39 protein-coding genes and 1 pseudogene are annotated in these 40507 nt (G+C 68.9%); 6 read left to right on the forward strand and 34 right to left on the reverse strand.

Features of this window, described 5'->3' with window-relative positions:
• Positions 1 to 73 precede the first annotated feature (73 nt).
• Both CGU34_RS12540 and CGU34_RS12545 read left to right on the forward strand, forming a co-directional pair.
• Positions 74 to 391, forward strand: a complete 318-nt coding sequence (locus CGU34_RS12540; RefSeq protein ID WP_081766164.1) for a helix-turn-helix domain-containing protein — start codon at positions 74 to 76, stop codon at positions 389 to 391.
• Positions 388 to 1338 carry an integrase core domain-containing protein gene (locus CGU34_RS12545; RefSeq protein WP_036296135.1) on the forward strand — a complete coding sequence of 317 codons (951 nt, stop codon included), beginning with the start codon at positions 388 to 390 and terminating at the stop codon, positions 1336 to 1338. Before CGU34_RS12540 ends, CGU34_RS12545 begins: the two co-directional genes overlap by 4 nt.
• Here the strand turns inward: CGU34_RS12545 and CGU34_RS12550 are convergent.
• From CGU34_RS12550 to CGU34_RS12565, 4 genes are read right to left on the reverse strand one after another with little or no spacing between them, the layout of a single operon-like run.
• Positions 1331 to 2701: a hypothetical protein gene (locus CGU34_RS12550; RefSeq protein WP_100814297.1), complete on the reverse strand. Its 1371-nt coding sequence runs from the start codon at positions 2699 to 2701 to the stop codon at positions 1331 to 1333. The genes CGU34_RS12545 and CGU34_RS12550 overlap by 8 nt on opposite strands.
• The gene (locus tag CGU34_RS12555) at positions 2701 to 3000 is read right to left on the reverse strand and encodes a hypothetical protein (RefSeq protein ID WP_100814298.1); all 300 of its coding nucleotides are present in this window, start codon (positions 2998 to 3000) and stop codon (positions 2701 to 2703) included. Before CGU34_RS12555 ends, CGU34_RS12550 begins: the two co-directional genes overlap by 1 nt.
• Positions 3001 to 3034: 34 nt before the next feature.
• Complete coding sequence (locus CGU34_RS12560; RefSeq protein WP_100814299.1) at positions 3035 to 3652, reverse strand: M23 family metallopeptidase; 618 nt, start codon at positions 3650 to 3652, stop codon at positions 3035 to 3037.
• Between the two features lies 1 nt (position 3653).
• Positions 3654 to 4394 carry a hypothetical protein gene (locus tag CGU34_RS12565; RefSeq protein WP_146047970.1) on the reverse strand — a complete coding sequence of 247 codons (741 nt, stop codon included), beginning with the start codon at positions 4392 to 4394 and terminating at the stop codon, positions 3654 to 3656.
• Positions 4395 to 4772: 378 nt separating this feature from the next.
• Between CGU34_RS12565 and CGU34_RS17010 the strand changes: the two genes are divergently transcribed.
• On the forward strand, positions 4773 to 5090 hold the full coding sequence (locus CGU34_RS17010) for a hypothetical protein (protein WP_146047971.1): 318 nt from the start codon (positions 4773 to 4775) through the stop codon (positions 5088 to 5090).
• Between the two features lie 199 nt (positions 5091 to 5289).
• Here CGU34_RS17010 and CGU34_RS12570 read toward each other — a convergent pair whose 3' ends face one another.
• The 23 genes and pseudogenes from CGU34_RS12570 to CGU34_RS12685 all read right to left on the reverse strand — a co-directional run bounded on the left by CGU34_RS12570 (position 5290) and on the right by CGU34_RS12685 (position 32840).
• Entirely contained in the window at positions 5290 to 7734 is a 2445-nt protein-coding gene (locus CGU34_RS12570; RefSeq protein ID WP_100814301.1) for a heavy metal translocating P-type ATPase, read from the reverse strand.
• A gap of 37 nt (positions 7735 to 7771) precedes the next feature.
• The gene (locus CGU34_RS12575) at positions 7772 to 8656 is read right to left on the reverse strand and encodes a WD40/YVTN/BNR-like repeat-containing protein (RefSeq protein ID WP_100814302.1); all 885 of its coding nucleotides are present in this window, start codon (positions 8654 to 8656) and stop codon (positions 7772 to 7774) included.
• A 55-nt stretch (positions 8657 to 8711) separates the two neighbouring features.
• Positions 8712 to 9305 (reverse strand): DUF305 domain-containing protein, encoded by a 594-nt coding sequence (locus CGU34_RS12580; protein ID WP_100814303.1) that lies wholly within the window; start codon positions 9303 to 9305, stop codon positions 8712 to 8714.
• A 96-nt stretch (positions 9306 to 9401) separates the two neighbouring features.
• Positions 9402 to 9842, reverse strand: coding sequence for a DUF6153 family protein (locus CGU34_RS12585; protein WP_100814304.1), 441 nt, complete (start codon positions 9840 to 9842; stop codon positions 9402 to 9404).
• Positions 9843 to 9873: 31 nt separating this feature from the next.
• Entirely contained in the window at positions 9874 to 11490 is a 1617-nt protein-coding gene (locus CGU34_RS12590; protein WP_232711669.1) for a heavy metal translocating P-type ATPase, read from the reverse strand.
• Positions 11382 to 11891 (reverse strand): annotated as a pseudogene (locus CGU34_RS12595) (IS5 family transposase); the annotation flags it as partial. The gene CGU34_RS12590 and the pseudogene CGU34_RS12595, both read right to left, overlap by 109 nt.
• Positions 11881 to 12096 carry a helix-turn-helix domain-containing protein gene (locus tag CGU34_RS17405; RefSeq protein WP_232711325.1) on the reverse strand — a complete coding sequence of 72 codons (216 nt, stop codon included), beginning with the start codon at positions 12094 to 12096 and terminating at the stop codon, positions 11881 to 11883. The gene CGU34_RS17405 and the pseudogene CGU34_RS12595, both read right to left, overlap by 11 nt.
• Positions 12097 to 12655: 559 nt before the next feature.
• Positions 12656 to 14179: a multicopper oxidase family protein gene (locus CGU34_RS12610; RefSeq protein ID WP_036298348.1), complete on the reverse strand. Its 1524-nt coding sequence runs from the start codon at positions 14177 to 14179 to the stop codon at positions 12656 to 12658.
• A complete protein-coding gene (locus CGU34_RS12615; RefSeq protein ID WP_100812072.1) occupies positions 14176 to 15195 on the reverse strand; it encodes a DMT family transporter in 1020 nt (339 codons plus the stop codon). Before CGU34_RS12615 ends, CGU34_RS12610 begins: the two co-directional genes overlap by 4 nt.
• On the reverse strand, positions 15192 to 15410 hold the full coding sequence (locus CGU34_RS12620; protein WP_021010678.1) for a DUF2933 domain-containing protein: 219 nt from the start codon (positions 15408 to 15410) through the stop codon (positions 15192 to 15194). The genes CGU34_RS12615 and CGU34_RS12620 overlap by 4 nt, the downstream gene beginning before the upstream one ends.
• Before the next feature lie 54 nt (positions 15411 to 15464).
• Positions 15465 to 16523, reverse strand: a complete 1059-nt coding sequence (locus CGU34_RS12625) for a type II glyceraldehyde-3-phosphate dehydrogenase (protein ID WP_033107657.1) — start codon at positions 16521 to 16523, stop codon at positions 15465 to 15467.
• A gap of 38 nt (positions 16524 to 16561) precedes the next feature.
• Positions 16562 to 18208: an ABC1 kinase family protein gene (locus CGU34_RS12630; RefSeq protein WP_036298344.1), complete on the reverse strand. Its 1647-nt coding sequence runs from the start codon at positions 18206 to 18208 to the stop codon at positions 16562 to 16564.
• A complete protein-coding gene (locus CGU34_RS12635; RefSeq protein WP_051513456.1) occupies positions 18208 to 21414 on the reverse strand; it encodes an HAD-IA family hydrolase in 3207 nt (1068 codons plus the stop codon). Before CGU34_RS12635 ends, CGU34_RS12630 begins: the two co-directional genes overlap by 1 nt.
• Positions 21415 to 21433: 19 nt before the next feature.
• Positions 21434 to 24034 (reverse strand): heavy metal translocating P-type ATPase, encoded by a 2601-nt coding sequence (locus tag CGU34_RS12640; protein WP_100814305.1) that lies wholly within the window; start codon positions 24032 to 24034, stop codon positions 21434 to 21436.
• Complete coding sequence (locus CGU34_RS12645) at positions 24031 to 26484, reverse strand: phosphoketolase family protein (protein ID WP_033107645.1); 2454 nt, start codon at positions 26482 to 26484, stop codon at positions 24031 to 24033. Before CGU34_RS12645 ends, CGU34_RS12640 begins: the two co-directional genes overlap by 4 nt.
• 58 nt (positions 26485 to 26542) lie before the next feature.
• On the reverse strand, positions 26543 to 27400 hold the full coding sequence (locus CGU34_RS12650; RefSeq protein WP_036302054.1) for a F510_1955 family glycosylhydrolase: 858 nt from the start codon (positions 27398 to 27400) through the stop codon (positions 26543 to 26545).
• 196 nt (positions 27401 to 27596) lie between these two features.
• Positions 27597 to 28232, reverse strand: coding sequence for a DUF305 domain-containing protein (locus CGU34_RS12655; protein WP_036302052.1), 636 nt, complete (start codon positions 28230 to 28232; stop codon positions 27597 to 27599).
• Between the two features lie 105 nt (positions 28233 to 28337).
• Positions 28338 to 28829: a DUF6153 family protein gene (locus CGU34_RS12660; protein WP_036302050.1), complete on the reverse strand. Its 492-nt coding sequence runs from the start codon at positions 28827 to 28829 to the stop codon at positions 28338 to 28340.
• A 154-nt stretch (positions 28830 to 28983) separates the two neighbouring features.
• A complete protein-coding gene (locus CGU34_RS12665; protein WP_021065011.1) occupies positions 28984 to 29565 on the reverse strand; it encodes a hypothetical protein in 582 nt (193 codons plus the stop codon).
• Positions 29566 to 29594: 29 nt separating this feature from the next.
• Positions 29595 to 29858: a YHS domain-containing protein gene (locus tag CGU34_RS12670; RefSeq protein ID WP_021010667.1), complete on the reverse strand. Its 264-nt coding sequence runs from the start codon at positions 29856 to 29858 to the stop codon at positions 29595 to 29597.
• Between the two features lie 21 nt (positions 29859 to 29879).
• On the reverse strand, positions 29880 to 32159 hold the full coding sequence (locus CGU34_RS12675; protein WP_100814306.1) for a heavy metal translocating P-type ATPase: 2280 nt from the start codon (positions 32157 to 32159) through the stop codon (positions 29880 to 29882).
• Positions 32156 to 32509 (reverse strand): heavy-metal-associated domain-containing protein, encoded by a 354-nt coding sequence (locus CGU34_RS12680; protein ID WP_051513309.1) that lies wholly within the window; start codon positions 32507 to 32509, stop codon positions 32156 to 32158. Before CGU34_RS12680 ends, CGU34_RS12675 begins: the two co-directional genes overlap by 4 nt.
• A gap of 46 nt (positions 32510 to 32555) precedes the next feature.
• Positions 32556 to 32840 (reverse strand): metal-sensitive transcriptional regulator, encoded by a 285-nt coding sequence (locus CGU34_RS12685; protein ID WP_036297866.1) that lies wholly within the window; start codon positions 32838 to 32840, stop codon positions 32556 to 32558.
• A 95-nt stretch (positions 32841 to 32935) separates the two neighbouring features.
• Here CGU34_RS12685 and CGU34_RS12690 point away from each other — a divergent pair, with 95 nt between their 5' ends.
• Both CGU34_RS12690 and CGU34_RS12695 read left to right on the forward strand, forming a co-directional pair.
• Entirely contained in the window at positions 32936 to 33457 is a 522-nt protein-coding gene (locus CGU34_RS12690; protein WP_021010663.1) for an AAA family ATPase, read from the forward strand.
• Between the two features lie 113 nt (positions 33458 to 33570).
• Positions 33571 to 34059 carry a hypothetical protein gene (locus CGU34_RS12695; protein ID WP_081766238.1) on the forward strand — a complete coding sequence of 163 codons (489 nt, stop codon included), beginning with the start codon at positions 33571 to 33573 and terminating at the stop codon, positions 34057 to 34059.
• Here CGU34_RS12695 and CGU34_RS12700 read toward each other — a convergent pair.
• A complete protein-coding gene (locus CGU34_RS12700; RefSeq protein ID WP_232711316.1) occupies positions 34049 to 34633 on the reverse strand; it encodes a hypothetical protein in 585 nt (194 codons plus the stop codon). The genes CGU34_RS12695 and CGU34_RS12700 overlap by 11 nt on opposite strands.
• 78 nt (positions 34634 to 34711) lie before the next feature.
• Between CGU34_RS12700 and CGU34_RS12705 the strand changes: the two genes are divergently transcribed.
• On the forward strand, positions 34712 to 35728 hold the full coding sequence (locus CGU34_RS12705) for a hypothetical protein (RefSeq protein WP_081766240.1): 1017 nt from the start codon (positions 34712 to 34714) through the stop codon (positions 35726 to 35728).
• Here the strand turns inward: CGU34_RS12705 and CGU34_RS12710 are convergent, their stop codons facing one another.
• Genes CGU34_RS12710 through CGU34_RS12735 form a run of 6 tightly spaced genes read right to left on the reverse strand, consistent with a single transcriptional unit; the run spans position 35729 to position 40434 of the window.
• On the reverse strand, positions 35729 to 36046 hold the full coding sequence (locus tag CGU34_RS12710; protein ID WP_036297871.1) for a hypothetical protein: 318 nt from the start codon (positions 36044 to 36046) through the stop codon (positions 35729 to 35731).
• 11 nt (positions 36047 to 36057) lie between these two features.
• A complete protein-coding gene (locus tag CGU34_RS12715) occupies positions 36058 to 36588 on the reverse strand; it encodes a signal peptidase II (protein ID WP_036297873.1) in 531 nt (176 codons plus the stop codon).
• Positions 36585 to 37193 carry a cadmium resistance transporter gene (locus tag CGU34_RS12720; RefSeq protein WP_036297875.1) on the reverse strand — a complete coding sequence of 203 codons (609 nt, stop codon included), beginning with the start codon at positions 37191 to 37193 and terminating at the stop codon, positions 36585 to 36587. The genes CGU34_RS12715 and CGU34_RS12720 overlap by 4 nt, the downstream gene beginning before the upstream one ends.
• Positions 37193 to 39109 (reverse strand): heavy metal translocating P-type ATPase, encoded by a 1917-nt coding sequence (locus tag CGU34_RS12725; protein ID WP_036297919.1) that lies wholly within the window; start codon positions 39107 to 39109, stop codon positions 37193 to 37195. The genes CGU34_RS12720 and CGU34_RS12725 overlap by 1 nt, the downstream gene beginning before the upstream one ends.
• A 60-nt stretch (positions 39110 to 39169) precedes the next feature.
• The gene (locus CGU34_RS12730; protein ID WP_036296135.1) at positions 39170 to 40120 is read right to left on the reverse strand and encodes an integrase core domain-containing protein; all 951 of its coding nucleotides are present in this window, start codon (positions 40118 to 40120) and stop codon (positions 39170 to 39172) included.
• Complete coding sequence (locus CGU34_RS12735) at positions 40117 to 40434, reverse strand: helix-turn-helix domain-containing protein (RefSeq protein WP_081766164.1); 318 nt, start codon at positions 40432 to 40434, stop codon at positions 40117 to 40119. Before CGU34_RS12735 ends, CGU34_RS12730 begins: the two co-directional genes overlap by 4 nt.
• Positions 40435 to 40507 lie beyond the last annotated feature (73 nt).

Here is a 40507-nt window from a genome sequence, read left to right on the forward strand (position 1 = left end):
TGTCGCGCGTCAGAATGTTTGGCAGGGGTAGTTAGTTGCTGATGTAACGCCCCAGCTGAGAGGTCTGAATGTCATGAGTCGTCCACCGACGATCCCCGTGGAGAAGAAGCTCCGCATCGTGTTGTCCGTGTTGCAGGGCGAGATCACGATCGCTGAAGCGGGCCGCCGTGAGAAGGTCTCGGAGCAGGCCATCGGGAACTGGAAGCGCCAGTTCCTCGAGGGCGGCAGAGCCGGCATCGAGGCGGGTAAGTCCAAGCCCTCGACCCGCGAGCAGCAGCTCGAGGACGAGGTCGCCGAGCTCACCCAGGCGCTGGGTGAGGCCGCGGTCGAGATCCGGGTCTGGAAGAAGAGCGCCGAGGGCCGCCTGGGCCCTTCGAGGACCTCGAGGTGATCCGCACCGAGGCGGGCATGTCGACCGCGAGGTTCTGTCAGCTGATCGACATGCCCGAACGCACCTGGCGGCGCTGGCAGGCCAAGGCGAAGACTGACCGGCCGCCGAAGGGCCCGTGGCCGCAGCCGGCGCGAGACGCGGCCCGGCCGCTGGTGGTCGCGCATGCGTTGAAGAAGCCGGAGTGGGGCCACCGGAAGATCTGGGCGATGACCCGCCATGACGGACACAAGGTGTCCCAGGCGACCGTGCTGCGGCTGCTGCGCGATGACGGGCTGATCCTGCCATCGGAGTACCAGAAGCAGCGTCGAGAACTCGCGAAGAACCGCAAGGCCGCGTTCGCACGAAACCCGACCGGCCCGAACCAGGTATGGCAGTTGGACTTCAGCGAGTTCGAGACCACCCAGGGTGGGATCTGGAGGATCGCCGGCTGCCGGGACTGGTACTCGAAGCTCGAGCACCCGTTTCACACCTCGCCGACCGCGAACCAGCACGACGCGATCGCCGCGATCGAACTCGCCCTCGTCGACTACGTGACCCTGTTCGGCCACCCCCTCGTCGACCAATGTCAGGTCGACGACGAGACCGGCGAGCTGCTGCCGGTCGTCACGATCGTCACAGACAACGGCGGTCCATTCCGATCGATGAACTTCGAGCTGTTCATCATGCGCCACCCCGAACTGCGACACGTCCGCACCAGGGTGAAGTCACCGGGGCAGAACGGATCACGCGAACGCGGCTTCGGGACGCTGAAGTACGAACGGCTGTTCCTCGACGACATCCCCGACGCGCTCACCCTCGTCGAACGCGCCGAGGACTACCGCATCGAGTACAACGAGACCCGCCCTCATGAGGCGATCGCTTGGAACCGGCCGATAGAGGTGCACATGGGCCTGGCCGACCCGACCATCCCCAACTTCGAAATCGAAGAATCCCTGCCAACTACTTGACGCGGGACATTGCAGGGCTCGTGCTTGCAGGTGTGCTTGCGCCCTTGGGGAGGGTCGGTGCGCCGGAGGCTGGTGCTGACGATGGCCGGACGCTCGCGCTGCCGCGGGATCCGGTCGGGATGCCAGCCGGGAATCCGCCGAGGCGGGTGGGGACGCTCGCGACCGACCGCGCCGCGTTCCCCCCAGCACGACGGGCGCCGGACCCGAGGGCTGAGCCGAGGGAGTCCGCGGCAACCCCACCGACGAAGGAGAACAGCCCGAAGATCGCGAACGGCGCGAACGCGACCAAAACAAGACCTATCAGCAGCGGCCAAGACTGCGGGTCCCAGATCGTCCGCACATCAGCGAGCCCATTGATGATCAATGTCACAAAACCGACCGTCAACGGACCCGTCAGCAGCAGCACGACGACAGCAGACACGTACCGGATCACCCACTGCGGCCCGATGCCGCGCACGGGAAAAATCATCCACGCGATCGGACCGACCGCGATGAGCGCAGCGAGGACGATGTTGCGGAAAGCGAACACCAGCATGAGCAGCAGCATCCCGACCATCAGGAGCCCGTGGATGATGACGGCAAAGAAGTAGTTCGCCTGCCCACCGGCCCACATCACCGACTGAAGCGTCGAGAACAACGCGATCGGTCCCTCCCGGTTCATCACGTACCAGGTCATCTCATCGATCGTGTTCAACAGATGCCCCGTCAACCACAGGGTGAGCGGCACCGCGGGGATCGCGATGAACGAACGCACAATCGCGCCAACGAGTTGCTCCCGGTCGCCAGTGACCACGGCGGCGGTGACGGCCCAGATCATCGCGCCGAACACAATGATGAGAATCGCCCACTGCCAGAACGACCACTCACCCACCGCCGCGGTCCACAGCAACGACGACGTGTCGAACTGCATGTTCAGCGCGACTACGTACATCATCCCCGTCGTCGCAATCGCCATGCCCCGCCCGAAGTTCTCGAACGACGCACACAACACATCGCCGAAACTGCATCCGTATGCCACCACGACCGGCTTGCCCCCGGCGCTCTGAATCGCCGCGGCATGACCCTCATACGTCGTGCAGATGGTTGCTTTCGTTCCGTTCGTCACGACCTGGATAAAACATTGCTGCGCTTTGACGTCTGCGGGATTCGTCGGTGTGCATGCAATCTGTCCGTTCGCCTCTTCACAGTCCACCGGGTAGGCAGGCGAACTCCACGGTTCACCTTCGACCGCGGCGGCACGGACCACGGATGCCGCCGCCAGGTCGCCACGCAGCTCCGGCACTGCGGCGGCCGGTGCCAGTGTGCCGATCCCGAGTGCGACGCCGAGGAGCGCGCCTAGGGTGACGGCGCGGGGGAGGTCCATTAGAAGCCGAAGTCGAAGTTCACGAACCACTGGAACAGGCCGCTCGCTGCCCCCAAGACGGCGGCGGCGATGAAGATCCAGAGGATGTTCTCCCCGGCCCAAGTCCGCACCCGGTCAGACGCGATCCCGCGAAAGGCGAGGGCAGCGCCGGCGATGATCAGCATGATCAGGACCACCATCATCGCGCCCGCAAGAATGTAGGAGGCGATGACCTGGAATCCCTGGAAGAACGGGGCTGAGAAGTCGGGATTCACGTCGGGCACTTCGACGTCTAACGGGACCAACGTGGTGAGTGTCATGATCGCTCCTTGCGTCGTGTGAGGTGGTGCGTGGTCAAGTCAGGGGGAGGCCTAGGGAGGCCATGAATGGGGCCGGATCGATGCGGGCGCCGTTCTGCCGCACCTCGAAGTGAAGATGGCAGCCGAAGGACAAACCCGTCTGCCCTTCCCCACCCACCCGCGTACCCGCGGTCACCTGCTGGCCCTCGGCCACGGTGATCGATCCGTCGGCGAGGTGCGCGTAGAGAGTGATGGTGCCGGCGCCGTGGTCGATCATCACGCTGTTGCCGAACTGTCCGAACCGCCTCGCGAGGGTCACCGTGCCGGGTCCTGCGGCGAAGATGTCCGCGCCGCAGCCTTGCGACATGTCGTACCCGAAGTGAGCGGCGGGGCAGTATGCGCATCCCTCAACCGGGTGCCACCCATAGCCACGGCCCGTGGTGTGACTGCCTGCGTAGGGGTATCCCCATTCGCCGACAACTATCGGCGCGCCGTTCACGCTCTCGTTCGAAGCCGTGGACGAGGACTGCGCCGCGACCGCCAGGGGCAGCACGATCACGGGCGCGAACACGGCAACCGCCAGGCACGCTAGCGCGCCGGCGAAGAGGCCGATCAGGCGGCGGCCGGTGCGTGTGCTGGTGACGGCGGCCACGACCGCGACAGGGGCTCCCATGTCACGGCTCCATCGGCTCCGAGAAGAACCGCACGACTTTGCAATCCCCCGGCGTCTGCGTCGATCCCGGTGTTGGGACCGATTCCGGGCCGCAGAGCACCTGGACGCTCACTCGAACGGTCTCGTCGAAAGACGACTCTTCGTCCGCGCCGGCCATCGTGAACGTCAGCGTCACATTCGCCGTCCCGATCGCCATATCGCCGGATGGATCCTCGGGCGCGGGCATCAATGTCATCGCGCCGATCGTCTGCGCAACGACACGCCCGTCCTCGGCCGCGATCGAATCCCACTGCACCTCCGGCAACACCACGCCTTGACGCAACTCGAGCTGTGCCGCGCGGAGCGCATCGACTCGATCTGATTCTGATGCGTAGCGAGTGTCGGGGGTGAACCAGGTGTCGAGGTACGTGAGCCACTCTTCACGGCTCGCGAGAGTTGTATCGAAGGTCGACGCGGCAGCCAGAGCGGCACGCGCGTACAGCTCCGTGTCGGTTGTGATTGGCTCCGCCACCCAACCGCGTTCCGTGACCTCGGTGTCGACCGCCGCGTCCTCGGATGGAGCATTGGGAGACGCCGTCACGCCGTCGGGTCCCTGTGATGGTCCCTCCGACCGGCTCGGGGCCGGATCGGCAGGTCGAGGCAGGATGGACGCGACGATGATGGCGATGATCCCCGCGACCAGCACCGCGGCGCCGATCAACGCCCACATCCCCCCGCGTCCCTGCATTGTGGCTGCACTCACGGCAGCACCGCCTTCGTTTGAATGGCAGCGACCTCGTACCCCCAGAGCACCCCAGCAGGTCGCAGTGGAGGAATACTAAGCAGACGGTGCACAGTTGCAAAAGGAACGATTTGGTCACGGACCTGGGGCAAAGGGCGGCGGCGAGGGTATCGCCCACCGTCCGATCGGGAATGCGAAGCGCGACGACATGAGCCGCTCGGGGTGAGCTGGCTTGCGGTTGGCCGCGCCACCACAGCGTTCTCGGCCGCGCCGAATGCTTGATCTGGGAGCCATCTGCTTGAGCTCATGCGTGGATCGTATAGTGATTCAGATGCGATGTGAAGCATTAATTTATTCAGGATGCTTCCGCTAGCACCGAAATCGCGGAACAATACGTTCATGCCAAAGCTCGTCAAGCCAGCCAACAGCGAACGCGCGGCTGCGGCAGTGACAATCCTCGGCAACTTGGGAAAAGCCAGTCTGATTGCCTACTTGCGACGAAACCCAAACGCGGGCCGCAAAGCCATTTCCGAAGCAATCGAAGTGCCCGCGCCCACCCTGGTTCGATACCTCCGCGAACTCGAAGAAGCCGACGTTCTCATCGCGAATCCACCGAAATCGAACCGAAAGCAGGGGGAGTGGCCGGTGTATCGAGTCAACAACGTTGCCGTTACCGAGCTGTACCTCAAACTCGGCCAGGAACTGGGCGAGATATAGCACGCGCGACCCGCAGCCGGGTAGTTGGGCCTATGTTGACTTACAGCGGCAGTACGCCAGGTCGCTGATGCGTCAGCTTGTCGCTGATCGAACGCCGCACTGGTCAGCAGCCGCTCAGCTGCGGCTACTTGCCCGTCGCATTACTCGTTGGGCCGCGACTCAAATGCCGGCAGGGCGGATCGAGGGCTACTTCGTGGTTTCATGATGGGTCGCCCTTGTGCGCTGGCGCTGGGCCCGGGTGGGTTGCCGCGGAAGGTTCGGCTGGGGTGGGGAGTCGGAGTCGCTTGAGCATGAGGGCGTTGACGGCGACGATGACGCTGGAGCCGGACATGGTGATTGCCGCGATCTCGGGGGTGAGCATGATGCCCAGCGATGAGACGAAGACGCCGGCAGCGATCGGCAGTGCGAAGACGTTGTAGCCGATCGCCCATCCGAGGTTCTGTCGCATTTTGCGGACCGTGCCCTTTCCGATGGTCAGCGCGATGGCGACGTCGAGCGGGTCCGAGCGCATGAGTACGACGTCGGCGGTTTCGATAGCGACATCGGTGCCCGCGCCGATCGCGATGCCGAGGTCGGCTTGCGCGAGTGCGGGGGCGTCGTTGACGCCGTCGCCGACCATCGCGACCTTCCTGCCTGAGCTTTGAAGTTCAGCGATCTTGGCGGATTTGTCTTCCGGGAGGACTTCGGCGATCACCGTGTCGATGCCGAGGAGGGCGGCGATGCGTTTGGCGGTGGGTTCGTTGTCACCGGTGAGCATCACTACTTCGATCCCGGAGTCATGGAGCGCGGTGATCGCAGCGGCGGCGGTCTGCCGTGGGGCATCGGCCAGGGCGATCACCCCTGCGGCTTCCCCGTCGACCGCGAACGCGATGGCGGTTCGGCCAGAGGCGGCGAGCTCGCTCTGCGCGGCAGCGATGGAGCGGATGTTGATTCCTTCGTCCGCCATCAGTCGAGGGTTACCCATCACCACGCGGCGCCCATCGACGGTCGCGATGGCTCCGAGCCCGGTGATATTCCGGAACGAACTAGCGGTGCGGCGAGGGATGTTGCGGGCGTCCGCGTACGCGACGATTGCCTTGGCCAGCGGGTGCTCGGACTCGCGTTCCGCGGCGGCGGCGAGGGAGAGCAGTTCGATGTCGTTCATCCCGATCGGCATGTAGTCGGTCACTTCCGGTTCACCCCGGGTCAGGGTGCCGGTCTTGTCCAACACAACGGTGTCGATGTGCGCCGCGGACTCGAGGGCGCCCGCGTTCTTGAACAGCACCCCGCGTTTGGCGCCGAGGCCGGTGCCGACCATGATCGCGGTCGGGGTGGCCAGGCCCAGCGCGTCGGGGCAGGTGATCACCACCACGGTGATCGCGAAGAGAATCGCTGTCGGCACCGACGCGCCGATAAGCCACCAGACGAGGAAGGTCACAGTGCCGCCGATCAGTGCGACCAGGACTAGCCAGAACGCGGCCCGGTCCGCGAGACGCTGCCCGGGGGCTTTGGAGTTCTGAGCTTCTTGCACGAGAGCGACGATCTGGGCCAGCGCAGTATCGGCGCCGATCTTGGTGGCCCTAATCCGGATTGTGCCGGTCGTGTTCACGGTCGCGCCGATCACCGGTGAGCCGGGGGCTTTGACGACGGGAAGGCTTTCGCCGGTGACCATGGATTCGTCGATCTCCGACTCGCCGTCCTCGACGGTGCCGTCGGTGGGGACTTTCGCCCCGGGTCGCACGAGCATCAGGTCGCCCGGCATGACCTCGGAGGTGGGCACCTCGATCTCTTCGCCGTCGCGGAGCACGACCGCGCGGGCGGGGGCGAGCTCGAGGAGCGTGCGGACGGCGTCGTTCGCTCCGCCGCGGGCGCGCATCTCCACCCAGTGGCCGAGCAGTACGAAGCTAGCCAGCACCGTCGCGGCCTCGTAGAATACCTCGCCGCCACCGGTGAGGGTGACCACGACGCTGTAGAGCCATCCGGTGCCGACACCGACGGCGACCAGCACCATCATGTCGAGGGTCCGGGCGCGCAGGGCCCGCCAGGCGCCGTCGAAGAAGATCCACGCGGAGTAGAAGATCACCGGCAGGGACAGGATCAGGGAGAACCAGTCATCGCGCAGCCCGAACGGCGAGGGGACGGTGAAGCCCAGCACCTCCCGGCCGATCGGGGACCACAGGATGATCGGCACCGACAGTACCGCTGCGACGATGAACCGGTTCCGCATGTCGCGGATCATCGCGGCCATCGACATCCCTGCGTGGCTGCCGCCGTGCCCCATGACGTCCTGGCTCGTATGAGCGATCGTTTCGTGTTTGGCGCGCGCGTGAGGGTCCGGGGCAGCGGATGCCGCGGCCGTGTCGACGTTGGTGTGGCTCGCATGGTGGCCGGCGTACGGATCGGCCGAGTTGTCTGCAGGGTCGCAGATGTGTTCGGGGACTGATTGTCCGGCGCAGTGGTAGCCGCACTCGATGATCCACTGACGCAGCTGCGCCTGTGAGGTGCGTTGCGGGTCGTAAGAGACGTTCGCGGTCTGCGCGATCGGGTTCGCGTCGACCGCGGTAACCCCGGGCTGGCGGAGCAGGGTCGATTCGACGATGGACTTCGAGGATGCCCAGGAGAGGCCCTCGACTTCCATTACGACGGTGCGGGTCGTTTCGTTCATTGCGTTTCTCTAAATCGGCGGGCTCGCTGCGGAAAGATCACGAGGTCGGCTCCGTCACCAGGACGGTCCGCCAGGTGTTGCCGGCGTCGGTCGTGATCCGTACGCCGCTATCGTCGGCGATTGCTGCGGTCCCGTCCGGGCTGACGGAGATGGCAGCTGGTATCCCGGTGGCGTGTCCAGCGGTCTTCCATACCGCTCCTGGCTTCGTGGTCCCGGTCCAGATGGTGCCGTCCGCGCCGGCCCCGATGATTCCTTCCTCCTGGGTGGGGTCCGCGGCGATGACGACAAGCATCGGGGCGTTGCCAACGGGAGCGAAACTGCTCCCGGCGTCGCGGCTGACCATCAGGCCCTCGGGTGTGGTGGCGGTCACGACATCGGGGTTGGTCGGATCGATGCTGATATCGCGGGCAGTCAGCGCGGCGACATCGGCCCAGGTCTGCCCGCCGTCGACGCTCGCCGCCAGGGCGGCGCGGTCGGAGGGGAGCCCGAGCAGGAAATCGGGTGCGGCGGGAGTGGTGGCGAGCATGTGGAAGTCCGTGACCCCTGCGAGGGACACCTGCTCCCACCCTGTCTCGGTGTGCCGGACGAGGCCGATATTCGGCGGAACGAACGAATCTTCTTGGTTGTCAGGGGCGGGGTGGCCGGACGCGAGAATGCTCTCCCCTTGGACGGTCAGGCCCATCGCATCGAACACAGTGTCCCCGACCAGGGACACCTCATCGGTGGTGAGGTCGATGCGGTACGCGCCGGTGTGTGCGCCGACCAGCACGGCTCCGTCGGGCGCGAACGCGACGTCGTGAATATGAGCGACGGGCGGAGCGGAGGAAGGTTCATCGCTGCCGGCGGTCGTGCAGGCCGTGGCGGTGACTGTCAGCACGCCAGCGAGGACGGTGGCAGTGAGGGTGCGTGTGCGCGTGTTCATAGTGGCGGGCTCCACGGGCGAGGGCCAGCCGGCGGGTGCGGCCGACCCCTGCCTGTCAGAGGGTCGCGAGGATGTCCTCCATCGTCGTGATCTCGGTGGTCTGCGAGGCGATGATGTTCTCCGCCAGGGCGACCACATCGGCGTTCTCGCCGTCGTCGATCTGCGTCTGCGCCATCTCGATCGCGCCTTCGTGGTGCACGATCATCTGCTCCAGGAACAGGCGCGACGCCTCCACGCCGGTGGCGCCCTCCAGCGCCTCCATGTCGGTGTTCGACATCATTCCCCCGTGATCCATACCGTCCATCTCGCCCATCGGCGTGCCCCACTCCTCAAGCCACGACTCCATCAGCTCGATTTCGGGGCCTTGCGCGGCTTTGATCTGCTCGGCGAGGCTCAGCACGCGGTCATCGATGCCGTCCTTGGCGAGGATCATGTCGGCCATCTCGACGGCCTGTTCGTGGTGCGGGACCATCATCATCGTGAACTGCATGTCTGCGGAGTTCACATCGGCGGCAGGGGATGCCGAGGACGATGAGCCCATCCCGGGCATGTTGTCCATGCCGCCACCGGTCGTGGTGCCAGCGCAGCCGGCGAGAGCGAGCAGGGCGGTCAGGGTGATCGCGGCGGTCGCCGCGGCACGGTTCTTCATCAGGTTCTCCTCAGTCGTTTGTGAGCGCACGAACCGGTGTGTCCGGGCGTGAAAGTGCTGAGCCCACCCGCGGGACGGGTCGGCTGCGAGCACCTCTCAGGTGCGACTGATGCAGAGAACGAGCAGAGACGGGGGTCTAGGAAGGGCAGTGCTAGGGGCGATCAGGGTAGGGCCGGCGCGCAGCGCGGCCCCCCAGGTGTGGCCCACGCGAGGGAGGAAGAGCAGTAACGCCACGAAGAGCAGCGCGAGGACGCAGGTCATCGCCAGCATGCTGGTATGCCCGCCGCAGTCCACGCACTCCCCGTCCGTCGACGGCTGGGGCGTGCCGTGGTCGGCCACGGCCACGGCCGCGCCAGCGGTGCCGTGTTCGTGGATCGCCGACGACGCGGGCGTTGACGTCTCGGCGTGACTGTTCAGAGAGTGCATCGCGAGCAGCCCGACGATGATCGCGGTGGTGACGGCGATGAGTAGCAGCAGCGAGTGGCCGAGCCCACGCGGGCCAGGACGCAGGCGTTGCGCCAGAGCGATCATCGACATGTCACCTCCCTCGCTTCCCAGGGTAAACGGATCAGGCGGGCTGACGTGTGCGGGATATAGGGGTGGCTGCGGCGACCGACGCGGTGGCGTGGGCGCGGAAGCGTCGCAGCCGGAGGCTGTTGGTGACCACAAACACAGACGAGAACGCCATCGCGGCGGCCGCGATTAGCGGGTTCAGCAGGCCGAGCATCGCCAGTGGGATCGCGGCGATGTTGTACGCGAACGCCCAGAACAGGTTTCCCTTGATGGTGCCCAGGGTTCGGCGGGCCAGCCGGATCGCATCCGCCACCACGAGCAGGTCACCGGAGACGATCGTGATGTCACTCGCAGCGATCGCCGCATCCGTCCCGCCGCCCATCGCCACCCCGAGATCCGCCGCGGCGAGGGCCGCGGCATCGTTCACGCCATCGCCGACCATCGCCACCACACGCCGGGAGGCATGCAGCTGCCGGATCGCTTCGAGCTTCCCGGCAGGCGTGACTCCGGAGCGGACTTCGTCGATGCCGACGAGAGTGGCGATGTGTAGCGCCGCACCGGCGTTGTCGCCGGTGAGTAGTACCGGCCGGAGCCCCAGCGCGCGGAATCGTGCGATCGCTTCGGCGCTGGTGGGCTTGACGGTGTCGGACACGGCGATCGTGCCCAGGAACTCGCCGTCGCGTGCAACCGCGATCACCGTCGCCCCGGCGGCTTCCAGGGCCTCAGCTTCGGTGCGGTGGGTGGCGGGGGCGTGGACGGACCATTGGTCCTCGACCCACAGGGGACGCCCGGCGACCACCACGGCGCCATCGATTACGGCTTGCACGCCGAACCCGACGTGCGACGTGAACCCCTCGGCAGGAGTCGGCGTGCCCTCCACCGCCGCGACGATTGCACGGGCGACGGGGTGTTCCGATCCCCACTCTGCGGCGGCGGCCGATGCTAGCAGGTCCTCGGAAGTGATGCCGGGTGCGGGGGAGAGCGTGGTGACGGACATGACACCGTTCGTGATGGTGCCGGTCTTGTCCAGCACGATGGTGTCGACCTGGCGGGTCTGCTCGAGCACCTGGGGTCCGCGGATCAGGATGCCCAGCTGCGACCCGCGGCCGGTGCCGACCAGCAGCGCCGTCGGTGTCGCCAACCCCAGAGCGTAGGGGCAGGCGATGATTAGGGTCGCGACGGCCGCGGTGAACGCGACCTCGAGCGACCCGCCGAGTAGCAGCCACCCGACGAACGCGATGATCGCCAGGACGATCACGATCGGAACGAACACGGCCGAGACGCGGTCAGCGAGGCGCTGCACCTTGGCCTTGCCGGTTTGTGCTTCTTCCATCAGCCGTTGCATCCGCGCCAGCTCGGTGTCGGCGCCGACGCGGGTGATCTCCACGATCAGGCGCCCGCCGACGTTCACCGTAGCGCCGACCACGCGGGAACCCTTGGTGACCTCAATGGGGACGGATTCGCCCGTCAGCATGCTCGCGTCGATCGCGGATGCGCCGTCAACGACGAGCCCGTCGGAAGGGATCTTCTCCCCGGGGCGCACGACCACCTGATCGGCGACGGCTAGGGCATGTCTGACAATTGCCGGGTCCAGGCGATGACGGCGTTGAGGATGACAGCGGCCCGGTAGGTGATCGCGAGTTTGTCGTAGCGGGTGGCGAGTCCTCGCCATTGCTTGATGTGGCAGTAGCGGCGCTCGATGACGTTGCGGCCCTTGTAGTCGGCGGCGTCGAGGCAGACGGGGCGTCCGCCGCGTGAGCCGCGGCGCTTGCGGTGGCCTTGCTGGTCGGACGGCTCGGGGATCACGGCCTTGATCCCGCGGGCGCGTAGATGCCCGCGGATCGCGCGGGATGAGTACGCCTTGTCACCCCGGACCGCGTCCGGACGAGTGCGGGGCCGGCCGACGGGACGGGCGACACGCAGGTGTCCCATCAGCGGCAGGAACATCGGCGAGTCCCCGGCCTGGCCTGCTGTCAGCAGCGCGACCAGCGGGAGCCCGTTGCCGTCGACGAGCTGGTGGATCTTCGTCGACAGGCCGCCTCGGGAGCGGCCGACCGCGTGATCAGGCGGCTCGCGCGTCGTTCCATCCGACTTGCCGGGATGCATCGGCGATCGGCAGGTCGGTTTCCTCGATCAGTCGCGTGAACTCCGTCAGGCGGGTCTCGATGAGGAACCGCATGGGGGCGACACCGACCTGCTGGGTGAAAACGCGTGTGAGATGGGCGCGGGAGACGGCCACCTCCGCGGCGAGCCTGCCGACCGTCCACGGCTCGGTCATGCGCGAGCGCAGCAGGACGACCGAGCGGCGCACGGGGCGAGCGATTGGCGGCTGCGCGAGCCGGCCGCGCACCGGGAGGACGAACCTCTCGGGCACGGCGCCGTCGTCGGCGAGCAGCGTCGGTAGGGCAATCTCGACGGCGCGGGAGAACAGAGAGATCAGTCGGGTGGTCGCGACCTCCGGCGGCGCGGTCTCGTTCACGAGGCTGATCTGGCGCCACAGCGGTTCGATGCGGTGCAGGATGTCCACGCCAGGCTGCAGCACGAGTGCCGAGCCGTCCCAGGCGTCAGGATGCACGCCCGGACGGACGCCTCAATGTGTGCGGCGCCCTCGAGGACGTGGACGATCTTGGCGTGCCCAAACACGGCGCGGTGGATGCGTTCGGCGCGCACGCTCTCCACCGCCGACAACGGCGGACCGGCCGGCCGGCCAATAACGTAGCCGCGGCCGGTATCGTCACGATCCCGCAGGGGTGGGACCGCATCCCGTCCGATCAATGGCGCCGTCACGCGTTCATCGACACGACCAGTTCCGTGGCCTCCGGAAGGTTGCGCCGTGGTCACGCCCGATAGCCGATGACAGTGGTCATGCCGGTTTCGGCGTGGTAGATGTTGTGGCAGTGGGCGACCCAGAGACCTGGGTTGTCAGCGTCGAAGTCGACGGTGAGGGTCTGCTTGGGCAGGATGATCGACGTGTCTTTCCGCGGGCCGCCACCTTCATGCTGGTAGGTGTGACCGTGTAGATGGAATGGGTGCCACATCTCGGTGTCATTAGTGATCGTGAACCGGACGCGTTCGCCTTCGCGGATCTCGTGCGCGCCGTCGAGGGGCTGATTCATATCGAACCGTCGCCCGTCGATGCCCCAGTCGTATTCGGCCATACCTCCGGTGAGAGTGATCGCCACGGTCCGATCAGGCTGCCGTGAGGACAGCGCAACGCTGCTATCTGACGTCAGCAGCTGTGCGGTCCCGATCCGGCTGCTAGTGAGCTCCGGGATGCTCACATCGGCCGTCGGTGCTGCCGCGGCGCTGCCGGTGCGGATGACGGCGAAGCCGCGGTCGCGCTTGCCTTCGGCTTGCGCGACGAGGGGAAACACGCCGTCGCCGAGGGTGAGGGTCGCGTCGTAGCGTTCGCCCATGCCGATGAGGATGCTGTCGACTTCGAGCGGTTCCACGGGGAAGCCGTCGGTATGGGTGATGGTGAGCGTGTGACCGCCGATGGCGAGGCGGAACGCGGTGTCGCTGCCGGCGTTGATGATCCGCAGCCGCACCTTCTCGCCGGCCCGCCCGGTGAACTGGGTGGGGTCAGCGGGGGGTTTCCCGTTGACGAGGTAGAGGGGGTAGTAGACGTCGCCGGCGTCGCCGCCGAGCAGATCGGAGGTGGCGCCCATGAGGGTGTTGCCCATCCGCATGAACATGTCGCCCATCCCGCCCGTGTCACCCATCCCGGCGGACAGCTCGTCAAGGACGTCGTCGGGGGTGGCGGTGACGCCGTCGAGCCAGTCGTCGAGGATGATGACCCACTCGTCCTCGTACCCGCCGGGCTCGGCGGGGTCCTCGACGATCAGCGCCCCGTACAGGCCACGGTCCAGCTGCACCCCGACGTGGGGGTGGAACCAGTAGGTGCCGGGATCGGGCGCGATGAACTCGTAGTCGAAACTGGCCCCGGCCTTGATGGGCTGCTGGGTGACCGGCGGGACGCCGTCCATGTCGTTGCGCAGCGCGAGCCCGTGCCAGTGCACGGAGGTGTCCGCCTCGAGCTGGTTCCGGACGGTGGCCTTCAGAGTGTCTCCGGCGCCGAGACGGATCACGGGCGCCGGAACAGACCCGAACGCCCAGGTCGGCGCGGTCGCCCCGGCTAGGTCCAGCACGGTCGGGGCGGCGGTGAGGGTCGCGGTGGTGACCTTCCCGGTGCCGCCGCGGCGCCGCTCGGCGCCTTGGACCTGGGCGCCGTCGGGCTGCACCCAGTTCGCCGCCGGCGCGCAGGATGCCAGCGCGACCGTCGCGACGGCGCCAATGCTGACGCCGAGGAACCCTCGCCGAGTTAGGAGGAAGCGGGGGCGTGGGGCGGGCGACGGGTTCATCGTTGTTTCCTTTCCGGCCGGGAGCGCGGGCCGTGGTTTTCGTCAGGGAGGCCGTCCGGGTCGGACGTCGCATGATCGGCGGAGGCTCGTGGGGCACGATTGCCGGTTGCCGTGACGGCCGAGGGCTCTGAGCGCCTGGATCCGATGGCGAGCAACGCCATTGCGATCAGCACGATCACGGTCCCGATCCAGCCCCACAGGCCCGGGTCCTCGCGCAGGATCAGCAGCGACAGCAGGATCCCGAAGACCGGCACGAGCAGCGTCCACGCGGCGAGGAGGTCGAGCCGGGCACGTCCGATCTCGGTGAACCAGGCGACCGTGGTGGCGGCGGTGCCGACCAGTGATAGGAACAGCAGGGTGAGGATGAACCGGATGTTCCAGTCGATCGTGGGCGGCCCTTCTGTGACGGCTGCGGTGCCGGCGAGGATCGCACCTCCGATGAGCAGCTGAGCTGCCGCCACGATTCGGACGTCTGCGTGCACGATCCGGCCGATGAGGGTGCCGGCGGTGATCGCGGCGGCGGAGGTCAGTGAGAGCCACGCTCCGGTGCCGAGCCCGGAGGGAAGGACGATGATGAGTAGGCCGGTGAAGCCCAGGCCGATCGCGGCGATCGCGGCGGGGGTGGGACGCTCGCGGTAGAGCCACCACGCGGGCAGCAGGATCAGGATTGGCTGCGCGTTGGCGAGCACCGAGGCGATCCCGGTCGACAGTCCGGTCGCGGCGACGAACATCGTCGTGAATGCCAGGGCGATGTTCACCAGTCCGAGGCAGCCGATCAGTGCCCATGTCTTCGGGTCGCGGGGAAGAGGTGCCCGCTGGATGCCGGCGACGGTTGCGAGCGCGACCCCGGCGATGAGGGCTCTCAGTGCCGCGAGCCACAGCGGCGGGGCGTCTTGCAGGCCGACGGTGATCGCGACGAAGCACGACCCCCAGGCGAGCGTGACCCACAGCATCCGCAGCGGTCGGGGGTGCCCGTGCCGGCTGGCGTCCGCGAGGGGGCGGACGACGGTGTTCACGACGACTCTCGCGTGTCGGTCCCGCTGTCGCCCCCGTGGCGTCGATGATTCGAGTCGTGGGCGCCGGTGTGGTGGCGGTGGCCGAACAGGTGCATGGCGGCCATGCCGATGATCGCGACGTAGGGCAGCACTGCGACGACGTGGGGAAGGTGGTCGATGAACAGGTAGATCGCGATCCCGAGCACGGAGATCCCGATGATCAGCCACGCCGTCACAGGCATCCGTCGCCGCGGGTCGCCTTCGCCGGGACGTCGGCGGGCGGTTGGTGGTCACCGGTCATGGTCGGGCTCCTCCGCCGGTGTGAGGAAGTCCTGGCGCATGCCGAGGCTCTCGTCGGTGAGGCGGATCGAGGTCGCGGCGTCGGGGACGGTGCCCGTCAGCGCGCGGATCGCGTCGATCGTCTCGGGCACGACGATGGCCTCGTTGTAGACCTGGTAGGCGAGGTAGGCCTCGCTGCCGTTCACGGTGACCAGGTCCTCCCACACGGCGACCTCCCACATGTCTCCCCGGGGGCGGCCGAGATCGCGCATCAGCTCGACGGTGGAGTTGAGGGCGACCAGGCCATCGGACATCCGGATGAACGCGATGCGGGGCGCGGCGCGCAGGGCGTCCAGCACCTCGTCGCGGGTCGCCTCCCGGGTCAGTTGTAGCGTCCAGTAGTGGCTGTGGGTCTGCGTGTGGGCGCCTTTGGCGGCGATGGTGACGACATCGAGTCCGGGGAGCACGGTCTGTGCGTCGGGGCCCTGATGAGAGGGGATGGTCGGTTCTGGGACCATCGTGTTCATGATCCCGCCGAGGTGCGATTCCCACGGGTCGGTGGCGCGGCGGATGAGCACCCCACGGGCGCGCAGCAGGAGTCCGGCCGCATCCAGCGCGCCGAGGATCCGCACGATGCTGGTGGTGTTGCAGGAGACCACCCGGGTGCTGTCCCTGCCGATGGCGCTGGCGTAGTTGGCTTGGGCGACGAAGGAGTGGCCGGTGGTGGAGTGGGACTCGCCGCCTTGGAGCACTGCCTTGACGCCGAGGGCGCGGTAGCGCTCCAGGTTTCCCGCTGCCACATGCTTGGGGGTGGTGTCGACGACGACGTCGCACTGCGCGAGAAGGTCGTCGAGCACTCCCTGTGCGGGCACGTCGGCGCCCCGCATGGCCTGCTGCGCCTCGATGGTGGAGGCGAACACGGGCAGGCGGTTCGCTGCGGACTTGATCCGCCAGTCGGTGGCGATGTCCGCGACGCCGACCAGGTCCATGTCCGACTGCAGCAGGACCGCGTCGGCGACGCGCTTGCCGATGACGCCGTAGCCGTTGACGCCGACTCGAATGGTGTTCATGTGCGTGCCTTTCTGATGAGGGATGGGAGCCGCGGCGGTCATCGCCGTCGCCGCGTGGTCCAGAGCAGGTAGCCGCCGAGTGCGGTGACCACGCTCGCGCCGGCGCCGATCATGACGCCTTCCCGCGAGCGCCATCTCGTGTTCCCGCTGACGAGTTCGCCGATGCCGTTGATCAGGGCGGCGGTGATCATGCCGGCGATCAGGCGATTGCCGATCCGTTCAGCCCGTCCCACGAGCGGTTCCAGTTCGGCCGCGCGCAGGTGCACCTCGAGGCCGCCGTTCTCCAGCACCCGCCGGAGCTGCTTGAGTGTTCCGGGCAGCTCGAGCAGCAGTGCTCCGGCATCCGCGGATGCCTGTGCCCAGCGTTTCGCCAGGGCGGGGAGGGAGAACTGTCGCTGCACGATCCGCTCCGAGAAGGGGGTGAGCGCCTGCAGCATCTCGAACTCGGGGTCGAGCCGTGCCGCCAGTGCCTCGCCCATCATCAGGACCTTGAACAGCAGAGCGGTCTGCTGCGGCAGCTGGAGGTGGTGGTGTCGCAGCAGGGCGAGCAGCTCTCCGAGCAGGTGGCTGAGGTTAATGTCGGACAGGGGGCGTCCGAGATACCGCGACACGAAGACGTCCAGGGAGCGGCCGAGCTCGCCGCGGTCGGAGGTGTTCTTGGTGATCGAGAGCGCGAGCAGGGCGGTGGCGAGCGCGTTGGAGTCTCCGCGGGTGAAGGCGAGCAGCACGTCGGAGAGCTGCTCGGTGACCTCTTCGTCGAGTTGGCCGACCATGCCGAAGTCGATGAGGGCGATGGATCCGTCGGTTTGGATGAACAGGTTGCCCGGGTGCGGGTCGGCGTGGAAGAAGCGGTTCTCGAACACCATGGTGAGGATGAGGTCTGCGCCTCGCCTGGCCAGCTGGTTCCGGTCGATGCCGGCCGCGTCCAGGGCGGGCAGGTCGTCGACTCGGATGCCGTGCATCCGTTCCAGGGTCAGCACGCGTGACGTGGTCGTCTCCCAGAACACCTGAGGGACGGCGACGTCGGGTGAGTCGGCGAAGTCGGCGGCGAACCGCTCCGCGTTCCGGCCCTCCTGCAGATAGTCGAGCTCGGCGCGCAGCGTGCGGGAGAACTCCTCGACGATGCCCGGCAGGTTGTACTGGCGGGCGGCATCCCACCGCTTGTCGGCGCGCTCGGCGAGGTTCTGCAGGATCTCCAGGTCTTCGTGGATCTGGGCGACCGCGCCGGGTCGGCGGACCTTCACGACGACCTGGGTGCCGTCGTGAAGGGTCGCGGCGTATGCCTGCCCGATCGACGCGGCGGCCAGCGGTTGCGGGTCGAACTGTGCGAAGAGCTGTTCGGGGTCCGCGCCGAGCTCCTCGCGGATCACCGCCTTCATCGGCTCCCAGGCCTCGGGCGGCGCGGCGTCCTGAAGCTTGACCAACTCGGCGAGGTAAGCGGCGGGCAGCAGGTCGTTGCGGGTGGACAGCAGCTGGCCGAGTTTGATGAAGGTCGGTCCGAGCTCCTCGAGGGCGAGTCGGAGGTGTTCCGGACTGGTGTAGGGCTCGTCCCGGCGCGCATGCCCGAGAACGCCTTTGTTGAAGGGAATCCACTTCTCCAGTCCGAGCAGCCCGAGGCCGAGCCCGAGTCCGTGGTGCTCGAGGATGGTGGCGATGCGCCGATACCGGCTCCGATGCGTGCTCATCAGTCGAGGCCTCCTTCGCGGTTGGTCGCGTCGCGGGCCGAGGTGCCCGGGCCGATCGCGAACGTCTTGGTCTGTCCGGCCGAGAGCGGCACGGCGACCGCGCCGACGCGCACGTGGATCGCGGGTGCTGAGCCGGCGTGCACGCGAAGCTCCAGGCTGCGGTCACGGAGCATCACGTCGACGAGGTGGCCGCGGTATCGGATCTGGAACCCGACCCGGGTGAGGTTCGGCGGCAGTCGGGGGGCGAAGACGAGCTCGTCGTCACCGAGGGCCATGCCGGCGAAGGAGCGGACGGGCAGGTCGATGGTGCCGGCCATCGCGCCGAGGTGGATCCCTTCGCGGGTGGTGCCGCCCTGGGAGTCGTCGAGATCGGCGATCAGCGCCTCGCGGAACGCGATCCAGGAGCGGGACGGGTCGATGCCGGCCAGGACGGAGGCGTTCACGACTCGGCTGAGCGTCGACCCGTTGGCGGTGCGGGCGAGGTAGTACTCGACCGTGCGGGTCAGGTCCTGCTCGGAGAACGGGTAGCCGAGCGTGGCGAGTTGCGCCCGGAGCCCGTCGTGACCGAGCAGGTAGACCAGCATGACGACGTCGGGCTGCTTGGCGAGCTTGTACCGGTTGGTGCTGTCGTTCTCGGACTCGAGGATGAGATCGAGCCGGCCGATGTTCCCGTACTCCTCGCGGTAGTGGTCCCAGTCCAGCTCCTGCAGGCTCTCGTAGCCGTCGAACTGGGTGAGGATGCCGTCGCGGTGGAACCCCACCGCCAGTCGTGTGCTGAGCCGGGCCCACCCCGCGATCTCCTCGTCGGTGACGCGGAGCCGGTCGCGGAGGCCCTCGCCGCGGTGCCCGTGGAGCAGGGCGAGTGTCCGGGCCGCTCGCGTGGCGACCCACGAGGCGAGGACGTTGGTGTACGTGTTGTCGCGCAGGCCGCTGCCGGGAGCGTCCGGGGCGCCGTCGTGGAACTCGTCGGGTCCCATCACCCCGGCGATGTGGAAGCGGTCGGTGGCAGTGTCGTGCTCGGCGAGCGAGGCGAACAGGCGGGCGACCTCGATGATGAGCTCGCCGCCGCGTTCGGCGAGCCACTCGAGGTCGCCGGTGGCCTGGTAGTGCTGCCAGGCGTTGTAGGCGATGGCGAGGCCGACGTGGCGTTGACGGTGGGAGTTGTCCGGCATCCACCGACCGGAGCGCGGGTTGTAGAGCGCCTCGGGCGTCTCCTCGCGACCGTCGCTGCCGCTCTGCCAGGGGAAGAGGGCTCCGCGGAGTCCGGCGGCGGTCGCCGCGGCGCGGGCGGCGTCCAGTCGCCGCCAGCGGTAGTCGATCAGCGCCCGGCTGATCTCGGGCGTGCGCAGAGCGATCACGGGCAGGACGAACACCTCGTCCCAGAAGACGTGCCCCCGATACCCCTCGCCGTGCAGGCCGCGGGCGGGCACCCCGGCGTCGAGCTCGACGGTGTGCGGCGAGAGGGTCTGGAGCAGGTGGAAGACGTGCAGGTTCAGGATGAGTCGGCTGTGCGTGTCGGCGTCCAGGGTGACCGCGAAGCGTTCCCAGAGTCGCCGCCACGCCGCCGCGTGGCGTTCCCGCAGCGCCTCGACGTCGCCACCGCGTTCGGTGAGCAGGGTCAGGGCGGCACCACCCGGCTCGCTGATGGCCCGATCGTGGGAGGTGTAGATCGCGGCCGTCTTGGTGAGGGTGACCGGTCGACCCTGCTCCAGAGGGATGCGCAGCTCCCGGGTGTGCTGCGATGGCGTGTCGATGCGGTGATCGGTCGCGCTGTCGGTTCCGGTGAGGGTCGAGCGGACGGCGGTGGCGATGTGGACCCGGCTCTGCCGGGTCCGCACCTCGCAGAGGGTGGTGTCGCCGACCTGGCGGAACGTCGGCTGCGTGAGGTGGGTGGCGTCCGATCCGAGATACGCGGCCACGTTGCTGTTGCGCACGCCGGCGTCGATCCCGGCGCGGAGGGTGACCGTGCCGCTCCAGTCGGGGGCGGTGAGCGTGGTTTCCAGCACGGCCAGGTGAGGCTCGTCCAGGGAGGTGAACGTCGTCTGCACGAAGTCGAGTCGATCCCCGTTCGGAGCGGTGAGGACCGCGCGGCGGACGACCAGGCCGCGGCGCAGGTCGAGCTCGCGTCGTTCGCTGTGCGTCACGACCTGGCCGGTGGACAGCCACGGCCCGTCTCCGAGGCGGAGGTCCACCGGAAGCCAGTTGGGAGTGTTGACGAGATGCTCCTCCTCGAGCTCGCGCCCGTGGATGGTGCTCGCCAGTCGGTTGTACACGCCGGCGAGGTAGGTGCCGGGATAGTGGATGCCGTCGTCGTGGTGCTCGGGCCGGGCGCCCCGGGTGGCCAGGTAGCCGTTGCCCAGCGCGGTGAGCGCCTCCCGGTGCCCTTCGTGCGCGGGGTCGAAGCCGTCGTAGACCAGCTGCCACGGATCCGTGGTGGAGACGCCCAGGTCGAGCTCGGCGACATCGGCCAGGACGAGGTCGGCGCCCGCGGCCTCGAGCTGCTCCCGCGCTCCGGCGCGGTCGATGCCGACGACGAAGCCGAAGCCTCCGCGCCTCCCGGCCGCCACGCCGGCGACCGAGTCCTCGACGACCGCGGTGCGGGCCGCGGCGACACCCAGTCGCCGGGCCGCCTCGACGAACATGGCGGGATCCGGCTTGCCTTTCAGGTGATGCGAGAGCGCGATCCGGCCGTCCACCACGGTGTCGAAGCAGCCGGCCAGTCCTGCGGCGGCGAGCATCTGGTGCGCGTTCCGGCTCGCGGTGACCAGCCCGACCGGAACGGCCGCGCCCCGCAGGCGATGCAGCAGCGCCACGGTGCCCGGATAGACGCGCAGCCCGCGGGTGCCCAGCTCCGCCAGGAACAGCTCGTTCTTGCGCGCCGCGAGCCCCGCGATCGTCCACGCCGTTGGTGGGTCGTCGGGATCTCCGGCGTCCAGGGCGATCCCACGGGCCGTCAGGTACGCCGATACCCCGTCCTCGCGGGTTCGCCCATCCACATAGCGGCGGTAGTCGGCGACCGGGTCGAAGGTCGTCTCGGGGTCGTCCACCTGCACACGCGGGTCTCGCAGCACCTCGTCGAACAGCTGCTTCCACGCGGCGGCATGGATCGCGGCGGTGTTCGTGACCACGCCGTCCATGTCGAACAGCACCGCGTCGTAGACGGCATCGAGGTGGTGAGTCCCGCGCTCTGCCGACCGCGGAGTCATCGCGGCGCCTCGCGTCCGGTCATGAGGCGCCGCCGGGCGTCGACGCCGGGGCGAGGCTGCTCGCCTCTGCCGGGGCCGCGGGGGCCTGCTGGGCGGGCAGCCGGAGCCGCTTGAGCAGGAGCGCGTTGACGGCGACGATCACGCTGGAGCCGGACATGCTGATGGCGGCGATCTCCGGGGAGAGCATGATCCCGAACGCGGGGTAGAACACGCCGGCGGCGATCGGCAGCGCGATCGCGTTGTAGCCGATGGCCCAGCCGAGGTTCTGCCGCATCTTCCGCAGCGTGCCCTTCCCGATCTTCAGCGCGATCGCCACGTCCAGCGGGTCGGAGCGCATCAGGACGACATCGGCGGTCTCGATGGCGACGTCGGTGCCGGCGCCGATCGCGATGCCGAGGTCCGCCTGGGCGAGGGCGGGGGCGTCGTTGACGCCGTCGCCGACCATCGCGACCTTCTTGCCGGATGCCTGGAGCTCGGCGATCTTGGCGGACTTGTCCTCGGGGAGCACGTCGGCGATCACGGTGTCGATGCCCAGCAGCGAGGCGATGCGCTCGGCGGTGGGCTTGTTGTCGCCCGTGAGCATCGCCACCTCGATGCCCTGCTCGTGGAGTGCGTCGATCGCGGCTTTCGCGGTGTCGCGGGGGGCGTCGGCGAGGGCGATCACGCCGGCGATCTGCCCGTCGACGGCGAACATGATCGCGGTGCGGCCGCCGTCCGCGAGGGCCTGCTGCTGCGAGACGACCGGGCCGGTGTCGATGCCCTGCGCGGCCATCAGCCGGGCGTTGCCGAGCACCACGTGCTTCCCGTCCACGGTGGCGATCGCGCCCTGCCCGGTGACGTTGCGGAACGCGGACGCGGACGCGGTGCGGCGCGGGATGTTCCGGCTCTCGGCGTAGGTGACGATCGCCTTGGCCAGCGGGTGCTCCGACTCCCGCTCGAGCGCCGCGGCGAGGGCGAGCAGCTCCAGGTCGTCCATGCCGATGGGGATGTAGTCGGTGACCTCCGGCTCGCCCTTGGTGAGCGTGCCGGTCTTGTCCAGCACGACGGTGTCGATGTGCGCGGCGGTCTCGATGCCGGTGGCGTTCTTGAACAGGACACCACGCTTGGCGCCCAGGCCGGTGCCGACCATGATCGCGGTCGGCGTGGCGAGCCCGAGGGCGTCGGGGCAGGTGATGACGACGACGGTGATCGCGAACAGGATCGCCATCGGCAGCTCCGCCCCGGCGAGGAACCACACCAGGAAGGTCAGGGTGCCGCCGACGAGGGCGAGCAGAACGAGCCAGAACGCGGCCCGGTCGGCGAGGCGCTGGCCGGGGGCCTTGGAGTTCTGCGCCTCCTGCACCAGCTTCACGATCTGCGCCAGCGCGGTGTCCGCGCCGACCTTCGTGGCACGCACCCGGAGCGTGCCGACGGTGTTCACGGTCGCCCCGATCACCTCCGAGCCGGGCGCCTTCTCGACCGGCATGGACTCGCCGGTGACCATCGACTCGTCGATCTCGGACTCGCCGTCCTCGACGACGCCGTCGGTGGGGACCTTCGCGCCGGGGCGGATGAGCATGAGGTCGCCGGGGACGACCTCGGAGGTGGGGATTTCGACCTCCTCGCCGTCGCGGAGGACGACCGCGCGGGCGGGCGCGAGCTCCAGCAGCCGGCGGATGGCGTCGTTCGCACCTCCCCGGGCGCGCATCTCGACCCAGTGGCCGAGCAGCACGAAGGTGGCCAGCACGGTCGCCGCCTCGTAGAAGACCTCGCCGCCGCCGGTGAGGGTGATGACCAGGCTGTAGATCCAGCCGGCGCCGACACCGACCGCGACCAGCACCATCATGTCCAGGGTGCGGGCCCGCAGAGCCCGGTAGGCGCCGTCGAAGAAGATCCAGGCCGAGTAGAAGATCACCGGCAGCGACACGATCAGCATGAACACGTCGTCGCGCAGCCCGAACGGGGCCGGCACCTCGAAGCCGAGCACCTCCCGGCCGATCGGGGACCACAAGGTGATCGGGATCGACAGGATCAACGCGACCAGGAACCGGTTGCGCATGTCCCGGATCATCGCGTCCATCGACATGCCGCCGTGATGCCCGCCGTGGCCCATCACATCCTGCGCGCTGCGGCCGGCCGGCTGAGCCCCGTGATCGTGTCCGCCCTCGGTGGCCGGAGCGTGACCGGCATGCGCGCCGGCGTCCATGGCGGAGTGGTCCGCGTGGTCCGCTGCCGGGTGCGGGTGCTCGTGCCCCGCCGGGGTGTCATGACCGGTGGAGACCGCGCGTCCCTCGTGCTCGGCGTGCTCCTGATAGCCGTCGTGCGCGTCATGCTCGGCGTGGGCATCGTGCTCGGCGTGGTCGTGGTGCTCGGCGTGCTCGTGAGGTTCGTGGGCGGGGTCGCAGATGTGGTCCGGGACGGACTGCCCGGCGCAGTGGTAGCCGCATTCGATCACCCACTGCTGCAGGTGCGCGACCGAGGTGGTCTGCGGGTCGTAGGTGACGGTCGCGGTCTGGGAGACCGGGTTCGCGTCGACGGACAGGACGCCCGGCTGGCGGGCGAGGTGGGCTTCGGTGACGTTCTTGGAGGTCGCGCGGATCATGCCGCTGACCTGCAGGGTCACGGTCTTGGTGTCGGTCATCGGATTTCCTTCGCGGTGGAGGGGCGGTTCAGGTCGGTGTCGGGGTGGGGCCAGCGCCAGTCGGCGACGGCGGGGATGTCGGTGCCGTGCTCGCGGGTGTGGGCGCGGGCGCGCAGGCGGGCGTCGACGAGTTCCTGCCGCAGCTGCGCGTGGGTCGCGGCAAGGCCCGGGACGTGGTCGAGGACGTCGATCGCGAGCCGGTAGCGGTCGAGGTCGTTGAGCATGACCATGTCGAACGGGGTCGTGGTGGTGCCCTTCTCCACGAAGCCGTGGACGTGCAGGTTCTGGTGCCCGGCGCGCTTGTAGGTGAGACGGTGGATCAGCCACGGGTAGCCGTGGTAGGCGAAGATCACCGGCTTGTCGGGGGTGAAGATCGCGTCGAACTCCCGGTCCGGCAGGCCGTGCGGGTGCTGGTCCTCGGATTGCAGACGGGTCAGGTCGACCACGTTCACGACCCGCACGGACAGGTCAGGGATGTGCTCGCGCAGCAACGCGGCCGCGGCGAGCACCTCGAGGGTGGGCACGTCGCCGGCGGCGGCGAGCACCACGTCCGGCTCGGCGCCCTCGGTCTCGGTGCCGGCCCAGGGCAGGATGCCCAGGCCCCGGGTGCAGTGCTCGATCGCCTCGTCCATGGTGAGCCACTGCGGGGCGGGCTGCTTTCCGGCGACGACGACGTTGATGTAGCCGGTGGAGCGCAGGCAGTGGTCGTAGGTGGACAGCAGCGTGTTCGCGTCGAACGGGAGGTAGACGCGGACGATGTCGGGGCTCTTGTTCAGGGCGAGGTCGATGAACCCGGGGTCCTGGTGGCTGAACCCGTTGTGGTCCTGCCGCCAGACGTGGCTGGAGAGCAGGTAGTTGAAGCTCGGCACCGGTTCCCGCCAGGGCACCTCGCTGGCGGCTTCGAGCCATTTGGCGTGCTGGTTGAACATCGAGTCGACGATGTGCGTGAACGCCTCGTAGCAGTTGAACAGGCCGTGCCGGCCGGTGAGGACGTACCCTTCGAGCCAGCCCTGGCACTGGTGCTCGCTGAGCACCTCCATCACCCGCCCGGTCGGCGCCAGATGCTCGTCCACCGGCAGCACGGTCGCGTTCCACTGCTTGCCGGTGGCCTCGAACACGGGCGGGGCGAGCCGGTTGGAGGCGGTCTCGTCGGGGCCGAAGATGCGGAAGTTGTCCGGGTTGTGCCGGATCACGTCGGCGAGCCATTCGCCGAGCATCCGGGTCGCCTCCGCCGTTCCCGTGCCTCGCGCCTCGGGGTCGACCGGGTGGGCGTGGTCGCGGAAGTCGCCCAGGCGCAGCGGGACGGTCAGCTGCCCGCCGTTCGCGACCGGGTTAGCGCTCATCCGCCGCGCTCCGGCCGGGGCGGCGGCGACCGTGGCGGGGAACGGGGCGCCGTCGGCGTCGAAGAGCTCGTCGGGCCGGTAGGAGGCCAGCCAGTCCTGGAGGATCTGCAGGTGCTCGGGGGTGTCGCGGACCTCGGCGAGCGGCACCTGGTGGGACCGCCAGGTGCCCTCCACGGGGAGCCCGTCGATCACCGGCGGGCAGGTCCAGCCTTTCGGGCTGCGCAGCACGATCGCTGGCCACGCCGGCCGGCCTTCCAGGGTGCCGGCCGCCGCGGCGGTCTTGATGTCCGCGATCCGGTCCAGCACCTCGTCCAGCACGCCGGCGAACCGGGCGTGGGACTCCCGCGGGTCCTCGCCGTCGAAGCCGACGGTGACCACGAACGGCTCGTGGCCGTAGCCGCGCAGCAGCGCGACCAGCTCGTCCTCGGGGATGCGGGACAGCACCGTCGGGTTGGCGATCTTGTACCCGTTCAGGTGCAGGATCGGTAGCACCACCCCGTCCGCGGCGGGGTTGAGGAACTTGTTGCCGTGCCACGCGGTCGCCAGCGGCCCGGTCTCGGCCTCCCCGTCGCCGATCACGCACGCGACCAGCAGGTCCGGGTTGTCGAACGCGGCGCCGTAGGCGTGGACGAGGGAATAGCCGAGCTCGCCGCCCTCGTTGATCGACCCGGGCGTGTCCGGGGACGCGTGCGAGGGGATGCCGCCGGGGAAGGAGAACTGCCGGAACAGCGCCTTGAGCCCCTCCTCGGTGCGGTCGATCCGCGGGTACAGCTCCGTGTAGGTGCCGTCCAGGTAGGCGTTGGCGACCATGCCCGGCCCGCCGTGCCCCGGCCCGGTCACGTACAGGGTGTTCAGATCCCGGTCGGTGATCGCCCGGTTGAGGTGGGCGTACAGGAAGTTCAGGCCCGGGGTGGTGCCCCAGTGCCCCAGTAGTCGAGGCTTGATGTGCTCCGCGGTGAGCGGGTCGCGCAGCAGCGGGTTGTCGAGCAGGTAGATCTGCCCGATGCTCAGGTAGTTCGCCGCCCGCCACCACGCATCCACCTCCTCCAGTCGTTCCGGGGTGACGGCGGTGGTGCGGTATGCCCAGCGGGCCGGTGCGGTGCTCATGGTCGGTCTCCTCGAGGTTCGCGGCCGAGGCCGCCGAATGTGGTCATGGTGATAGTGGTCATTGTGCGGTCCCTGCCGGGAGGACGACGGTGGTCTCGGTGCCGTGGATCCAGACGATGCCGCGGTCGTCGACGAGCACGACCGCCCCATCTGCGTTCCCGAGCGCCTGGACGGTGCCCGTGGCGGCACCGACGCTGTCCCAGGATCCGGTGCCGGTGACTCGCCAGAGGGTGCCGTCGGTGTCGACGCCGACCAGCCCGCCCGTGGAGTCCGCCTCCACCAGGTAGAGCGGCGGCGCATCCGCGACGAGGTCGAAGGTGGCGCCCGCATCCCGGCTCTCCTGCAGGCCCTGCCGCGTCGCGGCGTAGAGGGTGCCGTCGGTGGTGACGGTCAGGTCGGCGGCGGGGAGCTCGGCGCCGTCGATCCAGGTGGTCCCGCCGTCGGTGCTGGTGCGGATGGTGATCGAGCTGGACCCGATCCCGTGGATCGCACCGTCTCCGGCGGTGAGGACGTGGAAGTCCTCCTGCCCGGTAAACGCGACCGGCTCCCAGGTGGTCCCGGCGTCGGTGCTTCGGATGAGTCCCAGGTTGTGCTCGCCGAGCTCCGCCGGGGTGTTCGGTCCCGGGTGCCCGGAGGCGTAGAGGACGTCGCCGTCGGCGGTCAGGCCCATCGCGTCGAAGTCCGCGCCTCCCAGGGGGCCGGAGATGTCGCCGGTGTCGGTGAGGGTGTAGAGGCCTGCGTGGGCGCCCAGCAGCACGGTGCTCCCGCCGAGGTCGACGATGCCGTGCACATGACCGAGACCGGTATCCGGGGCGGGTGCCGAGGTGGCGGTCGGCGTGGAGGTGCAGCCGGTCAGCAGCAGGCCCGCAGCAGCGGCGACGGCAGCGGCCGTGATCGTGGTGGCGTTGCTGCTCATGCGATCGCCTGGATGAAGAGAATGGTCGCCGCGGACAGGATGATCAGGGCGAGGATGATGCCCACGAAGCACGCGGCCAGAGTCCGGGAAGTCATGATGGGCCTTTCGACGGGCCGGCGCTGTCGGTCAGGACGGATGCGCCGGGCCTCGGGCGGGGCCAGGTCAGGGGTGGTCGGCCCCGCCCGAGGGGTTCGGGTCAGAGGGTGGCGAGGATGTCCTGCATGGTGGTGATCTCGGCGGTCTGTCCGTCGATGATCTGCTGGGCGAGCGCGGCCACGTCCGGGTTCTCGCCGTTGTTCAGCACCATCTGGGCCATGGTGACGGCGCCCTGGTGGTGGCCGACCATGCCCTCGAGGAACAGCCGGGTCGCCTCGACCCCGGTGGCGGCGTCCAGGGCGGCCATGTCGTCGTCGGACATCATCCCGTCGCCGTGGTCCATGCCGCCCATCCCGCCCATCCCGCCCATGTCGGACATGGAGTCGTCGTAGGGGATTCCCCAGTCCTCGAGCCAGCCCTTCATGGTCTGGATCTCGGGGCCTTGGGCGGCTTTGATCTGCTCGGCGAGGGTCACGACCCGCTCGTCGATGCCGTCCTTGGCCAGGATCTGATCGGCCATCTCGATGGCCTGTTCGTGGTGCGGGATCATCATCGTGACGAACATCTCGTCAGCGGAGTTGAACGATGCCTGCTCGGAGGGGGCGGGGGTGCCGCTGGTCATGCCGCCGGGGCCGTGGTCCATGCCGGGCATGGATCCGTCGGTGGGCGCGCAGCCGGCGAGCACGAGCGCAGCGGCGAGCGCGGCGGTGCTCAGCGCGAGAATGCGGAAACGCATGGGTGGGTGTCCTTGTCTAGTCAGTCGAATGGTGAGTTGATTCCCGAGCCGTATGCGGGCACGGCGCAGCATCTCCCGGCACAGCGGCGACGGGAGGGCGGGGAATCAGGTTCGACTGATCGACAGGACGATGAGGGAAGGTGGTCGGGGGTGCGGTAACGCGGTGAGCACATTCCGCCCGTGCAGGCGTAGCAGGGCGAGGACGGTGCCCAGGCGGGCCAGCAGCGCCGGGGCGAGCAGCACGATGGTGGCGGCCAGCAGCGCCAGCACGCACGCCATCATCAGCATCGAATGGTCCGGCATTCCGCCCGAGCTGTCGCAGTCGCCCTCGCAGTGCCCGCCCGAAGCCTCGGTGCCTGTCCCGATGGTGTTCTCGAGCATGCTCCCGGTCGCGACGGTGCCGCCCAGGTCAGAGTCGGGCGCGGCATGGGCGGCTTCGGAGGCCGCTGCGGGGGTGTCGGCGTGCCCGCTGGTGAGCATGCCGGTGAGGGTGTGCATGGCCAGCAGGCCGGCGATCAGCAGGAGCGCGGTCGCGAAGGTCAGCAGCAGCCGGTGCAGCCCGGATGGGGCGTGCACCAGGGTTCGGATGTGGTTCACCGCCGACCTCCTTCCCGCGTCCAGCGTACCCCGGTGTGCCTGGATCCCCGCCGGCGCCGATCGGGCGCACGGCGGTCCTGCCCAGCCTGGTCGCCCGACCGATGCCTGGCCAGGGGCGATGGTCCCGGATGGGGACCGGTGCGCGGCAACCGGCTCATCGGCGGCCCGTTCCGGCACGGTGGGCCTTCTCCATCAGAGCCAGCAGCCCGAGGGTGTCGTCCTTGATCTGGGTGCGACCGACGACGGCCCAGTTGCGGGCGAGGTGATCGCGGAGATAGTCGAGGATGTGCTCGAGGGGGACGGTGTGCCAGGAGCCGGACCGATGGGGGCGGGCGGTGTTGCCGAACGCGACCGTGCGGATCAGGTGGCCCTCCGGGGCGAGGACCTGCCCGGCCGTCAGCAGCTCCTGGACGAGGGCGGGCGCGTCGGCGGGGGTGCAGCAGCCGAACCGGGCGAACGCGGCCTCCAGCACCGCGGGGTCGCGCATCGCGGGGTTCAGCTTCGGGGCGCCCTCCTTGACCTCGCCGACGATCATGTCCGGCGCCCCGGGGCGGGCGCCGAGGGCCGGGTCGGGGTCGTCGCCGGGGATGTGGTGCAGTCGGATCGCGAGGATGTCCAGGTCGGTGACGGTGCGCGGCCCGTCCGGACCGGTCGCGTCCAGCACCGGGTACTCGGCGACGGTGAAGTACCCGTTCACCCGCAGGTAGGCCTGCACCAGACCGACCGCTGTATCCATCCCGCGCCCCCTTTCCCTGCCGTCGTGGGTCAGGCGGCGTTGGCGTAGCGGGCGGGGTCGCCGTCGAACAGCGGCCCGCACTCGGGGCAGCAGAACCAGTACCGCGCGCCTTCGTAGTCACGGAACAGGCCGCGCTTCTCTGCCCACGCCGGGTCGACCTGATTGCCGGGCATGACCGGGCAGGTGACGAGGTTGGTCGCCCCGGCCGGGGGCTCATGGTGATGGTGCTCGTGGGATCCGTGATCGTGCGCGGCGTGCTCGTGGCCGGTGTGGTGCTCGTGGTCGTGCGTCATGGCGGTCTCCTTGCGTGGGTGTCAGGCGTGGACGGGGGTGGTGTCGCGGCTGGGCGTCAGGACGGTGGGCGTCGGGGCGGGCAGGAGGCGGAAGCGGCGCAGTCGGAGGCTGTTGGTGACGACGAACACGCTGCTGAACGCCATCGCGGCGGCGGCGAGGATGGGGTTGAGCAGGGCGAGCATCGCGACCGGGATCGCGGCGACGTTGTACGCGAACGCCCAGAACAGGTTGCCCTTGATGGTGCCCAGGGTGCGGCGGGCGAGCCGGATCGCGTCCGGGACCAGGAGCAGGTCGCCGGAGACGATGGTCAGGTCCGCGGCGGTGATGGCCGCGTCGGTGCCGGTGCCCATTGCGATGCCGAGGTCCGCTTGGGCGAGGGCGGCGGCGTCGTTCACGCCGTCGCCGACCATCGCGACCACCCGTCCGGATGCCTGCAGCTCGCGGATGGTGTCGAGTTTGCCCTGCGGGGTGACTCCGGCGCGGACGTCCTCGATGCCGGCGTCGTCGGCGATGGTGCGGGCGGCGCCGGGGTTGTCGCCGGTGAGCAGGATCGGGGTCAGCCCGAGCCCGCGCAGTCGGGCGATGGCCTCACGGCTGGTGGGCTTGATGGTGTCGGCGACGCTGATCGCGCCGCGCGCCTGCCCGTCCCACGCCACGACGGTCACGGTGGCGCCCGCGGCCTCGTCGGCCGTGATCGTCGCGGCGAGCTCGTCGGGGATCGCGATCGCCCATTGCCCGGTGATCCAGGTGGCGCGGCCGGCGGCGACCATGCGGCCGTCGACGATGCCCTGCACGCCTTGACCGGCCTCGGCGGCGAATGACTCCACGGCATCCGTCGGGCCGTCGGCTGCGGCGGTGATGGCGCGGCCGATGGGGTGCTCGGAGTCGTGCTCGAGCGCCGCGGCGAACCGGATCAGCTCCGCCTCATCGGTGCCGGGAGCGGGGTGGATGCCGGTGACGGTCATGGTGCCGGCGGTGATGGTGCCGGTCTTGTCGAGCACGACGGTGTCGATGCGGCGGGTCTGCTCGAGCACCTGGGGTCCGCGGATGAGGATGCCCAGCTGGGCGCCGCGGCCGGTGCCGACCAGCAGAGCGGTCGGCGTCGCCAGCCCCAGCGCGCACGGGCAGGCGATGATCAGGGTGGTCACCGCGGCGGTGAAGGCGACCTCCAAGGGCGCCCCCGCGATCAGCCACCCGGCGAACGCGGCCAGGGCGAGGACAATGACGATGGGGACGAAGACGGCCGACACCCGGTCGGCGAGGCGCTGCACCTGGGCCTTGCCGGTCTGCGCCTCCTCGACCAGCCGCGCCATCCGGGCCAGCTCGGTGTCGGCGCCGACGCGGGTGATCTGCACGAGCAGGCGCCCGCCGGTGTTCACAGTCGCGCCGACCACGCGGGAGCCGGGGGCGACTTCGACCGGCACGGACTCGCCGGTCAGCATCGACTCGTCCACCGCGGACATTCCCTCGGTGACGAGGCCGTCGGCGGGGATCTTCTCACCCGGCCGCACCACCACGACATCACCCGGAACGAGCTGTGCGACGGGGACGCGCTGCTCAGTGCCTTCGCGGAGGATCACTGCGTCCTTGGCGCCGAGCTCCAGCAGGGCGCGCAGGGCCTCGCCGGACTGCCGCTTGGCACGAACCTCGAGGTAGCGGCCGAGGAGGATGAACACGGTCACCAGCGCGGCGACCTCCAGGTACACCTCGTGGCCACCGGCCTGCGGGGTGCCGACGAAGGTGACGCTCATCCGCATTCCCGGCATCCCCGCACCGCCGAAGAACAGCGCGTACAGCGACCAGCCGAACGCGGCCAGCACCCCGACGCTGATCAGAGTGTCCATCGTCGCCGCCCCGTGCCGGGCATTGATCGCCGCGGCGCGGTGGAACGGCCACGCCCCCCACACCACCACCGGCGCGGCCAGGGTGAGCGTGAGCCACTGCCAGTAGGTGAACTGCAGGGCGGGGATCATCGACAGCACCGCGACCGGCACCGCCAGCACCGCCGAGACGATCAGCCGCTGCCGCAGCGACGCCAGCTCATCGTCCCGCGGGATGGTCTGCTCAGCCGTGTCGGGCACAGGCGGGGCTGGGAGGCTCGCTCCGTACCCCGCCTGCTCGACCGCCGCGATCAGCTCCTCCACCGGCACCGGGGCCTCCGAGTGCACGCGGGCCTTCTCGGTGGCGAAGTTGACCGTCGCCTCCACCCCGGGCAGCTTGTTCAGCTTCCGCTCGACCCGCGTCGCGCACGACGCGCAGGTCATCCCGGTGATGTCGAGATCGACGTCCAGCGTGCTCATGAGGCTGCGGCGAGGCTGTACCCGGCCTCCTCGACCGCCTCCCGCACCCGCTCCGCGTCCACCGGGGCGGTGCTGGACACGGTCACCGTGGACACGCCGCCGGCGTGCAGGTCGACCTCGACGCCGGAGACCCCGTCGATCGCGGAGACCTCCTCGGTGACGCTCCGCAAGCAGTGCGAGCACGTCATCCCCTCCACCAGGAACTGCGCCGACACCTCGCCCGATGCCGGTTGCGCCGTCGCGGAGGCGGTGGTGTTGGCCGTGGCGGCGTGGGAGGTGGGGGCGCAACAGGCGCAGCCACCGCCGTTCGTCGCCTGCAGGCCGAGGTCCTGGAATCCTTGTCCGGTCATGTTGTGCTCCTTTCGTGAGCGTGTCGATGCGTGTGGTGTGAACGTTCTAGGAGCGGACCAGCCGCGCGATCGCGGCGTTCGCCTCGCGGAGCTTCTCCTCCGCGATCGGGCCGCCCTGCGCGGTCGCCTGCGCGACGCAATGCCCGAGATGGTCCTCCAGCAGCGTCAGCGCGACCGACTCCAGCGCCTTCGTCGCCGCCGAGACCTGGGTCAGGATGTCGATGCAGTACACGTCCTCGTCGACCATCCGCGCGATCCCGCGCACCTGCCCCTCCGCTCGACGCAACCGCGCCAGCAGCGCCTGCTTGTCATCCACGTATCCGTGTGCCATCTCAGCCACCTCCGACGTCGATCGTATACCCTATAGCGGTATAAGGTACTTCGTGAAGAGGATATTCCCGGAGCGGGCAGAGCGAAAGGGCGAACGTGACCAACTGGTACGTCATCACCGGCGGGCCCAGCTCGGGCAAGACCACCACCGTGAACCTGCTGCGGGACCGCGGCTACACCACCACCATCGAGCATGCCCGGCACTATCTCGACCTGCAGCGCATCGCCGGCCGCACCGTCGAGGAGGTCCGGGCGAAGCAGCGGCAGTTCCAGCGCGGCGTCCTGGACATGCAGCTCGCGGAGGAAGCTGCCCTCGACCCGGACGCCACCGTGTTCCTCGACCGGGCCGTCCCCGACTCCCTCGCCTACTACCGCTTCCTCGATCTCGAGCCCGACCCCGCCCTGCTCACCGCGCTCGAGCACGTCGACTACCGCACGACGTTCATCCTCGACCTGCTGCCCCTGGCCGCCGACTACGCCCGCACCGAGGACACCGCCGCCCAGCAGCGCATCCACGAACTGCTGACCCAGGTGTACGAAGCGCTGCCCTTGCCGGTCGTGCGGGTTCCGGTCCTCAGCGCCGACGAGCGGGTGCAGTTCATCCTGGACCGGCTCTGACCGCTCTCGCCCGATCGGGATGTCCTGTGCAACGCTTGGGGCCCAGGGCACATCTCACCGGCACAGGTCCAGGCGAGAACGCGCCCCACGGTCGAACAGGACGGATGTCTCGGATGCCCACTCAGGAACGTCTCCGGAAGGACCTGCTAGGCGGCGCTCTCACGACCGCGCTCGGCGTCTTCACCCTCGGGATCGGGGTCTACTTCCTGTTCCTTCGACCCTCCCTCCTGCCAGAAGACATCCGGCATACGGGTATCGACGCCGCCACGCTGCCAGTGGCATTCGTGGACTGGCTCGGGATCGTCTTCTCGACCTGGGGCGGCTTCATCGCGGGGTTCGGGATCGTGCTGCTGGGCATCGGCGCGTCCCTGCTGTCCCGCCGCACGCTGTGGCTCTACCTCGGCACGGCGGCCGGGGTGCTCGTCGCCTTCGGACGCTTCGTCATCAGCAACATCCTGATCGGCTCGGACTTCCTGTGGTTCATCGCGACCATGTTCGTGCTGGCACTGGTGCTCGCAACCGTCCTCGTCTTGAACGTCATCCGACGGCATCGGACGAACGAGACCGCCTCCTCCGACGTCGACCGAACCGCTAGACGCTGACCGCTGCGAGCGACTGCCGGGCGATCTCGAGCTCCTCGTCCGTGGGAACGATCAGCACGGCGACCGGTGAGCTCGGGTCCGAGATCGCTCGCGCCCCGTCGGCCCTCGCCTCGTTGCGTGCCGGGTCGATCAGGATGCCCAGGCCCGCCATGCCGGAGACCACCGCCGCGCGCGTCGCGGCGGCGTTCTCGCCGACGCCGCCGGTGAAGACGATCGCGTCCGCTCCGCCGAGCTGGGCGAGGTAGGCGCCGAGATAGTGGCGCAGCCGGGGATGGTAGACGTCGAGCGCAGCGGCGGCGCTCGCATCCCCAGCGGCGGCCGCGGCATGGATGTCGCGCATGTCCTCGGTGCCGGCCAGCGCCCGCAGGCCGCTCTCGCGCGTGAGCAGCGCCTCCAGCCGATCCCATGCTACGCCGGCGCGGCCGAGCGCGAGGAGCACCCCCGGATCCAGGTCCCCGGCGCGAGTGCCCATCACGAGCCCCTCCAGCGGCACCTCTGCGTCGAGTGCCGCCGGCCCGTCGCGATCCAACAGCTGCTCGCCGACGATGCGGGAGAGATCCGTGAGGATCTCCACCCGCTTGCTGACTATCTGCTCACGCACCATGGCAAAGCGGCGTCGCTCGAACGCTGGCTGCACAAGAGCAAGTGCGCGATGGTGCTCCGCGAGCTCGCGGACGGGACCCTGCCGCTCACCGCCGAGGCGATCATCACCCGAGCCCGGTCGGGACAGTCGGTCGCGTTCCTCCTCTCACTGCTGGTCCGTTCCGGCGTGCTGCCGGAGCTCGACGTCGAGGGCACGCGCTTCGACCACTGGCTCAACGACTGGCTCGGTGGCATCGACCATCCCGAGGACCGGCTGATCCTGCGCCGCTACTGCACCTGGGAGCTCCTCCGATCCACTCGGACACTGCGCAGCGCGTCCAGCCCTGCTTCCGGCTTCCAGAGGCAGAGGGCTGCACTGAAGTACTGCGCCGCGTTCCTCGGGGAGATCCGGGCGCAGCAGGAGACGCTGGCGACGTTCCCGCAGCGCCTACTCGACGCGTATCTGACCGATTCGCCTAGCCAACGCGACGCGCTGGCACCGTTCACTCGTTGGCTGCGAAAACACCGGCTGAGCACCCTTCGGGTCGAGTTTCGAGCCCATCGCCTCGAGGGGCGAGACTACGCCTCTGATCACCGATGGCAGATGGCCCGCAGGTTCCTGTCCGATGCCGACATGGACCCGAAGACCCGGGCCGCGGGTCTCCTCGTGCTGCTCTACGGGATCCAGCTGACCCGCATCGTCACGATCACCCGGGCACAGGTCGACACGAGCTCGCGGCCCGTGACGCTCACCGTCGGGGCCGAGCCGATCGAGGTCCCCGCGATCCTCGGCGACGCCATCGTCGAGCTCGTCGATGCCACAAAGGGCCATCCTGAAGGGTGGTTGTTCCCCGGCCGGAACCCGGGCCGTCACCTCACCCCGGGGCCGCTCAGCCGTCGCCTTCGCGCCGAAGGCCTGCTTGCCGGGAGCGCCCGCACGACAGCGCTCATCGAGCTCACCCGGCAACTGCATCCCCGGATCGTCTCGGATCTCCTCGGCATCACGACGGCATCCGCTGCCTCATGGTCGCGTCTCGCCGGTGGCGAGTGGTCCGATTACCCGGCTCTCCGCTCCACCCACCCCTGATCAAGCATCACCCGTCAGAGCCGGGCCGGAAATCGCTTCGCGCAGTTGCTCGACGGTCGGAGAGCCTCCCAGCCCGGCAGGGGTACGGAACACCCGGCAGGCGAGCCCGACCGGCGTGTGCTCGTCGGCGAAGGGATCGACGCCGTCGACGAGGACGGTCGGTGACCCGTGGAATCCGAGGCGCTCGGCGTGCTCGGCGGTCTCGACCAACTGTCGTGTGACGCGGATATCTGATCGACCGTCGAGCAGCTCAGCAAGCCGGCGGTCGAGTACTTCCCAGTTCGGGCAGCCGTCGAAGTACTGCAGGGTGATCTCCATGGTTGGCCCTCTCAGTTCTCGGTGCCGCGGAGCATCAGGAGCGCTCCGGCAATCGTAGCGGTGACGATCACGATGTCGGCGAGGTTCCCGATGAACCAGTTGCCGTAGGCGAGGAAGTCGACGACGTGCCCCCGGGCGAATCCTGGTTGGCGGAAAAGCCGGTCGCCGGCGTGCGAAGCAGCGGCCCCGCCGAGCGCACCGATCACGATCGCCCACCCGGGGCGTCGGACCCGGAACGCGAACACGATCGCGGTGGCCGTGGCCGCGACGGCGATGAGAGCGAACACCCAGGTGAAGCTCTCCCCGAAGGAGAACGCCGCGCCGGGGTTGTACGCGAGCTGCAGGCCCAACAGGTCGCCGATCAGCGGGATGCGCTCGTGCTCCGACAGGGTGGCCTCGGCCCACACTTTCGTTCCCTGATCGATCACGACGACGACCACGGCGATCAGAAGCGCCCAGGCAGTGAGCCGCCAGCGTCCTCTCTGCGGACGCTCTCCCGACGCCGATGCCGACTCAACGTCGGTATTCGTGTCCGGGGTCATGCGAGGGCCTCGAAGAGACGGACGATAACGCCGGATTCAATGAGGATGAACAGGCCCAGGCCGATGAACACGACGGGGACGAGCCAGTGCTCGACACGTTCGAGCGTTTCGGTGACGGCCTTGTGGGTGCCGATCAGTCGCCCGGCAGCGCACCAGACGGCGACGAGGATCAGGAACACGACGATCATGACCGCGACGTCGCCGGGCGAGCTGGTGCGGAAGATCGGCGTGTAGAGGGAGATGTTGTCGGCCCCGTTGGCGATCGTGATCCCGGCGACCCCCCATAGTCCGACCGCGGTGATCTTGGAGTCGTCATCATCGTCGTCGCCGTTACGGCGCAGGCCGCGAATGAGCGTCCAGATGCCGATGCCGAGCGGGATCAGACCCAGGAAGCCGACCCATTCGTCCGGGACGATCGTGAGACCGAGCGCGGCGATCACGCTGATCACGACGAGTGTGATGAACCCGAGGTACTGGCCTGCGACGATCTGCCACGGTCGCGGCTTTCCCCGGCTGGAGGCGAGGAACAGCACGGTGAGCACGACGATGTCGTCGATGTTGGTCGCCGCGAACAGGCCGATCGCCGACCCGATGGTTGCGAGCATCAGCTTTCCATTCGTGGTGTGCGGGTGCGTGCGGCGCGCAGGCCGTTGAGGATCACGATGACCTCCGCGACCTCGTGGACCAGGACGACAGCCGCGAGCCCCAGGACCCCGAAGAGCGCGAGCGGGAGCAGTGCGGTGATGATCAGGAGGGACAGGATGATGTTCTGGTTGATGATCCGCCGGCCCCGCCGCGCGTGATCGAACGCCCGCGGGATGAGCCGCAGATCATGACCCGTGAAGGCCACGTCCGCAGACTCGATCGCCGCATCGGAGCCGGTCGCTCCCATCGCGATGCCGATGTCCGCGGACGCCAGGGCCGGGGCGTCGTTGATGCCGTCACCGATCATCGCGACCGATCCCGCCTTCGACAACTCGCCGATCGCGGTCGCCTTGTCCTCAGGGCGCAGCTCCGCGCGCACATCAGCGATCCCGGCCTGCGCAGCCAGCGCACGAGCGGTGCGGGCGTTGTCCCCGGTGAGCATCGTCATGCCGACGCCCTGATCCGCAAGCGTGCGGACCACCTCGGGGACTTCCGGACGCAGCTCGTCGCGGACGCCGATCGCCGCGACCGGTGCCTCGTCGCGGTGCACGATCACGACAGTCATGCCCTGCTCCTCAAGCCCTGCAACCCGGTCGCCGAGCTCGCCGGCGTCGAGCCAGCGGGGGCTGCCGACCGTGATACGAGCGCCATCGACGGTGCCGTCGATGCCGTGCCCGGCCTGCTCGGTCACATCCGCGGCCACGGGAACACCCGGGGCTGCAGCGGTGATCGCCGCCGCAAGGGGATGCGTGCTGTGCTGCTCCAGAGCCGCCGCCCAAGCCAGCGCCTGCTCCTCGGCAATGCCGTTCGCAGTGAGGACCGCGGTGACCGCGGGCTCGTTACGGGTCAGGGTGCCGGTCTTGTCGACCGCGACGTGCCGGACCGTGCCGAAGCGCTCGAAGACCGCGCCGGACTTGATGATCACGCCGAACTTGCTCGCCGCGCCGATCGCGGCAACGACCGTCAACGGCACCGAGATCGCCAGCGCGCACGGAGAGGCCGCTACCAGCACGACGAGCGCACGAGTGATCCATACCTCCGGGTCGCCCAGCAGTGACCCAATGATCGCGACGAGCGCTGCGAGAATCAGCACACCGGGTACGAGCGGGCGGGCGATCCGGTCCGCGAGACGCGCACGCTCGCCCTTCTCCGTCTGCGCTTTCTCGACCAACTCCACGATCGTCGTAAGCGAGTTATCGGTACCGGCCGCGGTCGCCTCGACCTCCAGCACGCCGGAGCTGTTAATCGCGCCGGCCGACACCGCGTCCCCGGGCTCGACCTCGACGGGGATCGACTCCCCGGTGATCGCCGAGGTGTCCAGGCTTGAGCGGCCAGAGCGGACGATCCCGTCGGTTGCGATCCGTTCGCCCGGGCGGACCACCATGACCTGGCCGACCGTCAACTCCCTCGCCGGCACCTGCGCAGAGACGCCGCTCTGCAGCACGGTCGCCGTCTCCGGCACGAGCTTCAGCAGCGCCCGCAGGCCGCCACGGGCACGGTCCATCGCCTTGTCCTCAAGCGCCTCAGCAATCGAGTACAAGAACGCCAGAGCAGCGGCCTCCTCCACATAGCCGAGGATGACCGCGCCGATCGCGCTGATCGTCATCAGCAGCCCGATCCCGAGCTTGCCCTTGAACAGCTTCCGAATCGCGCCAGGAGTGAACGTCGACGCGCCCAGCAGCAGGCCGATCCAGAACAGTACGAGCGCCGGGATCTCGAGCCCGGACCATTCAAGGATCAGACCAGCCAGGAACGCGACACCGGAGAAGACCGGCACCATGATCCCACGGTCCCTCCACCAGGGCCGCTCCACCTCTTCGGTCTCATCCTCCGCCGCAGTGGCAGGCTCGTGCTCGCAGCTACACGCCGCGCTCACGCGTCCGCCCCTGTACCGCAGCAGCCCGGCACCGTGCACGACGAGTCCACATGTCCCGCGTCAAGTAGTTGGCAGGGATTCTTCGATTTCGAAGTTGGGGATGGTCGGGTCGGCCAGGCCCATGTGCACCTCTATCGGCCGGTTCCAAGCGATCGCCTCATGAGGGCGGGTCTCGTTGTACTCGATGCGGTAGTCCTCGGCGCGTTCGACGAGGGTGAGCGCGTCGGGGATGTCGTCGAGGAACAGCCGTTCGTACTTCAGCGTCCCGAAGCCGCGTTCGCGTGATCCGTTCTGCCCCGGTGACTTCACCCTGGTGCGGACGTGTCGCAGTTCGGGGTGGCGCATGATGAACAGCTCGAAGTTCATCGATCGGAATGGACCGCCGTTGTCTGTGACGATCGTGACGACCGGCAGCAGCTCGCCGGTCTCGTCGTCGACCTGACATTGGTCGACGAGGGGGTGGCCGAACAGGGTCACGTAGTCGACGAGGGCGAGTTCGATCGCGGCGATCGCGTCGTGCTGGTTCGCGGTCGGCGAGGTGTGAAACGGGTGCTCGAGCTTCGAGTACCAGTCCCGGCAGCCGGCGATCCTCCAGATCCCACCCTGGGTGGTCTCGAACTCGCTGAAGTCCAACTGCCATACCTGGTTCGGGCCGGTCGGGTTTCGTGCGAACGCGGCCTTGCGGTTCTTCGCGAGTTCTCGACGCTGCTTCTGGTACTCCGATGGCAGGATCAGCCCGTCATCGCGCAGCAGCCGCAGCACGGTCGCCTGGGACACCTTGTGTCCGTCATGGCGGGTCATCGCCCAGATCTTCCGGTGGCCCCACTCCGGCTTCTTCAACGCATGCGCGACCACCAGCGGCCGGGCCGCGTCTCGCGCCGGCTGCGGCCACGGGCCCTTCGGCGGCCGGTCAGTCTTCGCCTTGGCCTGCCAGCGCCGCCAGGTGCGTTCGGGCATGTCGATCAGCTGACAGAACCTCGCGGTCGACATGCCCGCCTCGGTGCGGATCACCTCGAGGTCCTCGAAGGGCCCAGGCGGCCCTCGGCGCTCTTCTTCCAGACCCGGATCTCGACCGCGGCCTCACCCAGCGCCTGGGTGAGCTCGGCGACCTCGTCCTCGAGCTGCTGCTCGCGGGTCGAGGGCTTGGACTTACCCGCCTCGATGCCGGCTCTGCCGCCCTCGAGGAACTGGCGCTTCCAGTTCCCGATGGCCTGCTCCGAGACCTTCTCACGGCGGCCCGCTTCAGCGATCGTGATCTCGCCCTGCAACACGGACAACACGATGCGGAGCTTCTTCTCCACGGGGATCGTCGGTGGACGACTCATGACATTCAGACCTCTCAGCTGGGGCGTTACATCAGCAACTAACTACCCCTGCCAAACATTCTGACGCGCGACA

Source organism: Microbacterium lacus, assembly GCF_002812805.1.
In the GTDB taxonomy this organism is placed as follows: Bacteria; Actinomycetota; Actinomycetes; order Actinomycetales; family Microbacteriaceae; genus Microbacterium; species Microbacterium lacus_A.

What these genes read in the sequence shown, in the direction of transcription:
- CGU34_RS12540 (WP_081766164.1), top strand. Translation starts at nt 74, where the DNA reads ATGAGTCGTCCACCGACGATCCCCGTGGAGAAGAAGCTCCGCATCGTG.
- CGU34_RS12550 (WP_100814297.1), bottom strand. Translation starts at nt 2,701, where the DNA reads ATGGACCTCCCCCGCGCCGTCACCCTAGGCGCGCTCCTCGGCGTCGCA.
- CGU34_RS12555 (WP_100814298.1), bottom strand. Translation starts at nt 3,000, where the DNA reads ATGACACTCACCACGTTGGTCCCGTTAGACGTCGAAGTGCCCGACGTG.
- CGU34_RS12560 (WP_100814299.1), bottom strand. Translation starts at nt 3,652, where the DNA reads ATGGGAGCCCCTGTCGCGGTCGTGGCCGCCGTCACCAGCACACGCACC.
- CGU34_RS17010 (WP_146047971.1), top strand. Translation starts at nt 4,773, where the DNA reads ATGCCAAAGCTCGTCAAGCCAGCCAACAGCGAACGCGCGGCTGCGGCA.
- CGU34_RS12570 (WP_100814301.1), bottom strand. Translation starts at nt 7,734, where the DNA reads ATGAACGAAACGACCCGCACCGTCGTAATGGAAGTCGAGGGCCTCTCC.
- CGU34_RS12575 (WP_100814302.1), bottom strand. Translation starts at nt 8,656, where the DNA reads ATGAACACGCGCACACGCACCCTCACTGCCACCGTCCTCGCTGGCGTG.
- CGU34_RS12580 (WP_100814303.1), bottom strand. Translation starts at nt 9,305, where the DNA reads ATGAAGAACCGTGCCGCGGCGACCGCCGCGATCACCCTGACCGCCCTG.
- CGU34_RS12585 (WP_100814304.1), bottom strand. Translation starts at nt 9,842, where the DNA reads ATGTCGATGATCGCTCTGGCGCAACGCCTGCGTCCTGGCCCGCGTGGG.
- CGU34_RS12590 (WP_232711669.1), bottom strand. Translation starts at nt 11,490, where the DNA reads ATGGCGAGGACTCGCCACCCGCTACGACAAACTCGCGATCACCTACCG.
- CGU34_RS17405 (WP_232711325.1), bottom strand. Translation starts at nt 12,096, where the DNA reads ATGACCGAGCCGTGGACGGTCGGCAGGCTCGCCGCGGAGGTGGCCGTC.
- CGU34_RS12610 (WP_036298348.1), bottom strand. Translation starts at nt 14,179, where the DNA reads ATGAACCCGTCGCCCGCCCCACGCCCCCGCTTCCTCCTAACTCGGCGA.
- CGU34_RS12625 (WP_033107657.1), bottom strand. Translation starts at nt 16,523, where the DNA reads ATGAACACCATTCGAGTCGGCGTCAACGGCTACGGCGTCATCGGCAAG.
- CGU34_RS12630 (WP_036298344.1), bottom strand. Translation starts at nt 18,208, where the DNA reads ATGAGCACGCATCGGAGCCGGTATCGGCGCATCGCCACCATCCTCGAG.
- CGU34_RS12635 (WP_051513456.1), bottom strand. Translation starts at nt 21,414, where the DNA reads ATGACTCCGCGGTCGGCAGAGCGCGGGACTCACCACCTCGATGCCGTC.
- CGU34_RS12640 (WP_100814305.1), bottom strand. Translation starts at nt 24,034, where the DNA reads ATGACCGACACCAAGACCGTGACCCTGCAGGTCAGCGGCATGATCCGC.
- CGU34_RS12645 (WP_033107645.1), bottom strand. Translation starts at nt 26,484, where the DNA reads ATGAGCACCGCACCGGCCCGCTGGGCATACCGCACCACCGCCGTCACC.
- CGU34_RS12650 (WP_036302054.1), bottom strand. Translation starts at nt 27,400, where the DNA reads ATGAGCAGCAACGCCACCACGATCACGGCCGCTGCCGTCGCCGCTGCT.
- CGU34_RS12655 (WP_036302052.1), bottom strand. Translation starts at nt 28,232, where the DNA reads ATGCGTTTCCGCATTCTCGCGCTGAGCACCGCCGCGCTCGCCGCTGCG.
- CGU34_RS12665 (WP_021065011.1), bottom strand. Translation starts at nt 29,565, where the DNA reads ATGGATACAGCGGTCGGTCTGGTGCAGGCCTACCTGCGGGTGAACGGG.
- CGU34_RS12670 (WP_021010667.1), bottom strand. Translation starts at nt 29,858, where the DNA reads ATGACGCACGACCACGAGCACCACACCGGCCACGAGCACGCCGCGCAC.
- CGU34_RS12675 (WP_100814306.1), bottom strand. Translation starts at nt 32,159, where the DNA reads ATGAGCACGCTGGACGTCGATCTCGACATCACCGGGATGACCTGCGCG.
- CGU34_RS12680 (WP_051513309.1), bottom strand. Translation starts at nt 32,509, where the DNA reads ATGACCGGACAAGGATTCCAGGACCTCGGCCTGCAGGCGACGAACGGC.
- CGU34_RS12685 (WP_036297866.1), bottom strand. Translation starts at nt 32,840, where the DNA reads ATGGCACACGGATACGTGGATGACAAGCAGGCGCTGCTGGCGCGGTTG.
- CGU34_RS12695 (WP_081766238.1), top strand. Translation starts at nt 33,571, where the DNA reads ATGCCCACTCAGGAACGTCTCCGGAAGGACCTGCTAGGCGGCGCTCTC.
- CGU34_RS12705 (WP_081766240.1), top strand. Translation starts at nt 34,712, where the DNA reads ATGGTGCTCCGCGAGCTCGCGGACGGGACCCTGCCGCTCACCGCCGAG.
- CGU34_RS12710 (WP_036297871.1), bottom strand. Translation starts at nt 36,046, where the DNA reads ATGGAGATCACCCTGCAGTACTTCGACGGCTGCCCGAACTGGGAAGTA.
- CGU34_RS12715 (WP_036297873.1), bottom strand. Translation starts at nt 36,588, where the DNA reads ATGACCCCGGACACGAATACCGACGTTGAGTCGGCATCGGCGTCGGGA.
- CGU34_RS12720 (WP_036297875.1), bottom strand. Translation starts at nt 37,193, where the DNA reads ATGCTCGCAACCATCGGGTCGGCGATCGGCCTGTTCGCGGCGACCAAC.
- CGU34_RS12735 (WP_081766164.1), bottom strand. Translation starts at nt 40,434, where the DNA reads ATGAGTCGTCCACCGACGATCCCCGTGGAGAAGAAGCTCCGCATCGTG.